This is a genomic window from Nocardioides campestrisoli, assembly GCF_013624435.2.
GTDB classification, from domain to species: Bacteria; Actinomycetota; Actinomycetes; order Propionibacteriales; family Nocardioidaceae; genus Nocardioides; species Nocardioides campestrisoli.
Genome location: NZ_CP061768.1, coordinates 2,458,913 through 2,516,008, shown reverse-complemented (window position 1 = coordinate 2,516,008; position 57,096 = coordinate 2,458,913). Strand labels below are relative to the sequence as shown.

The 57,096-nt window shown below is 72.5% G+C and carries 51 protein-coding genes (2 of these 51 only partly in view); 25 read left to right on the top strand and 26 right to left on the bottom strand.

Features of this window, described 5'->3' with window-relative positions; all coding sequences use genetic code 11:
• The 3 genes in view from H8838_RS11830 to H8838_RS11820 are tightly spaced (each overlapping or abutting the next) and all read right to left on the bottom strand, a layout consistent with a single transcriptional unit that may run on beyond the window.
• Positions 1–1,135, bottom strand: the 5' portion of a protein-coding gene (locus H8838_RS11830) for an FAD-dependent monooxygenase (RefSeq protein ID WP_185996317.1). Its footprint begins 524 nt before the window's first position; the window shows 1,135 of its 1,659 coding nt (coding positions 1–1,135); the start codon lies at positions 1,133–1,135; its stop codon lies off the left edge, out of view.
• Complete coding sequence (locus tag H8838_RS11825; protein ID WP_181311268.1) at positions 1,132–2,367, bottom strand: CaiB/BaiF CoA transferase family protein; 1,236 nt, start codon at positions 2,365–2,367, stop codon at positions 1,132–1,134. The genes H8838_RS11830 and H8838_RS11825 overlap by 4 nt, the downstream gene beginning before the upstream one ends.
• Entirely contained in the window at positions 2,357–3,235 is an 879-nt protein-coding gene (locus tag H8838_RS11820; protein WP_181311267.1) for an enoyl-CoA hydratase/isomerase family protein, read from the bottom strand. Before H8838_RS11820 ends, H8838_RS11825 begins: the two co-directional genes overlap by 11 nt.
• Positions 3,236–3,371: 136 nt before the next feature.
• Between H8838_RS11820 and H8838_RS11815 the strand changes: the two genes are divergently transcribed.
• Positions 3,372–4,256 (top strand): LysR family transcriptional regulator, encoded by an 885-nt coding sequence (locus H8838_RS11815; protein ID WP_185996316.1) that lies wholly within the window; start codon positions 3,372–3,374, stop codon positions 4,254–4,256.
• A 292-nt stretch (positions 4,257–4,548) separates the two neighbouring features.
• Here H8838_RS11815 and H8838_RS11810 read toward each other — a convergent pair whose 3' ends face one another.
• The 3 genes from H8838_RS11810 to glnA form a co-directional block, all read right to left on the bottom strand.
• The gene (locus tag H8838_RS11810; protein WP_185996315.1) at positions 4,549–5,037 is read right to left on the bottom strand and encodes a DUF305 domain-containing protein; all 489 of its coding nucleotides are present in this window, start codon (positions 5,035–5,037) and stop codon (positions 4,549–4,551) included.
• Positions 5,034–6,173 carry a glycosyltransferase family 4 protein gene (locus H8838_RS11805; RefSeq protein WP_181311264.1) on the bottom strand — a complete coding sequence of 380 codons (1,140 nt, stop codon included), beginning with the start codon at positions 6,171–6,173 and terminating at the stop codon, positions 5,034–5,036. Before H8838_RS11805 ends, H8838_RS11810 begins: the two co-directional genes overlap by 4 nt.
• Before the next feature lie 400 nt (positions 6,174–6,573).
• On the bottom strand, positions 6,574–7,992 hold the full coding sequence (gene glnA / locus H8838_RS11800; protein WP_181311263.1) for a type I glutamate--ammonia ligase: 1,419 nt from the start codon (positions 7,990–7,992) through the stop codon (positions 6,574–6,576).
• A 180-nt stretch (positions 7,993–8,172) separates the two neighbouring features.
• On the opposite strand from glnA, the gene H8838_RS11795 reads away from it, so the two are divergent.
• Genes H8838_RS11795 through H8838_RS11780 form a run of 4 tightly spaced genes read left to right on the top strand, consistent with a single transcriptional unit; the run spans position 8,173 to position 11,181 of the window.
• On the top strand, positions 8,173–8,574 hold the full coding sequence (locus H8838_RS11795; RefSeq protein ID WP_181311262.1) for an RDD family protein: 402 nt from the start codon (positions 8,173–8,175) through the stop codon (positions 8,572–8,574).
• Between the two features lie 36 nt (positions 8,575–8,610).
• Positions 8,611–9,405 (top strand): LppX_LprAFG lipoprotein, encoded by a 795-nt coding sequence (locus tag H8838_RS11790; protein ID WP_185996314.1) that lies wholly within the window; start codon positions 8,611–8,613, stop codon positions 9,403–9,405.
• Between the two features lie 41 nt (positions 9,406–9,446).
• Positions 9,447–10,301: an LppX_LprAFG lipoprotein gene (locus H8838_RS11785; protein WP_181311260.1), complete on the top strand. Its 855-nt coding sequence runs from the start codon at positions 9,447–9,449 to the stop codon at positions 10,299–10,301.
• Positions 10,302–10,359: 58 nt separating this feature from the next.
• Entirely contained in the window at positions 10,360–11,181 is an 822-nt protein-coding gene (locus tag H8838_RS11780) for an LppX_LprAFG lipoprotein (protein WP_185996313.1), read from the top strand.
• A gap of 50 nt (positions 11,182–11,231) precedes the next feature.
• On the opposite strand, the gene H8838_RS11775 is transcribed toward H8838_RS11780, so the two are convergent.
• The 3 genes from H8838_RS11775 to lipB form a co-directional block, all read right to left on the bottom strand.
• Entirely contained in the window at positions 11,232–11,939 is a 708-nt protein-coding gene (locus tag H8838_RS11775) for a DUF4191 domain-containing protein (RefSeq protein ID WP_185996312.1), read from the bottom strand.
• A 59-nt stretch (positions 11,940–11,998) separates the two neighbouring features.
• Positions 11,999–12,946, bottom strand: a complete 948-nt coding sequence (gene lipA / locus H8838_RS11770) for a lipoyl synthase (protein WP_181311257.1) — start codon at positions 12,944–12,946, stop codon at positions 11,999–12,001.
• A gap of 68 nt (positions 12,947–13,014) precedes the next feature.
• On the bottom strand, positions 13,015–13,743 hold the full coding sequence (gene lipB / locus H8838_RS11765; RefSeq protein WP_181311256.1) for a lipoyl(octanoyl) transferase LipB: 729 nt from the start codon (positions 13,741–13,743) through the stop codon (positions 13,015–13,017).
• 113 nt (positions 13,744–13,856) lie between these two features.
• Between lipB and H8838_RS11760 the strand changes: the two genes are divergently transcribed.
• Positions 13,857–14,396, top strand: a complete 540-nt coding sequence (locus H8838_RS11760) for a hypothetical protein (RefSeq protein WP_185996311.1) — start codon at positions 13,857–13,859, stop codon at positions 14,394–14,396.
• Between the two features lie 43 nt (positions 14,397–14,439).
• Here H8838_RS11760 and H8838_RS11755 read toward each other — a convergent pair whose 3' ends face one another.
• A complete protein-coding gene (locus H8838_RS11755; RefSeq protein WP_185996310.1) occupies positions 14,440–15,336 on the bottom strand; it encodes a TIGR01777 family oxidoreductase in 897 nt (298 codons plus the stop codon).
• 57 nt (positions 15,337–15,393) lie between these two features.
• On the opposite strand from H8838_RS11755, the gene H8838_RS11750 reads away from it, so the two are divergent.
• Complete coding sequence (locus H8838_RS11750; RefSeq protein WP_181311253.1) at positions 15,394–16,431, top strand: SGNH hydrolase domain-containing protein; 1,038 nt, start codon at positions 15,394–15,396, stop codon at positions 16,429–16,431.
• 19 nt (positions 16,432–16,450) lie between these two features.
• On the opposite strand, the gene sucB is transcribed toward H8838_RS11750, so the two are convergent.
• Together sucB and lpdA are read right to left on the bottom strand one after the other, a co-directional pair.
• On the bottom strand, positions 16,451–18,292 hold the full coding sequence (gene sucB / locus H8838_RS11745; protein ID WP_181311252.1) for a 2-oxoglutarate dehydrogenase, E2 component, dihydrolipoamide succinyltransferase: 1,842 nt from the start codon (positions 18,290–18,292) through the stop codon (positions 16,451–16,453).
• A gap of 31 nt (positions 18,293–18,323) precedes the next feature.
• Positions 18,324–19,703, bottom strand: coding sequence for a dihydrolipoyl dehydrogenase (lpdA, locus tag H8838_RS11740; protein WP_224766096.1), 1,380 nt, complete (start codon positions 19,701–19,703; stop codon positions 18,324–18,326).
• Between the two features lie 130 nt (positions 19,704–19,833).
• Here lpdA and H8838_RS11735 point away from each other — a divergent pair, with 130 nt between their 5' ends.
• Complete coding sequence (locus H8838_RS11735) at positions 19,834–20,202, top strand: hypothetical protein (protein WP_224766095.1); 369 nt, start codon at positions 19,834–19,836, stop codon at positions 20,200–20,202.
• Positions 20,203–20,254: 52 nt separating this feature from the next.
• On the opposite strand, the gene H8838_RS11730 is transcribed toward H8838_RS11735, so the two are convergent.
• The 10 genes from H8838_RS11730 to H8838_RS11685 all read right to left on the bottom strand — a co-directional run bounded on the left by H8838_RS11730 (position 20,255) and on the right by H8838_RS11685 (position 31,570).
• Positions 20,255–21,055, bottom strand: coding sequence for an SRPBCC family protein (locus tag H8838_RS11730; protein WP_185996308.1), 801 nt, complete (start codon positions 21,053–21,055; stop codon positions 20,255–20,257).
• 2 nt (positions 21,056–21,057) lie between these two features.
• The gene (locus tag H8838_RS11725) at positions 21,058–21,930 is read right to left on the bottom strand and encodes an FAD binding domain-containing protein (RefSeq protein ID WP_185996307.1); all 873 of its coding nucleotides are present in this window, start codon (positions 21,928–21,930) and stop codon (positions 21,058–21,060) included.
• Complete coding sequence (locus tag H8838_RS11720; protein WP_185996306.1) at positions 21,927–24,413, bottom strand: xanthine dehydrogenase family protein molybdopterin-binding subunit; 2,487 nt, start codon at positions 24,411–24,413, stop codon at positions 21,927–21,929. The genes H8838_RS11725 and H8838_RS11720 overlap by 4 nt, the downstream gene beginning before the upstream one ends.
• Positions 24,410–24,877 (bottom strand): (2Fe-2S)-binding protein, encoded by a 468-nt coding sequence (locus tag H8838_RS11715; protein WP_181311247.1) that lies wholly within the window; start codon positions 24,875–24,877, stop codon positions 24,410–24,412. Before H8838_RS11715 ends, H8838_RS11720 begins: the two co-directional genes overlap by 4 nt.
• Before the next feature lie 92 nt (positions 24,878–24,969).
• Positions 24,970–26,163 carry a sigma-54-dependent transcriptional regulator family protein gene (locus H8838_RS11710; RefSeq protein WP_185996305.1) on the bottom strand — a complete coding sequence of 398 codons (1,194 nt, stop codon included), beginning with the start codon at positions 26,161–26,163 and terminating at the stop codon, positions 24,970–24,972.
• 30 nt (positions 26,164–26,193) lie between these two features.
• Positions 26,194–27,420, bottom strand: a complete 1,227-nt coding sequence (locus H8838_RS11705; protein WP_185996304.1) for an XdhC family protein — start codon at positions 27,418–27,420, stop codon at positions 26,194–26,196.
• Positions 27,413–28,540: a vWA domain-containing protein gene (locus H8838_RS11700; RefSeq protein ID WP_185996303.1), complete on the bottom strand. Its 1,128-nt coding sequence runs from the start codon at positions 28,538–28,540 to the stop codon at positions 27,413–27,415. Before H8838_RS11700 ends, H8838_RS11705 begins: the two co-directional genes overlap by 8 nt.
• Positions 28,537–29,415 carry an AAA family ATPase gene (locus tag H8838_RS11695; protein WP_181311243.1) on the bottom strand — a complete coding sequence of 293 codons (879 nt, stop codon included), beginning with the start codon at positions 29,413–29,415 and terminating at the stop codon, positions 28,537–28,539. Before H8838_RS11695 ends, H8838_RS11700 begins: the two co-directional genes overlap by 4 nt.
• A 29-nt stretch (positions 29,416–29,444) precedes the next feature.
• Complete coding sequence (locus H8838_RS11690; RefSeq protein ID WP_185996302.1) at positions 29,445–30,026, bottom strand: nucleotidyltransferase family protein; 582 nt, start codon at positions 30,024–30,026, stop codon at positions 29,445–29,447.
• 14 nt (positions 30,027–30,040) lie between these two features.
• Entirely contained in the window at positions 30,041–31,570 is a 1,530-nt protein-coding gene (locus H8838_RS11685) for a leucyl aminopeptidase (RefSeq protein ID WP_224766094.1), read from the bottom strand.
• 63 nt (positions 31,571–31,633) lie between these two features.
• Here H8838_RS11685 and gcvT point away from each other — a divergent pair, with 63 nt between their 5' ends.
• From gcvT to H8838_RS11665, 4 genes are read left to right on the top strand one after another with little or no spacing between them, the layout of a single operon-like run.
• Positions 31,634–32,770, top strand: coding sequence for a glycine cleavage system aminomethyltransferase GcvT (gcvT, locus tag H8838_RS11680; RefSeq protein ID WP_185996301.1), 1,137 nt, complete (start codon positions 31,634–31,636; stop codon positions 32,768–32,770).
• A gap of 1 nt (position 32,771) precedes the next feature.
• A complete protein-coding gene (locus tag H8838_RS11675; protein ID WP_181311240.1) occupies positions 32,772–33,023 on the top strand; it encodes a hypothetical protein in 252 nt (83 codons plus the stop codon).
• 2 nt (positions 33,024–33,025) lie between these two features.
• Complete coding sequence (locus H8838_RS11670) at positions 33,026–33,871, top strand: PhzF family phenazine biosynthesis protein (protein WP_185996300.1); 846 nt, start codon at positions 33,026–33,028, stop codon at positions 33,869–33,871.
• Positions 33,872–33,889: 18 nt separating this feature from the next.
• Positions 33,890–34,702: a thymidylate synthase gene (locus H8838_RS11665; RefSeq protein WP_185996372.1), complete on the top strand. Its 813-nt coding sequence runs from the start codon at positions 33,890–33,892 to the stop codon at positions 34,700–34,702.
• Positions 34,703–34,714: 12 nt separating this feature from the next.
• Here the strand turns inward: H8838_RS11665 and H8838_RS11660 are convergent, their stop codons facing one another.
• Positions 34,715–35,422 (bottom strand): aspartate/glutamate racemase family protein, encoded by a 708-nt coding sequence (locus H8838_RS11660; RefSeq protein WP_181311238.1) that lies wholly within the window; start codon positions 35,420–35,422, stop codon positions 34,715–34,717.
• A gap of 77 nt (positions 35,423–35,499) precedes the next feature.
• Here H8838_RS11660 and H8838_RS11655 point away from each other — a divergent pair, with 77 nt between their 5' ends.
• The 6 genes from H8838_RS11655 to H8838_RS11630 all read left to right on the top strand — a co-directional run bounded on the left by H8838_RS11655 (position 35,500) and on the right by H8838_RS11630 (position 40,913).
• A complete protein-coding gene (locus H8838_RS11655) occupies positions 35,500–36,375 on the top strand; it encodes a LysR family transcriptional regulator (protein ID WP_185996299.1) in 876 nt (291 codons plus the stop codon).
• Between the two features lie 10 nt (positions 36,376–36,385).
• Positions 36,386–36,904 carry a dihydrofolate reductase gene (locus H8838_RS11650; RefSeq protein WP_185996298.1) on the top strand — a complete coding sequence of 173 codons (519 nt, stop codon included), beginning with the start codon at positions 36,386–36,388 and terminating at the stop codon, positions 36,902–36,904.
• Positions 36,901–37,311 (top strand): NUDIX hydrolase, encoded by a 411-nt coding sequence (locus H8838_RS11645; RefSeq protein ID WP_185996297.1) that lies wholly within the window; start codon positions 36,901–36,903, stop codon positions 37,309–37,311. The genes H8838_RS11650 and H8838_RS11645 overlap by 4 nt, the downstream gene beginning before the upstream one ends.
• 12 nt (positions 37,312–37,323) lie before the next feature.
• Positions 37,324–38,250, top strand: a complete 927-nt coding sequence (locus H8838_RS11640) for an LLM class F420-dependent oxidoreductase (protein WP_185996296.1) — start codon at positions 37,324–37,326, stop codon at positions 38,248–38,250.
• Between the two features lie 66 nt (positions 38,251–38,316).
• Positions 38,317–39,213 carry a 4-hydroxy-tetrahydrodipicolinate synthase gene (dapA, locus tag H8838_RS11635; RefSeq protein ID WP_181311233.1) on the top strand — a complete coding sequence of 299 codons (897 nt, stop codon included), beginning with the start codon at positions 38,317–38,319 and terminating at the stop codon, positions 39,211–39,213.
• Positions 39,214–39,221: 8 nt separating this feature from the next.
• Positions 39,222–40,913, top strand: coding sequence for a ribonuclease J (locus tag H8838_RS11630; RefSeq protein WP_185996295.1), 1,692 nt, complete (start codon positions 39,222–39,224; stop codon positions 40,911–40,913).
• Here the strand turns inward: H8838_RS11630 and cydD are convergent.
• Genes cydD through H8838_RS11615 form a run of 3 tightly spaced genes read right to left on the bottom strand, consistent with a single transcriptional unit; the run spans position 40,804 to position 46,807 of the window.
• Positions 40,804–44,319 carry a thiol reductant ABC exporter subunit CydD gene (gene cydD, locus H8838_RS11625; protein WP_185996294.1) on the bottom strand — a complete coding sequence of 1,172 codons (3,516 nt, stop codon included), beginning with the start codon at positions 44,317–44,319 and terminating at the stop codon, positions 40,804–40,806. The two genes, H8838_RS11630 and cydD, sit on opposite strands and share 110 nt — an antisense overlap.
• Positions 44,320–44,322: 3 nt before the next feature.
• Complete coding sequence (cydB, locus tag H8838_RS11620; RefSeq protein ID WP_181311230.1) at positions 44,323–45,348, bottom strand: cytochrome d ubiquinol oxidase subunit II; 1,026 nt, start codon at positions 45,346–45,348, stop codon at positions 44,323–44,325.
• 16 nt (positions 45,349–45,364) lie between these two features.
• Positions 45,365–46,807 carry a cytochrome ubiquinol oxidase subunit I gene (locus H8838_RS11615; RefSeq protein ID WP_181311229.1) on the bottom strand — a complete coding sequence of 481 codons (1,443 nt, stop codon included), beginning with the start codon at positions 46,805–46,807 and terminating at the stop codon, positions 45,365–45,367.
• Between the two features lie 147 nt (positions 46,808–46,954).
• Between H8838_RS11615 and H8838_RS11610 the strand changes: the two genes are divergently transcribed.
• From H8838_RS11610 to H8838_RS11580, 7 genes are all read left to right on the top strand, one after another.
• Complete coding sequence (locus H8838_RS11610; RefSeq protein ID WP_224766093.1) at positions 46,955–47,380, top strand: BlaI/MecI/CopY family transcriptional regulator; 426 nt, start codon at positions 46,955–46,957, stop codon at positions 47,378–47,380.
• Positions 47,381–47,426: 46 nt separating this feature from the next.
• A complete protein-coding gene (locus H8838_RS11605) occupies positions 47,427–48,299 on the top strand; it encodes a M56 family metallopeptidase (protein WP_224766092.1) in 873 nt (290 codons plus the stop codon).
• A gap of 99 nt (positions 48,300–48,398) precedes the next feature.
• Positions 48,399–50,969, top strand: coding sequence for an FtsK/SpoIIIE family DNA translocase (locus tag H8838_RS11600; protein ID WP_185996293.1), 2,571 nt, complete (start codon positions 48,399–48,401; stop codon positions 50,967–50,969).
• On the top strand, positions 50,966–52,837 hold the full coding sequence (locus H8838_RS11595) for a helix-turn-helix domain-containing protein (protein WP_185996292.1): 1,872 nt from the start codon (positions 50,966–50,968) through the stop codon (positions 52,835–52,837). Before H8838_RS11600 ends, H8838_RS11595 begins: the two co-directional genes overlap by 4 nt.
• Before the next feature lie 106 nt (positions 52,838–52,943).
• Positions 52,944–54,374 carry a 30S ribosomal protein S12 methylthiotransferase RimO gene (gene rimO / locus H8838_RS11590; protein WP_224766529.1) on the top strand — a complete coding sequence of 477 codons (1,431 nt, stop codon included), beginning with the start codon at positions 52,944–52,946 and terminating at the stop codon, positions 54,372–54,374.
• Positions 54,371–55,009: a CDP-diacylglycerol--glycerol-3-phosphate 3-phosphatidyltransferase gene (pgsA, locus tag H8838_RS11585; protein WP_181311225.1), complete on the top strand. Its 639-nt coding sequence runs from the start codon at positions 54,371–54,373 to the stop codon at positions 55,007–55,009. Before rimO ends, pgsA begins: the two co-directional genes overlap by 4 nt.
• Before the next feature lie 175 nt (positions 55,010–55,184).
• Positions 55,185–57,096 carry the 5' portion of a bifunctional metallophosphatase/5'-nucleotidase gene (locus H8838_RS11580; protein WP_185996290.1) on the top strand. Its footprint extends 263 nt past the window's final position, so only the first 1,912 of its 2,175 coding nucleotides appear in the window; it begins with the start codon at positions 55,185–55,187; its stop codon lies off the right edge, out of view.

Genomic DNA, 57,096 nt, shown 5'->3' with positions numbered 1-57,096 from the left:
CGCGGAAGTCGACGCCGTCCACCCAGTTCCGGTAGTGCACGCTGGAGATCCCGCTGTTGCGCAGCGCGACCGGACGTCGCTCGGCCGTGTACGCCTCGGCGGCCTCCGGCCCCGCCCAGCCGTCGACCAGCCCGGCGAGGATCCACCCCAGCGTGGCAGCATCTCCGATCCCGGTGTTGAGGCCGTGCCCGCCAGTGGGCGACGTCGTGTGCGCGGCGTCGCCGGCGAGGAACACCCGGCCCTGGTGGTAGGTCCGGGCCGCGCTCTCGCTGCGCCGCCATGGAACGGCGCCGAGGATGCGCAGGGGGAGGTCGGAGGACCCCACGGCGGCCGCGACCGCCGCCTCGGCGTCGAACTCGTCGAGGGCGGGCTTCTCGGGGTATCCGAGGAAGGTGAACCTCCAGTACTTCTGGTAGTCCATGGAGGTGACGTTGCACCAGGTCCCGCGTTCGTCGATGAACATGAACCGCTCCGCACGACCGAACGGATGGTGGTCCTCCAGCGACTCGATCTCGGTGATCACGCTGATCGAGTAGTCGAGCGTGCCCCCGTCGAACGGGATTCCGGCCTGTCGCCGGACGGTGCTGGCGGCGCCGTCGCAGCCCACCAGGTATGCCGCCGAGATCGTCTCGGTGCGACGGCCAGTGGCGGACATGTCGGCTACCTCTGCCGTGACGGACCCGTCCTGCTCGCGGTAGGCCACTAGTCGGTGCGGGCGGCGCAGGTCGACCAGCCCGGTCTCGAGCGCTGCGCGCTCGAGGATCGGGTCGAAGATGAACTGTGGGCACTTCGCCGTCGTCTCAGGTGAGAGGTCCCTGGGGAGCGCGCTGATCGGCGGCACCTGCGATCTTCCGATCAGCTCTCCGCCGACCAGCGCGGTGCAGTAGACCGTGTCGCGGGGGTAGTCGGCCGGCGCACCGGCAGCGCGCACCTCGTCTGCGACTCCCCACTGGCGGCAGATCTCCATGGTGCGCTCGTTGAGCAGGCCCGCCTTCGCTGGCAGCACCCCGGTGTCGACGGCGGTGTCGTCGACGACGACCGAGGGGACACCGCGTCGCGCCAGGTCGAGGGCCAGGGCCAGCCCCACGGGACCGGCTCCGATGATGAGCACGTCGGTGTCGATGACGTCGTTCACCGCGCGACCTCCCGGGAGTCCACGCCGGCCACGAGTCGCTCGATGGTCTCCGGTGGCAGCGAGGTGGCACTCAACAGCTCGCGAGTGTGCTCACCCAGAGTCGGGGCCGGCCTGGGCTCGGCCGGCTCGAACCCGGACCACCGGGTCGGCACAGCCATGCTGCGGATGCGTCCCTCGGTGGGGTGGTCGACGGTGTGGAAGAATCCGACGTCGGCGAGGTGCTCGTCGCCGAGAGCGGTCTCGAGGGTGTGCAACGGGACGGCGGGAATGTCGGACTCGGCGAAGGCGGCCAGCCACTCGGCCGTGGTGCGCTGCAGCAGCTCCTCTCGGAGCATCACGTAGAGGTCGTCGGCGAACTCGGTGCGCGAGAGGAGACTCTCGAACCGCGGGTCGCGCTCCATCAGCTCGGACCTGCCCACGATCCTCAGGAAGTTCCGCCACTGGGCGTCGGTGTAGACGATCAGGCAGAGGAAGCCGTCCTTCGTCGCGTACGGTCGCCGCTCGCGGGTCAGGGTGCGGCGATACCCCATCGGGCCGTTCGCGGGCTCGAAGGTCTCGCCGCCGAGGTGCTCGCCCAGGGTGAACTGCACCATGGTCTCGTACATCGGGACCTCGACGAACTGGCCCTCACCGGTGACGTCCCGGTGCCGGACCGCCGCGAGCAGCGCGATGGCCGCGTGCAGCCCGACGGCTCGGTCGTTGAAGGAGATCGGCACGTAGTGCGGCACCTCCGATCCGGCAGCCACCAGCATCGACGGCACCGCGGTCAGGCCCTGGATCAGGTCGTCGTACGCGGGGCGGCCTCCGTATCGGCCGCCACTCCCGAAGCCGACCAGGCTGATCCAGATCAGGTCCGGTCTCCGCTCCCGCAGGGCGTCGTAGGTGATGCCGAGCCGGGCGAGTCCCGCCGGACGGACATTGGTGATCAGGACGTCGCAGTCAGCCACGATCTCGAAGACCGCAGCCACGGCGTCGGCATCCCTGAGATCGAGCGCGACGCTCTTCTTGTTGCGGTTCAGGTGCAGGAAGATGCACCCCATCCCGGGGTTGCGCATAGGCGGTATCTGGCGGGTGGTGTCCCCCCTGGGTGCCTCCACCTTGACCACGTCCGCCCCGTAGTCCGCCAGGATCTGGGTCGCGTACGGGCCCATGATCACGGTGGTCATGTCCAAGATGCGAAGACCGGTCAGCGGGCCCTGACCGGGCGCGCTCTGGTTCACCTCAGCAGTCATCGGTCGGTTCCCACCAGGAGTGCGTGAACTGTTGACGTTGTGCCGCGCGCATTCCGCGGACCCCTTCCGTTTGGAGAATGTGGTCGAACGTGCGCCCATCGGGGGCGAGGGCCTGATGGCTCATCACCTTCGTGATCAGGTCCAGGGCCCGGCCGGCGCGGCGACCCGCCTCGCGGCCGCCGACTTCGGCGGCCGCATTGATGGCGGCCTTGTTCAGCTGGAGCGCGTCCGCCGGCATCCGGGCGATGCGCATGGCGAGCTCCTCCGACCGCTGCTCGAGCCGGCCGTTGCGGATCACGGTCAGCGCCATTCCGAACCGGACCGCGGCTTCGGCGTCCAGCAGCTCGCCACTGAAGATCAGGAACTTGGCCACTGCCGGACCGGCGGCCATCGCGACCTCCACCGCTCCGGGGTGGCCGAACCGTCCCTCGGGCAGCCCGAAGCGGGCGTCTTCTCCAGCCAGGACGACGTCGCACTGCAGGGCGAAGGACAAGCCCGCGCCGACGCAGTGTCCCTGGACCGCAGCGATCAGTGGCTTGGGGAAGGTACGGACGTGGTGGTGGAACCGGTCGAGCTCGTCGGTGAACCACTTCTCGTCCATGGGGGTCGGCTGCTGCGGGAGACCCGAGAGGTCCCCTCCGGCGCAGAAGCTGGGTCCCTCGGCTGAGATCAGCACGCACCGGACCGACTCGTCGGCCTTGGCGAGGTCGAGACAGTGCTCGATCTCGGCGCGACTCGATTGCGGGCCGATGCCGAGGGCGTTCCGCGTCTCGGGCCGCGCCAGCACGATGCGTGCGACGCCGCTGTGACTTGCATAGGTGACGTGCTGGAAGGACCCCTGTCTCCGGGATCCCTCCGGCGTGCTCACTCGGTGGTGCACCTGACGTCCTCACGGTCGTGGAATGTGACGTACGTCATTCCTACGGTGCGCTCGAGGACAGGGTCAATATCGACTGGCGTGATACTTTCGATAGTCCGTATCGTAATAATCGATAGGTGTGAGCGTGAGTATCACCCTTCGGCAGTTGTCCGTCTTCGAGGCCGTGGCGCGCCTCGGCTCAGTCAGCGGCGCTGCGGAGGAACTGCACATGAGCCAGTCCGCGGCGAGCATGGCGTTACAGAATCTCGAGAAGGCGCTCGCGGCACGACTGTTCATCCGGGGGCACCGCGCGCTCATGCTCAGCGAGGCCGGCCGGAGGCTTCAACCGCTCGCGGCGTCGATGTTGGTCGCGGCGGACGAGATGCGAACTGCGGTCGGCGAAGACAGCTCCTCGGCTCCGCTGCGGATAGGCGTGAGTCCCACTGTCGGCGACTATCTCTTCGATGACGTGTGCGGGGCCTTCATGGCGGAGAACCCCGGTGTGCGTCTGGGCATCTCGGTGCTGCCAGCGTTCGACGTGATCAGCCGCGTCGACGAGATGGCACTCGACCTCGGCCTCGTGGAGTTCGTCTCGCTGCGGCGCACGCTGGACGTCATGCCTTGGGGACGCGGGTCGCTCACCGTCTTCTGCAGCCCGGATCATCCGCTGGCAGGCCGCCGGAACCTTCTTGCGGAGGATCTCAGCCCCTACTCATGGTGCCTGCAGCACCGATTCGCAGACAGTCGGCGCCAATTCACCCTGGCCATGCTCAACCGCGTCGCTTCGATGGATATCGTCCTCGAGAGCGACAGTGTGAACATCATCAAGGCTGTGGTCGCGGCGGGCGATCGCCTGGGCTGCCTGCCCCGTCCGTGTCTCGAGGCTGAACTGCATAACGGTCGCCTGGTCGAGCTCGATGTCAGCGGTCTCGATCTCACCATCCCCTTCAGCCTCGTCACGCGCAAGGACTTGAGGCGAAGCTCCGCGTTGAACAGTTTCGTGGAGTTCATCCTGCGGCGAGAGCCCTAGTTGGCGACCTCGTGCTCCCGTATGCCGCAGTTCAACTTCGCCTGATCCTTCAGTCGACCGGTCCCTTCCTGCGCACCGGCGTTCGGTGGCCAATGGCCGTGGCCGGAGGGTCGGGTAGTTGCAGGCAAGGTTCAAGTCGAGGTACGGCCGCAGGAGGACCCTGGGCGGCCGAGCCTCGACCTTCAGGCTTCCCAGTGCATCACGTGCCGTCGGTCTCGTGGACCTCGTTCAGGGGGTAGTCGGAGACGTCCTCCGACGCTCCTCTCCTGCCAGAGCGAACGTGGGGAGGTCCTCAGGCGACCACTGGTGACAGCACGTGGAGCGCAGCAAGCTGTTGGCACTGCGCCCGGATGGAATCCTCCGCGATTGCGCGAGCGTGTGGACTGGCGCCTCCTACCATCTCGGTGCGGGCCGCGGAGATCGAGGCGTGCGCATGGGCGGTCAGCTGCACCTGGAAGGCCCGGTCGAGTGCGGCGCCGTGGAGCCCGGTCCACCGCTCGGCATCGTTCGGCCCTGGCGCCCGAGCGGCGACCTTCGGCCGGTCCCACCTGAGGAGACCGGCCGAGATCGCCGCGAGCTGGCTGGTCTGCAGTGACAACGCCTGCCGTGCGAGGCTGCGGACGTCCTCGTCATGACTTCGTACCGTGGCGGCACGGCTGGCGGCCATGGCGGGTCCCAGGGCTGCCAGGGCGTGCTGCAGGTAGTGGAGGTCGACGCCGTTGCCGTCGCGCCGGGGGGCGATGTGGGCGGGGTCCGTGGGTGTGGGTTCCAGGGCGGTCATGTGGTCTTTCCTGTGGGTTGAGGCGGCTCTGGGAGGAGGGGTCGTTCGTGCGGCGGGCTCACGGCCGGGAGGCGCCCGATGGCCTCGAGGTCCTGGATGACGGCCCAGGGAGTCGGGGTCCGCGGTGCCCTGAGGACGGCGAGGAGTCCGTCGACGGAGTCGGTGACGGTGAACCGTTCACCGGCCTGCTGCCGGGTGGCGTCGGGAACCGGCCCTTGGCGGCGCGCGACGAGGATTCCTTGGGCGAGTGCCTCGGCGTCGTCGGGCGCGACCAGCAGCAGCGCCCCGCAATCGGTCTCGGGCAGACCGCCGTCGTCGGAGGCGACCACGCGACAGCCCGCGTGCTGAGCCTCGATGGACACGATCCCGAAGGTCTCGTGCCAGTACTGGCTGTTGGACGGCATGACCACGATGTCGTGCTCGGCCATGAGGTCGGCCATCCCCGCCGGCGTGCGTCGCGCTGGGACCACCTCGACGCCAGGATGCGTCCGGAGCATCCGCTCGATGACCGCGCCCTGCGGCTTGTCCGAGCCCGCTGTGGTGACGGTGAAGGACCATCGACCGTCGCTCTGGAACAGGTCGTTGTGCAGCATGGAGAGCAGGGTGTAGATGCCCTTCTCCGGGGTCAGCCGTCCCGCATAGAGCACGCGGGTGACGCCGTCCTCCCGGGCGACGCTCGGTCGGGAGGCGAAGACTGGTTCGGCGAAGGGGTAGACGACGTGGACTGTGTCCAGGCTGACGTCGAGGAAGCCCGCCCACAGAGCAGCGGCGTACCGGCTCGTGGCAATGAGCCTCCGGTCGCGGGTGCCGGCTGTTGCGGCGCGGTGGTGGCGTTCGCGCAGCGGCGGTGGGACGTGCAACATCTGGTAGGCCGGGTGACGGGTCGCCACCGGTGGGGACTCGCTCACGAAGACCAGCGTGTCGTCGAGCCCTCCCAGGTCTCCAAGCGTGGCGACGGCGAGGAAGGGTATGTCCTGGAACTCCACACGGCCGTCGGCCTCCCCAAGGCCGATGGTCACGACCCTGGCGTCGACTCCGCGGCGGTTGAGCTCGCGGACCTGGCCGATCGTGTAGTTCTCCGACCCGCCGGTGCCGGCTGGCAGGGGGATGCCGGGTGACCAGACGAAGGAGATCACCCGAGACCAGGGGTGAGCGTGTGAGCCTCGGGAGCAGGGGATGGTGCTGTGCTGAGCGAGGTCATCTCGCCACCGCCTGACGTCGCTGCTGGCGTCAGCGCCCGGACGCCTCGAGCCGAGGCGTTCGACCTGTCACCTGCAGTGTTCTTGCGACAGTAGCCTCCTCCCGGTTGGAGAGCGCAAGGGCGTGCGGACACGGAGGCCCGGAGTACGCCGGGGTGCTGGCGCCCGGGTGGGCCCGGCATGACAGGTCGCAGAGGGCGACCGGGATGGTGCCAGCGGTGGTCGACGTGGTTGGGAACGACACAGCCCCCGGCCGCCGTCCCCTCGGGTAAATCGAGGGGAACGGGTGGCCGGGGGCTGAAGAACCCGGAGGTCAGAGGCCCTGTCGGGCCACTTGTCAGATGTCGTAGTACAGCTCGAACTCGTGCGGGTGCGGGCGCAGCTGGATCGGCGCGATCTCGTTCGTGCGCTTGTAGTCGATCCAGGTGTCGATCAGGTCCGGGGTGAAGACGTTGCCCACGGTGAGGAAGTCGTGGTCGCGCTCGAGGTTGTCGAGCACAGCACCGAGCGACGTCGGGACCTGGTCGATCTCGGCCATCTCGTCCGGCGGCAGCTCGTAGATGTCCTTGTCGACCGGCGTCGGGGGCTCGATCTTGTTCTTGATGCCGTCGATGCCGGCCAGCAGCAGCGCGGAGAACGCCAGGTACGGGTTGGCCGACGGGTCGGGGCAACGGAACTCGATGCGCTTGGCCTTGGGGTTGGACCCGGTGATCGGGATCCGCACGCAGGCCGAGCGGTTGCGCTGGGAGTAGACCAGGCTGATCGGCGCCTCGAAGCCCGGCACCAGACGGTGGTAGGAGTTCACCGTCGGGTTGGTGAAGGCCAGCAGCGACGGGGCGTGCTTGAGGATGCCGCCGATGTAGTAGCGCGCCATGTCCGAGAGCCCGGCGTACCCGGTCTCGTCGTAGAACAGCGGCTCGCCCTCGTTCCAGATGGACTGGTGGCAGTGCATGCCGGAGCCGTTGTCACCGAAGATCGGCTTGGGCATGAAGGTCGCGGTCTTGCCGTTGCGCCAGGCGACGTTCTTGACGATGTACTTGAACTTCATCACGTCGTCGGCGGCCTTGAGCAGCTCGTCGAACTTGTAGTTGATCTCCGCCTGACCGGCGGTACCGACCTCGTGGTGGGCGCGCTCGACGTGGAGGCCCGAGCGCTCCATCTCGATCACCATCTCGTCGCGCAGCTCGCCGAAGTGGTCGTAGGGCGCGACCGGGAAGTAGCCGCCCTTGTACTTGACCTTGTAGCCGCGGTTGTTGTCCTCGGAGCCCGAGTTCCAGGCGCCGGCCTCGGAGTCGATGTGGTAGTACCCCGCGTTGGCCTTGGTCTCGAAGCGCACGTTGTCGAAGACGTAGAACTCGGCCTCGGGCGCGAAGTACGCGGTGTCACCGATGCCGGTGCTCGCCAGGTACGACATCGCCTTGCGGGCGATGTTGCGCGGGTCGCGCGAGTACGCCTCGCCGGTGAGCGGGTCGTGGATGAAGAAGTTCACCACCAGCGTCTTCGCCACCCGGAACGGGTCGATGTAGGCCGTGGTCGGGTCCGGGAAGAGCGACATGTCCGACTCGTGGATCGCCTGGAAGCCACGGATGGAGGAGCCGTCGAAGCTGAGGCCGTCCTCGAAGACCGACTCGTCGAACGACGAGACCGGGACCGTGAAGTGCTGCATGACACCGGGCAGGTCGCAGAAGCGCACGTCGACCATCTCGACGCGCTCGTCCTTGATGTACTTGAGCAGCTCGTCGCTGTTTGCGAACATTCGTCCTCCTTGGCCGCGCTCGGGGCACGGCCTCCACATCGGGTGAAGATCGGTGCGACTCTGCACCGGACTGTCGGTGAAACTACGCAGGCGCAGTTTCCTGACCGTATCCCGATTGTTTCAGGCACGTAACAGATCCCCCCACGGTGGGACCCTGAACGCGCTCGATATCCTCGACGCGTGATCGACACCGCGTCCTGGGGACAGCGTCTGCTGGCTCTGCTGATCGACTGGCTGGCCTGCCAGGCCGTGGTGTGGCTCTTCCTCGGCATCGGCGGCTGGCTCGACAACCCGTACGCCGGCTTCATGACGACCGGGCTCTTCCTGGTCGAGTCGGCGGTGCTCACCGCGGTGGCCGGCGGCTCCTTCGGCCAGCTCGCCACCCGCCTGCGGGTGGTCAGGATCGGCGCGCCCGGCGAGGCTCCGCGCCCGCTGGGGCTGCTGCAGGCCTTCCTGCGCCAGCTCCTGGTGCTCCTGGTGGTCCCGCCGCTGGTCTTCCGCCCTGACGGCCGAGGGCTGCACGACATCGCCGTGAGCTCGGCCGCGGTGAGACTGGACTCCTTGCGCGCTCCGCGTCAGTAGGGTCCGAGGGCCACAGCGCCCACCGGAAGGTCACCCATGCGCCACTCCCTGTTCCTCAGGAGGGCCGCAGCAGCGGCCGCCGTCCCGCTCGTGCTGAGCGCACTCGCCGCGTGCGGGTCCGAGCCGGGCGACGACGAGCCCCAGGGTGGCGGCACTGCCGTCGTGGGGGGCGTGGAGCCCGGTGAGGACGTCTCGACCGAGGAGTTCGTCGACCTCATCGCCGCGGCCGCCGAGGCGGCCACGAGTGCGCACGTCACCATGGAGGTCGACGGGTCCGCGCTGAGCTACGAGTCCGAGGGCGACATCGACTACTCGACCATGCCGCCGTCCTCACGGATGACCCTCACGGACGAGTCCATGGGGGGAGAGGTGGAGTCGATCCAGGTCGACGGGTTCAGCTACACGTTGCTCCCTGAGACGGATGGCAAGTGGCTCGAGACGGATCTCAGCGGCTTGCAGGAGGGCCTCGGTGGGCTCGGGGCGTTCGACCCCGCCACGTCCACCGACATGCTGCGCGCCGCCCTCACCTCCGTGGTCTACGTGGGCCCGGACGAGGTCGACGGCGAGGACCTGGAGCACTACACGGCCACGGTGGGGACCGAGGAGATGCTGGGCGAGATGCTCGCAGACAGCTCGCTGCCCTTGCCGGACCTTCCCGACGAGCTCACCTACGACATCTGGTTCGACCAGGAGGGTCTCCAGCGTCGCCTCGAGGTGGACATGGGCGAGGGCGTCGGCACCACGACGATGACCATGTCCGACTGGGGCAAGGAGGTCCGGATCGAGAAGCCTCCGGCCGATCAGATCACCGACTCGATCCCGGCCCCGTAGGGTCGGGCTGGAACCGTCCCTCCAGCGAAAGGCCCTGTCCCATGCGTCGCCCCCTCCGGCTCCGGCGAGCTGCCGCAGCGCTCGTCCTCCCGTTCGCCCTTGCCACCCTCGCTGCCTGCGGGTCCGACTCCGGCGACGAGCCGACCGGCTCCAGCGCAGCCGCGGACCCTGGCCTGGAGGCGGGGGAGGAGATGCCCGCCGAGGACTTCGTGGACATCCTCGAGGAGGCCGTCGACGCCGAGAGCACCGCCCACGTGGCGATCACGGCGGAGGGTCAGTCGGGCATGGACCTGGAGGGAGACATGGACTACTCCACGACCCCGCCGTCCTCCCGGATGACCATCCAGGACGAGACCGCGGGCGGTGAGGTCGAGGTCATCCAGGTCGGCAAGGTCAGCTACCTCAAGGCCCCCGAGCAGGGGGACAAGTACCTGAAGATGGACATGTCCGGGCTGGACTCCCTGACGGGCGGAGGGATCGGCCTCGACCCGGGCGCCACGCTGGGCAAGATGAAGGACGCGGTCAAGACCGTCACCTACCAGGGCGCCGAGGACGTGGACGGCGAGGAGATGACGCGCTACACGCTGGTGCTGGACACCCGGAAGCTGATGGGCCCGGAGATGGCGGAGATGGCCGAGCTCGCCGAGCTTCCTGAGGAGAGCACCTACGAGATCTGGTTCGACGAGGACGGGCTCTACCGCCAGCTCGTGAGCGACCTGGGCGAGGCGGGCGGCAAGGTGACCATGAAGCTCTCCGACTGGGGCAAGGACGTCTCCATCGAGGCGCCCCCGGCCGACCAGGTCATGGAAATGCCGAAGATGCCCGAGCTCCCGGAGATCCCCGAGATGCCGGAGATGCCCGAGATGCCGTCGATCACGCCGGCGCCGAAGGGCTGAGCCCCCACCCCGCACGTAGCCTGGAGAGGACAGAGCGACCAGCACGGAAAGGCCTGCCATGCGTCCTCCCACCACCCTGCGGCGGACGGCGGCCGCGCTGCTGTTCCCACTCGCCCTTGCCCCCGTGGCGGCCTGCGGAACCGACACCGGCGATGACCAGCCCGCCGGTTCCAGCCTCGCCGCCGACCCCGGTCTCCAGGCCGGCGACGAGATGCCGCTCGAGGAGTTCGCCGACATCGTCGAGGAGGCGGCCGATGCCGCCACCACGGCGCACGTCGAGGGATCGCTCGTGGCGCCCGACGAGTCCGGGAACGTCGAGGTGGAGGGAGACGTGGACTTCGCGGGCGCGTCTCCCTCGGCCCGGCTCACCACGACCGACGGGGCCGGGGACGACGAGAGCGAGCTGCTGCTCGTGGACGGTGTCGCCTACGTCGCGATCCCCCAGCTCGGGGAGAAGTACCTGAAGATCGACCCCGGAGCCCTGCCCGGGGGCCTGAGCGACAAGCTGGGCGACCTGCCGATGGATCGCACGGACCTGGCGGACGCGGTGAGCCGGGCCGTCTCCCGGGTGACCTACGAGGGCGACGACGAGGTCGACGGCGGCGACGCCGCGCGCTACACCGTCACGCTGGACGCCTCGAAGATGGCGGACCACCTCGGTGGCAAGGGCGCCGGCCAGGCCGGCCAGCTGGACATCGAGGTCTGGTTCGACGAGGGCGGCCTGTTCCGGCAGGTCTCCACCGACGCCGGCCAGGAGACCGGCTCGCTGTCGGTGACCTTCTCCGACTGGGGTGACGAGGTCTCGATCGAGAAGCCCGCGCAGGACCAGCTGATGGAGATGCCGGAGCTCCCCTCGAGCCCTGGCCTCGGCCAGCACTGAGCCCGCCTGATCGGTGCTCCCGCTCGGGCGGGAGCACCGCACGGCTCAGGTCAGCGGCCGCGCAGGTTGCCGCGCATGCCCTTCATGTTGGTCGGCATCGGGCCCTTGGGCAGGGGGATGTTGGACCGGTTGGCGTCCAGGGCCTTGAGCCGGTTGAGGACGTCGGTCATCTGCGCCGGCTTGACGTTGCGGCCCAGCTTGGTGACGTGCTTGACCAGCTTGGGCAGCGGGACCTGCCCCTCCTCACGGCCGCAGACCACCTCGAACAGGCGGGTCTCGGCGACCACGCGCTCGTGCTTGCGCCGCTCGCTGGTGAGCAGGGCCTTGATCCGGGCGGGGCTGCTGCCCTCGCCGACCAGGACGATGCCGGGCGGGCCGACGACCCGGTGCACGACGTCCTGCTGCTTGGTGAACGCGACGACCGGGTCGACCTTCCAGCCGCGGCGCAGCATGCCGAGGGCCGCGGCCGCCGCGCCCGGCTGCCCCTCCATCTGGCTGTACGCCGCGCGCTGGGCCCGGCGTCCGAAGACGGTCATCCCGCCCAGCAGACCGGTGAGGATCGCACCCACCACGGTGAAGACCGTGGAGATCCAGCCGTCTCCGGGGAGCAGCCAGATGACCAGGAAGCCGACTGCCGCACCCAGCAGGGTGGCGCCCAGGATCCAGAGCCCCAGACGGGGGTCGGACTTCTTCGCCATCTGGTAGGAGCGGACCAGCTGCTTCCGACGGCTGAGGTTCTCGGGAGCGGGGGTGGACATGGTGGTGCCTTTGCTGCCGGGGCCGGTCGAACCGGCCTGGGTCGTGGAGGTGGAAGCGCTCAGGCCGTCTGCACGGACGAGCGCGCGTCCATGGCTTGACGGTACAGCCGTCCCGCCCGGTAGGACGAACGGACCAGGGGACCGGACAGGACTCCGGAGAAGCCGATCTCGTCGGCCTCCTGCTTGAGCTCGACGAACTCCTCGGGCTTCACCCACCGCTCGACGGGGTGGTGGCGCACCGACGGGCGCAGGTACTGGGTGATGGTCACCAGCTCGCACCCGGCGTCGTGGAGGTCCTGCAGCGCCTGGGAGATCTCCTCGCGGGTCTCGCCCATGCCGAGGATCAGGTTGGACTTGGTGACGAGGCCGAAGTCGCGGGCCGCGGTGAGCACGCCGAGCGAACGCTCGTAGCGGAAGGCGGGGCGGATCCGCTTGAAGATCCGGGGGACCGTCTCGACGTTGTGCGCCAGCACCTCGGGACGGGACTCGAAGACCTCGGTCAGCAGCTCCGGGCGGCCGTTGAAGTCGGGGATCAGGTTCTCCACGCCGGTGTCCGGGTTGAGCTCGTGGATCGCGCGGACCGTCTCGGCGTAGAGCCAGGCGCCGCCGTCGGGGAGGTCGTCGCGGGCGACGCCGGTGATCGTGGCGTAGCGCAGCTCCATCTTCTGCACCGACTCCGCGACCCGGCGGGGCTCGTCCCGGTCCAGCGCCTGCGGCTTGCCGGTATCGATCTGGCAGAAGTCGCAGCGCCGGGTGCACTGGTCGCCGCCGATGAGGAACGTGGCCTCGCGGTCCTCCCAGCACTCGAAGATGTTGGGGCAGCCCGCCTCCTGGCAGACCGTGTGCAGGCCCTCGGACTTCACCAGCCCCTGGAGCGCGGTGTACTCCGGACCCATCTTCGCCTTGGTCTTGATCCACGCGGGCTTGCGCTCGATCGGGGTCTCGGCGTTGCGCACCTCCAGACGCAGGAGCTTGCGACCTTCGGGCTGCGGGTTGGTCGTCGTCACGTGACGGACTCTACGCCGGACCGGGTTGCCGCCCAATCAGTGCAGGTCACCGGCGCGGGACCGCCCGGTCACCCGCCGGGCCTGACCAGCTCGACCCGGGGGGTGCGCGCCGGATCGGGGCGCGGCTCGTAGTCGGGGGTGGGGGTGTACGGCGTCCACGCCAGGTAGGTGCGCAGGTGCCGCTCGACGACCGGCAGCGCCTCGGTGACAGGCACGTCACGGTCCAGCTCCCGGCTCAGCGAGGTGACTCCGGCGTCGGCGATGCCGCACGGCACGAACCGGCCGTACCAGTCCAGGTCGACGTCGCAGTTGAGCGAGAAGCCGTGCATGGTGACCCCACGGCTGACCCGGATCCCGATGGCCGCGATCTTGCGCTCCGGCCCCCGGGCGTCGGCCTTCAGCCACACCCCGCTGCGCCCTGGGACGCGGGCGGTGCGCACCCCGAGGTCGGCGCAGGTGTGGATCAGCGCCTCCTCGACGCGGCGCACGTAGTCGACCACCTTGACGTGGTCGGGCAGCCGGACGATCGGGTAGCCCACCAGCTGGCCGGGGCCGTGGAAGGTGATCTTGCCCCCGCGGTCCACGTCGACGACCTTGGCTCCGCCCGGGTCGAGGGGACGCTCGTGCGGCTCGGTGCGCTTGCCGGCGGTGAAGACCGGCGGGTGCTCGAGGACCAGCACCTGGTCGCCCAGCGAGCCGTCCGCGACGCGGGCGTGCACGTCGCGCTGCAGCTGCCACGCAGCCTCGTAGTCGACGGCGTCGTCGCCGAGTCCGGCCACCTGGAGGTTGAGGCTCATGCTCCGACCCTACGACAGCGGCCCGTGAGGCCCTGGGCGTCACCGGCCCGCATCCCGGCCGCCGCCTGTGGACGAGCGCCACGGTCGCGGGGAGGAGGCGGCAGAGTGGACGCGTGTCCCTCCGCCGCGCCGCCACCACCAGCGTCCCCGTGGCGATCGCGAGCCTGGCCGCGACCGTGGTCGTCTGGGCGGTCACCGGCGGACCCCCGCAGCGCGACCGCCCGGTGGCGGCGGGCCTGGGGCCCGACCACGTCGAGCTGGTGCGGGCCTGGGACCGGCGCCGAGCCGAGGCCTGGGCGAAGGGGGAGCCGCGCCTCCTGCGGCCGCTCTACACCCCGGACTCACGCACCGGACGGCGCGACGTACGCATGCTGGACCGCTACCGCGAGCGTGGCCTGCGGGTCGAGGGGCTGCGCACGCAGCTGCTCTCGGTGCGCGCCGTGCGGGAGGAGGCCGACCTGCTCGTGCTGGAGGTCACCGACCGGGTGAGCGCCGCCGAGGTGGTCGGCGAGGGACTGCGCCGCGAGCTGCCTGCCGACGCGCCGAGCCGACGCGAGATCACCTGGCGGCAGGAGACGGGGGAGTGGCTGGTGCACGAGGTGTTCGACCTACCGGGCGGCGCCGGCGCTCGGGAGCGTGCGGCACCGCCGTGACGCGGGGGTTCGGGGTCCGGGGGCTGGGCGGGCCGGGTGCGGTTCAGCCGGCCGCACGCAGGGCGGCGGCCAGCACGTCGTCGACGTCGAGGTCGGAGAAGTCGTAGCCGGCATGCTCGAGCGCGGCGGGACGGGCGTGGACCGACCCCAGGATCTCGGGCGCCATGGGGCCGGCGGCGCAGCGCAGCACCGGCCCAGGAGCCACGAGGAACGCCGGGCGCCCGACGGCGCGGGCCAGGGCCTGGGTGAACTCGGCGTTGGTCGGGGTCTGCGGGCAGCACAGGTTGAACGGGCCGGACAGGTCGTGGGAGCCGGTCAGGAAGGCCACCGCACCCACCCAGTCACGCAGCGAGATCACCGGGAACCGCTGGTCCCCGCGCCCCAGGCGCGCGCCCAGGCCGAGCCGGAACAGGGTGCGCAGCTGGCTCAGGGGAGCGGCCCGGTGGTCCAGCACCGGCGCCGTACGGAGCACGCAGACCCGGGCGCCCGCCTGGGTGGCCGGCGCGGTCGCCTCCTCCCACTCGCGGCTGACCCTGGTCAGCAGGGCCTCTCCCCGGGAGTCGCTCCGCTCGTCGACCGGCTCCTCGCCGTGGTCGCCGTAGACCGAGATCCCGTTGCCCGCCAGGAAGGCCGGCGGACTCTCCTGCTTCGCGACCGCCTCGGCCAGCACCCGGGTGGTCACCACCCGGCTCTCCCGGAGCTCGCGGGCCCAGCGGCGCGAGTGCGGGTTGCCCATGGTCGGCGCGCCCGCGAGGTTGACCACCGCCTCGACACCCTCCAGGGCGCCGGCCGGGAGACCGTCGCCGTAGGGGTCCCACCGGACCTCGGAGCGGCCGGGCTCTCGCCGCACCAGACGGGTCACCTGGTGGCCCTGGCCTCGCAGGTGCTCGACCAGGTGGGAGCCGAGGAACCCGGAGGACCCGGCGACGAGGATGCGCATGTGCCCAGGGTCTCAGGAGACTGGTTGACCCGTCTCGCTCTCCTCTAGGGTCCGGCCATGCCTCTGCGTGCCCCGGTCGCCCTGCTGACCGCCCTGATCCTCCTCTGCCTGGCGGGCTGCACCGACGACTCAGGCGACTCGGGCCCGGCGCAGGAACCCGCGGCGCCGACGGTGTCGGTCGCTCCGGCGGCACCCGATCCCGAGACGGTCGCGGACGAGGTGAAGCGCGGTGCACGGCTGAGTGAGCTGCCGGAGGAGTTCCTCCCCGCCGTGCCGTTCGTGGCCCAGGGAAACTCGCTGACCGACGTGCAGCAGTCGTGCGTGCTCAGCTATCTGGCGGTCGAGCGGGAGACGCCGTGCGTGCTGGGGGACCCCGAGGCGGACCGGGAGGTGGTCCTGTGGGGCGACGCGCACGCCGCTCAGTGGATCGCCGCCCTGGAGCGGGCGGGGCGGGAGCAGGGATGGCGGGTGCTGGTGCGCACCAAGTACGGCTGCCCGCCGCTGCTGGGGGTCACGCCCTGGCTGGAGGCCGAGGAGCGGCCGTACGAGGAGTGCGTGGAGTTCAACGAACGCACCGCCGAGATGCTGCCCGACTCCGAGGACGACGTGGTCCTGCTCGCCGGGTCCCCCCGTGGGCTCGCTCTGGTCGTCGACGGGAGGCCGCAACCGGTGGGCGTGCCCGCGCAGGGGCAGGGATGGCGCAGCGTCCCCGCCCAGGACCGCGCCTACCAGGAGGGGCTGGGCGCGAGCCTGGAGGCTGCGGCCGAGCGCGGTCCGCGCACCGTGGTCCTGGGGGACACGCCGTACCCAGGGCACGACGCCCAGGCCTGCCTGACGGCGAACCCCGGCGCCCTGGGCGCCTGTGCCGCGCCCCGCAAGGAGGCCGTGCTGGAGGGCCACAACGCCAGGCTGGCGAAGACCGCCCGCAAGCAGGGGGCTTCGTACGTCGACCCCGTGCCGTGGTTCTGCACCGACCGGGTCTGCCCGGCGATCGTCGCCGAGCGGGTGGTGTACCGCGACGGCTTCACCGCCGGACGGCTCTACGTGGACTACCTGACGGACGTGCTGGGGGAGGCCGTCGGTCTCATGGACTGACGACCTCCCCCGTCACACCTCAGACGTCGAAGCCGCCGGCCTCCAGCCGGGTCTTCACCTCGGTGAGGAACCGGGCCGCGTCCGCGCCGTCGACCAGGCGGTGGTCGTAGGTCAGGGCGAGGAAGGCCATCTGCCGCACCGCGATCGTCTCGCCGAGGTTGGCGTCGTCGATCACCACCGGGCGCTTGACCACGGCGCCGGTGCCCAGGATCGCCACCTGCGGCTGGTTGATGATCGGGGTGTCGAACAGGGCACCCCGGCTGCCGGTGTTGGTGAGCGTGAAGGTGCCGCCGGAGAGCTCGTCGGGCGTGATCTTGTTGCTCCGGGTGCGCTCGGCGACGTCCGCGATCTTCCGGGCGAGCCCGGCGATCGAGAGGTCGCCGGCGTCCTTGATCACCGGGGTCAGCAGACCCTTGTCGGTGTCGACCGCGATCGCGAGGTTCTCCCGGTCGAAGTAGGTGACCTCGCCCTTCTCGGTGTCGATGGTCGCGTTGACCATCGGGTGCGCCTTGAGCGCGTCGATCGCGGCCTTGGCGAAGAAGGGCATGAACGAGAGCTTCACGCCCTCACGCGCCAGGAAGTCCGCCTTCACCGCGTCCCGCTGCCGCGCCACGGCCGTGACGTCGACCTCGACCACCGTGGTCAGCTGGGCGCTGGTCTGCAGCGACTCGACCATCCGCGAGGCGATGACCTTGCGCAGCCGGGACATCGGCTCCGTGCGGCCGCGCAGCGGCGAGGGCTGCGGGGCCGACGAGGTCGAGGCGGCGGCGGCCGGGGCCGCGGGCGCCGGGGCCTCGGGGGCCGGAGCCGACTTGGCGGCCGCGGCGTCGAGCACGTCCTGCTTGCGGATACGCCCGCCGACGCCGGTGCCGGTCACGGTGGACAGGTCCACACCGTGCTCGGCGGCCATCTTGCGCACCAGCGGGGTGACGTAGGTGCTCTGGTCGTCACCGCGGGCCGGGGCGGCCTCCTGCGTGGGCTTGGTCTCCGGGGCGGGCTCGTCCTGGGGCGCGGGTGCCTGCTCCGCAGCCGGCTGCTCGGGGGCGGGCTGCTCCTGCGCGGCCGGGGCCTGCTCCTGGGCGGGAGCCTGCTCCTGCGGGGCCTGCTCCTGAACAGGGGCCTCCTGCTCCTGCTGCTGCGGGGCCTCCTCCTGCTGGGGAGCGGGCTGCTCCTCCTGGGCGCCCTGCGAGGGCGACCCCGAGCCGATCAGCGCGAGCTCGGCGCCCACCTCGACGGTCTCGTCCTCGGCGACCTTCTGCTCCAGCAGGGTGCCGGCGACGGGGGAGGGGATCTCGGTGTCGACCTTGTCGGTGGAGACCTCCAGCAGCGGCTCGTCGACCGCGACCTCGTCGCCCACCTGCTTCAGCCAGCGGGTGACGGTGCCCTCGGTGACGGACTCGCCCAGCGCGGGCAGGGTCACGGGGGTGGAGGAGCCGCCCTCGGAGCCGGAGCCCTGCGAGGACTCCTGCGCGGCGGGCTGCTCCTGGGCGGCCGGTGCCTCCTCCTGGGCGGGAGCCTGCTCCTGCTCCTGCTCCTGCTCGGCCGGGGCCTCCTGCTCCTGCTGCTCCGCCTGGGGCTGGGCCTCGGGCTCGGCGCTCTCGGACGCGTCGCCGGCCGACTCACCCTCCTCGCCGAGGACCGCCAGCACGGCGCCGACCTCGACGGTGTCGTCCTCGTTGGCCCGGATCTCCAGCAGGGTGCCGGCGACGGGCGAGGGGATCTCGGTGTCGACCTTGTCGGTGGAGACCTCCAGCAGCGGCTCGTCGACGGCCACCTGGTCACCGACCTGCTTCAGCCAGCGGGTGACGGTGCCTTCGGTGACGGATTCGCCGAGTGCGGGGAGGGTGACTTCGGAGGCCATGGGATTCCTGTCGTCTCGTGGGTGGGGTGGTTCAAGAGTGTGCGTGCAGGGGCTTGCCGGCCAGGACCAGATGGGCCTCGCCGAGCGCTTCGTTCTGGGTGGGGTGGGCGTGCACGAGAGGGCTCACGTCCTCGGCGTGCCCCTCCCAGCCGTAGATCAGCTGGGCCTCGCCGATCAGCTCGCCGACGCGGTCGCCGACCAGGTGGATGCCCACCACGGGGCCGTCGACCACGGAGACCAGCTTGACGAACCCCTTGGTCCGCAGGATCTGGCTCTTGCCGTTGCCGCCGAGGTCGTAGGTCACGGTGGTGACGGCGTCGTCGCCGTACCGCTCCCGCGCGGCGGCCTCGTCCAGCCCCACGGAGGCGACCTCCGGGTGGCTGTAGGTCACCCGGGGGATGCCGCTCTCGTCGATCGGTGCGGGGGAGAGACCGGCGATCTCCTCGGCCACGAGGATGCCCTGGGCGAACCCGCGGTGCGCCAGCTGGAGGCCTGGGACGATGTCGCCCACCGCGAAGACCCCGTCGAGGTTGGTGCGGCACCGGTCGTCGGTGAGGACGAAGCCGCGGTCCATCGCCAGTCCCTGCTCCTGGTAGCCGAGGCCGTCGGTGACCGGGCCGCGGCCCACCGCCACCAGCATCAGCTCGGCCTCGAGGAGGTCGCCGCCCTCGACCGAGACCGCGACCCCGGTGTCGGTGTGCTTCACGTCCTCGAACCGGGTGCCGGTGCGCACGGTGATGCCGCGCGAGCGGAAGGCGCGCTCGAGAGCCTGGGAGGACGCCGGGTCCTCGGCCGCGACCAGTCGCGGCAGCGCCTCGACGATGGTCACCTCGGCGCCGAAGCTGCGCCACACGCTGGCGAACTCGCAGCCGATCACGCCGCCGCCCAGCACGACGACCGAGGAGGGGACACGGTCCAGCTCGAGCGCGTGCTCGGAGGAGAGGACCCGCTTCCCGTCCAGCTCCAGGCCGGGCAGGCTCCGCGGGTAGGAGCCCGTGGCGAGCACGACGGACCGGCCCGTGTAGGCGCGGCCGTCCACGGTGACCTCGTGCGGGGCCGTGAGCCGGCCCTCGCCCTGGATCACGGTGATGCCGCGCCCCTTGACCAGGCCGGTGAGCCCGGAGAACAGCCGCTTCACGACGCCGTCCTTGTAGGCGTGCACGCCGGTCATGTCGATCCCGTCGAGGCTCGCGCGGACGCCGAACTGCTCGGCCGAGCGCGCGGAGTCGGCGACCTCGGCCGCGTGCAGCAGCGCCTTGGTCGGGATGCACCCGACGTGCAGGCAGGTGCCGCCGAGCTTGGCCTTCTCGACCAGACCGACGGTGAGCCCGAGCTGGGCCGCCCGGAGCGCGCAGGCGTAGCCGCCCGATCCGGCCCCGAGGATGAGTACGTCGTAATCGGCCGCGGCCACGCTGTCGGTTCCCTCCCGCACGAGTCTTCGGAGTGCGTGACCAGGGCCACGCGCGTCATCGACCATCTTTGCACCCTTCTCCGTGGTGTCCAGCACCGCCTCGGCTGGCACCGACCGTCACACTGTGTCCATGGGACTGTTCGACCGATTCCGGCGTGGCGGCTCCACGCGCATGCGCCGACCTGCGCGGGACGCCTCGCGGACCGGCTCCACCACCGTGCGGGCCGCCAGCGGGGCCGACACCGACCACCTCAACGCCTGGGTCGCGGCCCGGCGCGGGGTGGAGGGGTTCGTCGAGCCGCGGACGGCCGTGAGCGACGTGACCCTGCTCCTGGTCGCCCACGACGGCGAGTGGACGCGCCGGCGTGTGCCGTCGGTCCAGTGGGCCCACTCGTTCTGCAACCACCACCGGATCCCTTCCTACGACGCGGCCGTGGTGGGCATCCCGCAGCGGATGCGGGACTACAACCGGCGGCGCAAGGCTGGCGGCCAGGCCTGACCACGCAGCACCTGACCGGGCGACACCGGGACCACATCCGGTCCCGCCCGGGTCAGTGACGTCTTCGCATCCCCCACGCGACGACGAGGAGCAGCAGCACACCCGCCGCCAGCCACGTGCCCGGACGCCGCGCCAGCGCCGGCAGAACGGCGCCCCCCAGGTCGATCGCGTCCGCGCTCCCCGGAAACGACGCTCGCCCCTCGGGCTGGTCGGCCCCGGGTCCCGGGTCCACCTCGGCCGGGTCCACCTCGGCCGGCGTAGCTTCGGCCGGGGCAGCTTCGGTCGGAGCCACCTCCCCGACGGCGACGCCGACCATCTCGACCATCCCGTCCACCCCGGTGGCCACCTCGACCACCTCGACGTCCACCTCCACGGCCGGCGCCGGGGCACCCGAGGTCGCGGCGTGGCGCTCCTCGAGGCAGGCGACGAACTGGCCCAGCAGTCGGTCGGAGACGTCCTGCATCAGCCCTCGGCCGAACTGGGCGGGCTTGCCGGTGATCGAGAGGTCGGTCCTCACCGCCACCTCGGTCGTCTCGTTCGAGCCCTCGATCCCTTCCGGACCCATCGTGAGGACGACCTGGGCGGCGGCGGTCCCGTTGCCGCGCCGGTCCTTGCCCCGGGCCTCGATCACCATGCGGTACGCCGCGCCGTCGCGCTCCACGAAGGTGCCCGCGCCGTTGTAGACGAGGGCGATCGGACCGAGCTTCACCTTGACCGAGCCCTCGAAGCCCTCCAGGTCGGCACGGGTCACGGTGGCGCCGGGGAAGCACTCGGCCAGGGCCCCGATGTCCTGGAACTCCGCCCACGCGGTCTCCACCGGGAGGGGAAGCGAGAAGGTGTGGGTCAGCTCCATGCTCACTCCGCACCCGGCTCGGGAGCGGCCGCGGCGGCCAGCACCGCGCGGCGGGTGAGCACCCCCGCGAGGTGGCGGCGGTAGTCGGCGTCGCCGTTGAGGTCGCTGGGCGGGTCCGTGCCCTCCACCGCGAGCGTGGCGACGTCGCTCAGCTCCTCCTCCGTGGGCCGACGGCCCACCAGGGCCTGCTCCACCGCGCCCGCCCGCAGGTAGGTCGACCCCATGTTGGTGAGACCGACCCGTGCTTCCGCGATGGCTCCGTCCTCCAGGCGGACCGAGGCGGCTACCGCGACGATCGGCCACTGGTGCGCGATCCGCACGAACTTCGCGTAGTGCGCCCCCCAGCCGGTGTGCTTCGGGATGCGGATGCTGGTGAGGATCTCGTCCTCGCCGACCGCGGTCTCGAAGAGGCCGAGGAAGAACTCGTCGGCCGGGACCGTCCGCTCGCCCCCGGGCCCGGCGACGGTGAGCCGGGCGCCGAGCGAGAGCACGGCGCCGCCCTGGTCGCCGGCGGGGTCGGCGTGTGCCAGTGCCCCACCCAGGGTGCCGCGGTGCCGGATCTGGGCGTCGGCGACCTCGTCGGTCGCCTTGGCCAGCACCGTGGCGTGCCGGCGGACCAGGTCGCTGGTGCGCACCTCGTGGTGGGTGGTCATCGCCCCGATCACCAGGTCGTCCCCCTCCTCGGAGATGCCGCGCAGCGAGTCGATGCCGCCCAGGTCGATCACCACCCCGGGGGCGTTGAGCCGCATCCTGAGCACGGGCAGGAGCGACTGGCCGCCGGCGATCAGCTTGGCCTCGTCCCCGTGCTCGGAAAGGGCCGACAACGCCTCCTGGACGGTGCTGGGGGACAGGTAGTCGAACGCGGCGGGGATCATGAGCCTGCTCCTTCGGTGCTGCTGCGACCGGGTTCGTCCGGATCGAAGTGCGGCATCGCCGCCGGCTCGCTGGCTGCCGTCCCGCCCGCGGCGTCCCGGATCGCCCGCCAGACCCGCTCGGGGGTGCACGGCATGCGCACGTCCTGGACGCCCAGGTGTCGCAGCGCGTCCACCACGGCGTTGACCACCGCGGGGGTCGAGGCGATCGTGCCGGCCTCGCCGACGCCCTTGGTCCCCAGCGAGTTGGAGGTCGCGGGGGAGGTGGTGTGGTCGGTCTCGAAGCTGATCGTGTCCGCCGCCGTCGGCAGGAGGTAGTCCACGAACGAGCCGGAGACCAGGGTCCCGGAGTCGTCGTGCACCGCCTCCTCCCACAGTGCCTGGGAGATGCCCTGGACCAGACCGCCGTGCACCTGGCCCTCCACGATCAGCGGGTTGACGATGGTGCCCACGTCGTCGCAGGCGACGTACTTGCGCATCGACACGGCACCGGTCTCGGTGTCGACCTCCATCGCGCACAGGTGGGTGCCGTGCGGGAACGAGAAGTTCTCCGGGTCGAACGCCGCGTCGGAGTCCAGGGAGGGCTCCATCCCCTCGGGCATGTCGTGCGCGGCGAAGACGGCCGAGGAGATCTCGGTCAGGTCGATGCCCTGGTCGGTGCCGCGGACGGTGAAGCGCCCGCGGGCGAACTCCAGGTCGTCCGTGCCGGCCTCGAGCAGGTGCGCGGCCAGCGTCCGGGCCTTCTCGACCACCTTGTCGGCGGCACGGACCACCGCCTCGCCGCCCACCACCAGCGAGCGCGAGCCGTAGGTGTCCAGGCCGCGCGGCGCCACCTGCGTGTCCCCGTGCAGCACCTCGATGTCCTCGAACGGCACGCCGAGCCGGTCGGCCACGATCTGGCTGAAGGCGGTCTCGTGGCCCTGGCCGTGGGGGCTCACCCCGACCACCACCTCCACGGTGCCGGTGGGCAGCATCCGGACGCTGGCGTGCTCCCACCCGCCGGCGCCGTAGTCGAGCGAGCCGAGCACCCGGCTCGGCGCCAGGCCGCACATCTCGGTGAAGGTGGAGACGCCGATCCCGAGCTGCACCCGGTCGCCGGCCTCGCGCCGGCGGGCCTGCTCGGCGCGCAGCTCGTCGTAGCCGAACATCTCCTTGGCCCGCGCGGTCGCCGCCTCGTAGTTCCCGGAGTCGTACTCCAGGCCGCAGACGGTGCTGAACGGGAACTCCTCGTGGGTGATCCAGTTCCGCTCCCGGATCTCCAGCGGGTCCACCCCGACCTCCGCGGCGAGCTCGTCCATCAGGCGCTCGATCGCGAACGTGGCCTCCGGCCGGCCGGCGCCCCGGTAGGCGTCGGTCCACGTCTTGTTGGTCAGGACCGTCTGGACGGTGAAGTGGTAGGCGGGGAACTTGTAGATCCCGTTGAACATGAACGCCCCGAGCACGGGCACCCCGCCGCCCACCAGCGAGACGTGCGAGCCCAGGTCGGCGAGCAGCTCCACCACCAGCCCGGTGACGCGTCCGTCGCGGGTCGCCGCCAGAGTGAGGTTCTGCCACTGGTCGCGTCCGTGGTGGCCCGCGACCAGCGACTCCGAGCGGGTCTCGGTGTACTTGACCGGGCGGCCCAGCCGGCGTGCGACCGCCACGGAGATCCACTCCTCGGGAGTGGTCTGGAGCTTGCCGCCGAAGCCGCCGCCCACGTCGGGGGCGACGACCCTGATCTTGGACTCCGGCATCCCGGTGGTCGCCGCCAGGGCGTACCGGACGATGTGCGGGACCTGCGTGGCGGTCCAGAGCACCAGCTGGTCGCCGGTCGGGTCGCACAGCACGCTGCGGGGCTCCATGAAGGCGGGGATCAGCCGCTGCTGGCGGTACTCGCGCTCGATCAGGATGCCGTCGGCGCGGGCCTCCTCGATGGCCCGCTCGACGTCCTGGCCGGTGCCCGCCTCGGCGGAGTCGAAGACCCAGCGCGCCGACAGGTTCGTGCCCAGCTCCGGGTGGGCCAGCACGACGTCGTCGGCCGCCTCCTTGAGGTCCAGGGCGGCGGGCAGCACCTCGTAGTCGACGTCGACCAGCTCGGCGGCGTCCCGGGCGGCGGCGGCGCTGCGGGCGACGACGACCGCGACGACCTCGCCGGCGAAGGCGACGCGCTCGATGGCGACGGGGGTGTGGGTGGGTGCGTTCTGCTCCGGGGTGATCGGCCAGGCGTTGATCAGCACCCCCTGGGTCTCGGCCAGATCGGCTCCGGTGAGCACCGCGACCACGCGCGGCGAGGCGGCCGCCTCGGTGGTGTCGATGCTGTTGATCCGGGCGTGGGCGAACGGGCTGCGGACCATCGCCAGGTGGAGCATCCCGGGGACGACGAGGTTGTCGGTCCACCGGGTGCGGCCGGTGATCAGGCGGGCGTCCTCCTTGCGGCGACGGGCGCGGCCGACCTCGGACGTGGTGCCCCCGGAGTCGTCCGCGGTGCGCTGCTCGGTGACCGTCATCGGGCACCTCCGGAGGCGGCGTGCAGGACCGCGCGGACGATGTTGTGGTAGCCGGTGCAGCGGCACAGGTTGCCCTCCAGCCCCAGCCGCACCTCCTCCTCGGTCGGGGCGGGGTTCTCGGCCAGCAGGTCGACGCTCTGCATGATCATCCCGGGGGTGCAGAACCCGCACTGGAGGCCGTGGCACTCCCGGAACGCCTCCTGGACCGGGTGCAGCCGGTCGCCGTCGGCCAGGCCCTCGATGGTGGTGACCTCGTGACCGTCGGCCTGGACGGCGAGCACGTTGCAGGACTTCACGCTGCGCCCGTCCAGGTGCACGGTGCAGGCCCCGCAGTTGCTGGTGTCGCAGCCGATGACGGTGCCGGTGCGGCCGAGCTGCTCGCGCAGGTAGTGCACCAGCAGGGTGCGGGGTTCCACGTCGTCGGTGACCTTCTCGCCGTCGACGGTCAGGGTGATCCGGGCCATGGCGCCTCCTGGGTGAGCGGCTGTGACGCAGGTCACGCTAAGGACGAAGGGTTGGCGAAGGGTTGGCCGGGCATCGGCCGGAGCAGGGCGGCTCAGTGGCCGGTGATCAGCCGCGCCCGCAGCAGCGGGGCGGCGGGGTGGTCCCCCGTCCCGGGGGCGTCCAGGCAGGCCTCGAGCACCGCGGTGTCGTGCGGGACCAGGTCGCTGTAGCCCAGCACCGCCTCGGGGTCGGGGCGGCGGAGCAGGGCCTCGCGCAGGGAGACCGCCAGGTAGGTCCCGGTCTCCACCAGGCCGGGTGCGTCCGTGCCGGGCATCAGGTCGCCGCCGTACGCCGAGACGGCGGCCCGGACGTCGCCGGCCCGCAGTGCCGCCAGGACGTCGTCGACGTCGGTGTGTACCGGCAGCGAGAGCCGGTAGGGCCGGGAGGCCAGCTGGCCCTGCACTGCTGCGCGCAGGTGCGAGACCTCGGCCTTGAGGGTGGAGGAGGTGACGGGCTGGTCGCCGTACAGGAGGGTGTGCAGCCGTCCCAGCGAGAGCCCCTCGGGGTGCAGGGCCAACAGGGCGAGGATCTCGCTCTGCCGGCGGGGGAGGGGCAGCAGCCCCCCGTCGAGCCGCGCCTCGGCCGTGCCGAGGAGTCGCAGGCCCAGTCCCGTGGCCCGGGTGCGGGGCAGGGCGTCCTCCACCAGCCGGGCCAGCAGGCCGGCCGTGGCCAGCCCGATCGGGTGGGTCCGGTCCCAGGTGGTGGAGAGGTCGACCACCCCGAGGATGCGTCCGGTCCCCGGCTCGCGGATCGGCGCGGCCCAGCAGACCCAGCCGTGCACGATCGGGGCGTAGTGCTCGGCGCCGAAGACCATCGCCGGGGTGGTCCGGTGGGTGGCCAGCGCCAGGGCGTTGGTCCCGACGCTCTGCTCGTCCCACCGCCCGCCCGGCACGAAGTGGATGCCCTCCGCGCGGCTCCGCATCACCCGACCGCCGTGCGTCCACAGGATCCGGGCGCTCGGGTCGGCGACCGCGAGCACGAGGTCCCCGTCCTCCGCGGTGCGGCGCAGGTCGCGCTCGACGCGGCTGACCGCGACCCTGAGCGCCGAGCTGCGCCACAGGTCACGGGTCTCCTGCTCGTCGGCGAGCGGGGCGGCCAGCAGGTCGGTGGGCACGCCGACGGACCGGCTCCAGCTGCCGCGGATCTCCGGGCGCACGCCGGGTGTCCTGGTGCCACCGCTCGCGACGAAGGCGGACCAGGCCTGGAGTGCCGTCTGGCGGCGCTCCACCAGGGAGGAGCCGGACATGCAGGCACGCTAGCACCGCTGTGAGCCGCGTCACATCCCTGCAGGTGCGGGGTCCGTGACGGTCGCGGCGTCCGGGGCGCCGTGGATCCGTCCCGGCAGCGAGCTGAGCGGCCCGCCGGTCCCGCCCCACCGGGCGGCGACGATCTCGGCGGCGATGCTGACCGCTGTCTCCTCCGGCGTCCGGGCGCCCAGGTCCAGGCCGATCGGGCTGCGCAGCGCGGCGATCTCGTGCTCGTGCAGCCCGGCCTCGCGCAGCCGCGCCAGCCGGTCCTCGTGCGTACGGCGGGACCCCATGGCGCCGACGTAGGCGACCGCGGGCAGCCGCAGCGCCACCTCGAGCAGCGGGACGTCGAACTTCGGGTCGTGGGTGAGCACGCAGAGCACCGTCCGCTCGTCGACCCGGCCTGCCGCCTGCTCCGCCTCCAGGTAGCGGTGCGGCCAGTCCACGACCACCTCGTCGGCTCCGGGGAACCGGGCCGGCGTCGCGAACAGGGGCCGCGCGTCGCAGACGGTCACCCGGTAGCCGAGGAACGACCCGACCCGCGCCACCGCGGCGGCGAAGTCGATGGCGCCGAAGACCAGCATCCGGGGCGGCGGGGCGAGCGCCTGGACGAAGACCTGCTGCCCCTCGCCCCGTCGCTCCCCGTCGGGCCCGTAGGTGAGGACGGCACTGTGCCCGGCGGCGAGCAGCCCCAGGGCGTCGTCTCGCACCGCGTCGTCGACGCGCTCCGAGCCCAGTGATCCCGAGACGCCCAGTGATCCCGAGATCCGGTCCGACCGCGCCACCCCCGCGCGCGCGGTCGGACCGGACGTGTCGTCATGCGGCCGGACCAGCAGCCGGCGACCGATCCGCGCCGGGTCCGGATGGGAGACCACGGTCGCGATCGCCACCGGTCGCCCGGCCCGTACGTCGGCGGCGATCTCACCGAGCTCGGGGAAGGACTCCCGGTCGACCCGCTCGACGTAGACGTCCAGCACGCCGCCGCAGGTCAGCCCGACCGCGAACGCGTCGTCGTCGGAGACGCCGTAGCGCTTGAGCACGGGGGCGCCGGAGTCGACCACCTCGCGGGCCAGCTCGTAGACCGCGCCCTCCACGCACCCGCCCGAGACCGAGCCCACCACCGACTCGTCGGGACCCACGAGCATCGTGGCACCGGGCGGACGCGGGGCCGAGCGGAAGGTCGCCACCACGGTGCCCACCCCGACAGTGGCGCCGGACTCCCACCACTCCAGCAGCTCGTCGAGCACCTCACGCACCTCGGACCACCTCCACCAGCTCGTCGTAGGTCGCCATCGTGTGCCCTGCCAGGAAGTCGTCGATGTGCGGGAGGACCGCCACCACCCCGCCCTGCACCGGACGGTAGCCGGGCTTGCCGCGGTGCGGGTTGACCCACACCGTCCGGTGGGCCAGCCGACCGAGCCGCGCGGCCTGCTCGCCGAGCAGCGCGGGGTCGCCCCGCTCCCAGCCGTCGCTGAAGACCACCACGACCGCCCCGCGGGCCAGGCCCGGCCGACCCCACCGGTCCAGGAAGCCCTGAAGTGACTCGCCCAGCCGGGTGCCCCCCGACCAGTCGGGCACCGCGAGCCCGACACGGGCCAGCGCCTGCTCGGGCTCGCGCACCCGCAGGGCCCGGGTGACCCGGGTGAGCCGGGTGCCGAAGGTGAAGACCTCCACGTCCGTGCCGGCACGCAGCACGAACCGGTGCGCCAGCCGCAGCAGCGCGTCGGCGTACGGGGTCATCGAGCCGCTCACGTCGACCAGCAGCACCACCCGGCGGCGGCGCGGCCGCGGGCGGTGGTGCAGCAGCCGCGCCGGCTCGCCGCCCTGGCGCATGGAGGCCCGCGCCGTCCGGGAGACGTCGATCCGGCCCCGTCGGGCCGGCCGGCGACGTGCGCCGCGGCGCAGCGGCGCAGCCGGGTCGAGCGCCTCGAAGAGGGCCGCCAGCCGGCGTCGCTGAGCCGAGTCCAGCAACGCCACGTCCCGGTGCCTGAGCACCTCGCTGCCGGTCGCGGCGACGGCGTGCAGCTCGGGGTCGGCAGCCGGGTCGCCGTCGTTCCCGTCCGCCGGCACCGCATCCACCGAGGCGACCCGCGACGGGGCGAGGGCGGGCGGCGACGGCAGCCCCGGGCGGGCCGGGCGCGCGAACCAGGCGTCGAAGACCAGGTCGAAGAGGGCGAGGTCGGCGGGGCCGGCGCACACCGTCGCCCGGCCGGCCGCCCGGGTCCGGTCGGGGTCCTGCGCGCCGAGGGTCGCCACGGCGGCGAGGAAGGCCTGGGAGCGGTCGGTCGGCACCGTCAGTCCGGCTGCCCGCAGGGCCTCGACCAGGCCGAGCAGGAGCTCGTCGGCCTCGTGCCGGGCCGCCGCGAGGGGGCTCATGGGGACTCGCTCCGGGCCAGGGCCGCGCGGACCCGCTCGCCGTCCTCGCGGTGCTTGACCAGGGCGCCGAGCGTGCTGGCGGCCAGCGCCAGGTCGAGCTCCTCGGCGCCGAGGTGGTGCAGCGCCCGCGCCCAGTCCAGCGTCTCGGCCACGCCGGGCGGCTTGAGCAGGTCGGCGTCGTCGCGCAGCGTCTGCACCAGGGCGACCACCTGGCCGGCCAGGGTCGCGGAGACCTCCGGGGCGCGGGAGCGGACGATCTCCACCTCGCGCTCCAGCGTCGGGTGGTCGATCCAGTGGTAGAGGCAGCGCCGCTTCAGGGCGTCGTGCAGCTCGCGGGTCCGGTTGGAGGTGAGCACGACCAGGGGCGGGGTGGCCGCGCGGACCGTGCCCAGCTCGGGCACGGTGACCTGGTAGGTGGACAGGACCTCGAGCAGGAACGCCTCGAACTCGTCGTCGGCGCGGTCGACCTCGTCGACCAGGAGCACCGCGGGACTCTGCTGGAGGGCACGCAGCACCGGGCGGGCGAGCAGGAACCGCTCGTCGTACAGCCCCTTCTCCGCCTCCTCCGGGTCAGCCGGGCCGCCGGTCGCGCCGGCCGCCTCCAGGGCCCGCAGGTGCAGCACCTGGCGGGGGAAGTCCCAGTCGTAGAGCGCCTGGGTGGCGTCGATGCCCTCGTAGCACTGCAGGCGGATCAGCGGGAGCTCGAGGGCCTCGGCGACGGCCTCCGCGAGCGCCGTCTTCCCGGTGCCCGGCTCGCCCTCGAGCAGCAGCGGGCGGTGCATCACCCGGGCGAGGTGCACCACGACCGCCAGCGACTCGTCGCAGACGTAGCCGGTGCGGCGCAGCGCGCTCTCGAGCTCTCGGACCGGCTCCATCCTCGAAGCCTAGGCGGCGCGTCGTTGGTTCAGGGTTGGTCCGGCCGGGGCACGTCCACGTCGTGACCCCCCGCCAGGTCGCCGCACTCGACCAGCGTGTGTGCGTGCGTCGCCAGGTGCTCGCGGGCGCCCTGGTCGCCGTGCGCCGAGGAGGCCACCTGGTGCCAGTGGTCGCGGCCCAGCAGCACCGGGTGTCCGGGACGGCCGTCGTACGAGGCGCGGGCCAGGTCCCCGGGCCCGCTCGCCCGGGAGAGCACCCGGGCCACCACCGCAGAGGTCACGTCGGGCAGGTCGACCAGGTGCACCAGGACGCCGACCGGGTCCTCGGACCCGTCGGCGAGAGCGTCCAGACCGGTGCGCAGCGAGGCGCCCATGCCCTGCTCCCACGCGGGAGCGACCACCGTCGTGACGTCGTCACGACCGGCCAGCAGGGCGGCGGCCCGCTCCGCCTCCGCGCCGAGCACCACCAGCACCGGGTCGCACCCCGCCGCCCTCAGGACGTCGACCGCGCGAACCAGCCAGGCCGTGCCGTCCGGGTCCCGGGCCAGTGCCTTGGGGCCGCCGTAGCGACGTCCCGCCCCGGCGGCCAGGACGAGCCCGGCGACCCGCACGTCGACCCGGCGTCTCAGTCGCCGGAGCCGGCAGGGTCGGCGTCGGGGGTGGCCAGGGCGCGAGCGAGCTCGACCAGGGTGGCCACGCCGAAGCCGGTGCCGCCCGAGGTCCAGTCGCCGAAGGGGCCTCCGGAGTTGAACGAGGGGCCGGCGATGTCGAGGTGGGCCCACGGGCGGCCCTCGGTGAACTCGCGCAGGAACGCGGCGGCGTACAGGCCTCCACCCCACCGGACCCAGTCGTGCTGTGCCAGGTCGGCGACCTTGCTGCTGCGGATCCGCTCCGACATCTCCTCGGGGATGGGCATCGGCCAGGCCGCCTCGCCGGCCCGTCGTCCCGCGTCGAGGACCTGCTCGACGACGTCGTCGGTGCCCAGGACCCCGCAGACCTTGTCGCCGAGCGCAAGCACCATGTGCCCGGTCAGGGTGGCGACGTCGACCACCAGGTCGGGCTCCTCCTCGCCGGCCAGGACCAGGGCGTCGGCGAGCACCAGCCGGCCCTCGGCGTCGGTGTTGAGCACCTCCACGGTGCGCCCGCCCCGGATGGTCAGCACGTCGCCGGGACGGATCGAGGAGCCGGAGACCATGTTCTCCGCCATCGGCGCCCAGGTGGTGACCCGGATCGGCAGGCCCAGCGCGGCGATCGCGAAGGTGGCCTGGATGACGGCGGCGGCGCCCGCCATGTCGGACTTCATCGTGCCCATGCTGCTCGAGGGCTTGATGGTCAGGCCGCCGGAGTCGAAGGTGATGCCCTTGCCGACCAGGGCCAGGTGGGTGGTGGCCGCCGGGGGCTCGTAGGAGATCTTGACCAGGCGCGGCGGAGCGTCCGAGCCGGCGCCCACGCCGAGGATCCCGCCGCAGCCGAGCTGGGCGAGTCGGTCCTGGTCCATCACCTCGAGGGTGACCTGGGGTGCGCCGCGGCCCTTGGTCAGCCGGGCGTGGCCCGCGGTGACGGCGTCGGCGAAGAGCTCGGGCGTGAACTGCCCGGGCGGCTCGTTGACCCAGTCCCGGGTGGTGGCCACGGCGTCGGCGACCACGCGGGCCTCGTCGAAGGCGGTGCGGACCGCCTCGTCCCGGGCCAGCGGGCTGAGCACCACCAGGTCGGCCGGGCTGTCGTCCTTGGACTCCGAGCGGTAGGTGGTGAACGTGTAGCCGCCCAGGCGGAACCCGGCGGTCGCGGCCGCCACCAGGTCGGCGTCGTCGGCGGGCAGGGCGAGCGCTACCGAGGCGTCGTTGCGCACCGTGCGGGCGGCGACGCCGGCGGCGCGTCGCACGGAGACCCGGTCGACGTTCGCGCCCAGTCCGACCAGGAGCAGCACCGGGGCGTTGAGGGTGCCCGCGGTGGGGACGCGCACGGCTTCCCCGGCCTTCCCGGTCACGCCCAGCGAGGAGAGCATCGGGCGCAGCTTGCGTCCGAACGCGGCACCGACGTCCTCGCCCCCCGGAGCCAGCACGGGGCCCTTGTCCGACTGGAGGACGCCCACCACCACGGCGTCGGCTCGGGTCTTGGCGGGGCTGGCCTTGCTGAGCGTGTAGGTCGTCGTCACCCGGGCAGGATAGCCAGCCCGGGTCTCCGGGTCCGCGTGCCGGCACTGCGGTAGGTTCCCGGCATGGCCACCTCGGCAGACCATCTCGCGTCGCCCCTGCACCGCTCGCCGCTCCACCAGCGGCACGAGGAGCTGGGGGCCAAGTTCGGGGCGTTCGGCGGGTGGTCGATGCCGTTGGACTACCCGACCGGGGTGGTCAAGGAGCACACGAGCGTGCGCGAGGCCGTCGGCGTCTTCGACGTCTCCCACCTCGGCAAGGTGCTGGTCAGCGGCCCGGGCGCCGCGGCGTACGTGAACGCGACCCTGACCAACGACCTCGACCGGATCGGGGCGGGGCAGGCGCAGTACACGTTGTGCTGCGACGAGGCCACCGGCGGCGTCGTCGACGACCTGATCGCGTACCGGCGCGACGACGAGAACGTGCTGCTGGTGCCCAACGCCGCCAACGCCGCCGAGGTGGCGCGCCGGCTCTCGGCCTCGGCCCCCGACGGTGTGCGGGTCACCGACCAGCACACCGACTACGCCGTGCTCGCCGTCCAGGGCCCCGCCTCCGACGAGCTGCTCCGCGCCGTCGGCCTACCGGCCGGGCACCCCTACATGTCGTTCGTGGAGACCGGGTGGCGCGAGGACCCGGAGTCGCCGGTCGTGGTGTGCCGCACCGGCTACACCGGTGAGCGCGGCTACGAGCTGGTCGTGGGCAGCGAGCGGGCGGTGGAGGTCTGGGACGCCCTGATGGCCGCCGGCGCCGAGCTGGGCGCGACCCCCTGCGGGCTCGGGGCCCGCGACACCCTGCGGACCGAGATGGGCTACCCGCTGCACGGCCAGGACATCGGCCCCGACGTGACCCCGGTCGAGGCGCGCCTGGGCTGGGCGGTCGGCTGGCGAAAGGAGTCCTTCTGGGGACGCGCCGCGCTGCTGGCCCAGAAGGAGCAGGGACCGCGCCGGCTGCTGCGGGGACTGCTCGCCACCGGGCGGGCGATCCCCCGCCCGGGCATGACGGTCAGCCTGCTGCCCGACGTCCCGCTCTGCCAGGTCACCTCCGGGACGTTCAGCCCCACGCTGCGCCAGGGCATCGGTCTGGCGCTGGTCCCGGTCGCCGTGGCCGAGGACGCCGAGGTCGGGGTGGACGTCCGCGGACGCCGCGAGATCTTCCGGCTGGTCCGCCCACCGTTTGTGCACCCCACCGTCCGGGAGGACTGACATGTTGCCTGACCAGCCCGCACACTTCACCCCCCGACCCGCCGAGCAGCCGTGGCACTGGGCCCTGCTGGACTCCACCGGCGCCGAGGTGGCTGTCACCGACGAGTACGCCGGCCAGCAGTTCGCCAGCCAGGCGGACGCCGAGTCGTGGGTGGGGGAGATCTGGGCCGAGCTCGCCGAGCAGGGCGTCGACGCGGTGACCCTGCTCGAGGGCGACCGCACGGTCTACGGCCCGATGTCGCTGCACCCCTGAGCATGCACCGCTTCAGCCAGGTCGACGTCTTCTCCGACGAGCCGCACCGGGGGAACCCGGTCGCGGTGGTGCACGCCGCGGACGACCTGGACGAGGGGCAGATGTCCTCCTTCGCCCGGTGGACCAACCTCTCCGAGACCACGTTCCTGCTCCCGCCGACGCAGCCCGGCGCCGACTACCGGGTGCGGATCTTCACCCCCACCGTCGAGCTGCCGTTCGCCGGGCACCCGACGCTGGGCAGTGCCCACGCCTGGCTGGAGGCGGGCGGCGAGCCGCGAGCCGCCGACGAGCTCGTGCAGGAGTGCGCGGCGGGCCTGGTCCGGGTCCGGCGCGGCGAGCGGCTCGAGCTGGCGGCGCCTCCGCTGGTCCGCTCGGGCCCGGTCGGGAAGGCGGAGGTCACCAGGATCGCCGCCGCGCTGCGGCTCGAGCCCGGCCAGCTGGTCGATGCCGCCTGGGTCGACAACGGCCCGGGCTGGCTGGGGCTGCTGCTCGACTCCGCGCAGACGGTGCTGGCGCTGGACCCGGACTGGGGCGCGCTCGCCGGCCGGGACGTCGGGGTCCTGGGCCCGTACCCGGACCGTGAGCAGGGCCGCGTGGGCGCCCAGGTCGAGGTCCGGGCCTTCTGCGCGGGCAAGGGGATGAGCGAGGACCCGGTCACCGGCAGCCTCAACGCGGGACTGGCCCAGTGGCTGACCGCCGACGGTCGTCTCCCCGCCCGGTACGTCGCCGCACAGGGCACCGTGCTGGGGCGGGCCGGGCGGGTCCACGTGCGCCGCGAGGAGGACCAGGTCTGGGTGGGCGGGGCGACCCGGACCGTGGTGCGTGGCGAGGTCGACCTCTCCCGGTAGACCGCTAGGGTGAGCCGCATGCAGGCCTACCACGACCTTCTCCGCCGGATCCTGGACGAGGGCGTGCAGAAGGGCGACCGCACCGGCACGGGCACCCTCAGCGTCTTCGGTCACCAGATGCGCTTCGACCTCGCCCGGGGGTTCCCGCTGGTCACCACCAAGAAGGTGCACACCCGCAGCGTCTTCGGCGAGCTGCTCTGGTTCCTCCGCGGCGACACCAACGTGAAGTGGCTCCAGGACCGCGACATCAGCATCTGGGACGAGTGGGCCGACGAGAACGGCGACCTCGGTCCGGTCTACGGGTACCAGTGGCGCTCCTGGCCCACCCCGGACGGCCGACACGTCGACCAGCTCGCCCAGGTGGTCGAGCAGATCCGGCGCGACCCGGACAGCCGACGGCACGTGGTCAGCGCGTGGAACGTCGCCGACGTCCCGCAGATGGCGCTCGCCCCGTGCCACACGATGTTCCAGTTCTACGTCGCCCCGGCCGCCGACGGCGGCCCCGGGCTGCTGTCGTGCCAGCTCTACCAGCGCAGCGGCGACGTCTTCCTGGGCGTGCCGTTCAACATCGCCTCGTACGCACTGCTGACCCACATGGTCGCCCAGGTGACCGGCCTGCGGGTCGGGGAGTTCGTGCACACGCTCGGAGACGCGCACCTCTACCTCAACCACCTCGACCAGGCGCGGCTCCAGCTGACCCGGGAGCCCCGTCCGCTGCCGAGCCTGTGGCTCGACCCCGAGGTGACCGAGCTGGACGCCTTCGACCTCGAGCACGTCCGGGTGGAGGGCTACGACCCGCACCCGGCGATCAAGGCGCCGATCGCCGTCTGAGGCTCTGCCCGGTCAGCGGGCGACGGCGGCGCCCAGCGCCACGTCGGCGGCGTACGCGGCGTGCGCGGCCATCGAGTCGATCAGCGGGACCGGGCTGTCCTCCGGGCCGACCAGGAGCTGGATCTCGGTGCAGGCCAGCACGATCGCCTCCGCCCCCTGCTCGGCCAGCTCGGCGAAGACGGCGGCGTAGGCGGCGCGGGACTCCTCGCGCACCACGCCCAGGGTCAGCTCGGAGAAGATCACCTCGTCGATCCGGTGCCGCGCCTCGGCGGGCGGCACCACGCAGCGAAGCCCGTGGCGGGCGAGCCGGTCGGCGTAGAAGCTCTCCTCCATCACCCAGCGGGTGCCCACCACGCCCAGGGTGCCGAGACCGTCCCGCGTCGCGACCCGGGCGACGGCGTCCCCGATGTGCAGCAACGGCACGTCGACCGCCGCCTCGACCGCCGGGGCCACCTTGTGCATGAGGTTGGTGGCGATCAGCACGGCCTCGGCGCCCGCGCCCTCCAGTCGGCGGGCGGCGTCGGCGAGCAGCCGGCCCGCCCCGTCCCAGTCGCCGGCGACCTGCATGGCGCGGATGGTGCCGAAGTCGACCGAGGCCAGCAGCAGGTCGGCGCTGTGGTGACCGCCGAGCTCGCGGGCGACCGCCTCGTTGAGGTGGGTGTAGTAGTCCACGGTCGAGTGCCAGCTCATGCCGCCGAGGATGCCGAGGGGAATCGTCATGGGGCCATCGTGTGCCGGGACGCGGGGCATGAGGAACTCCCGTTCTTCTTCGAGGACCCATAAGCGATGCTTGGGGGGTGGACCCTCGTCGCGTGCTCATCTTCCGCACGGTCGCCCGTGCCGGGTCGATCAGCGCCGGCGCCCGGGAGCTCGGCTGGACCCAGCCCGCGGTCAGTCAGCACCTGCGCACGCTCGAGCGCGAGGTCGGGGGAGCGCTGCTGGTGCGCGGCTCGGGCGGCGTCGACCTGACCGAGGCGGGCCGACGGCTGCTGGCGCACGCGGACGCGGTCGCCGCGCACCTCCAGGCCGCCGCCGCCGAGCTGGAGGACCTGGCCCAGCTGCGCACCGGCTCCGCCCGGCTCGCGTCGTTCCCGTCGGGGTCGGCGGTGATCGTGCCACGTGCCCTGGCCGCGCTGGCCGCCCGCGCCCCGGAGGTGGAGGTCGGCCTGGTGGAGGCCGAGCCACCGGAGGCCACCGAGCTGGTGCGCAGCGGAGCGGTGGACCTCGCCCTGGTCTTCGGCTACCAGGAGGACCCGACCGAGGAGGCGCTGGTCGCGGTGCCGCTCACCGAGGACCCGATCCGCCTGGTGCTGCCCGAGGGGCCCGACCCGGTGCCTGGCCGTCTGCTCGACCTGGCCGACCGGGCGTGGGTCGCCGGCTGCGAGCGCTGCCGCGGGCACCTGGTGCTCTGCGCGGACCGGGCGGGGTTCGAGCCGCGCATCCGGCACGTCACCGACGACTACGTGGTGGTCCAGTCCCTGGTCGCGCGGAGCCTGGCCGTGGCCGTGCTTCCCCAGACCGCCCTCGAGGCGTTCCGCCACCCTCAGGTCCGGGTGGTCGACCTGCCCGAGCTGGGCGCGCGCAGCATCCACGTGGTGCACCGCAGCGGCATCGAGCGGGTGCCGGCGGTGGCCGCGCTGCTGGCCGCGTTGCTGCAGGAGGGTGCCGGGTAGGGTCGCGACCGTGGGTGATCAGCGGGTCGAACCGGATGCGCGTGTGGTGGTCGTGGCGGCATACGGCCGCAACCGGGTGATCGGGGACCGCGGCCGGATCCCCTGGCACCTCCCCGACGACTTCCGGCACTTCAAGGCCGAGACGCTGGGCCACACCCTGGTGATGGGCCGGGCGACCTGGGACTCCATCGGTCGCCCGCTGCCCGGACGGACCACGGTGGTGCTCACCCGCGACCGCTCCTGGGTCCCTGTCGGGCTGACCGAGGAGCAGCGCGACCGCGTGCGGGTGGTGCACAGCGTGGACGAGGCGCTCGAGACCGCTCGCGGACTCCCCGGCGACACGGTGATCGCCGGCGGCGGCGAGCTCTACGCCCAGACCCTGCCGGTGGCCACGCATCTGGTGCTCACCGAGGTGCACGACGAGCCGGCCGGTGATGCGTTCTTCCCCGAGGTCGACCTGTCGGCGTGGCGGGAGGTCCGGCGGGTGTCCCGCGAGGATCTCGACTGGGTGTGGTGGGAGCGGCGATGAACACGATCGTCGTCTCCGCGGTCGCCTTCGTCCGCGACGGTGCGGTGCTCACGGTGCGCAAGCGCGGCACGTCGCGGTTCATGCTGGTGGGCGGCAAGCCCGAGCCCGGCGAGAGCGCCGCGCAGTGCGCGGTCCGCGAGACCGCCGAGGAGGTGGGCCTGGCGATCAGCGACCTGCGACTGCTCGGCGAGTTCGTCTCCGAGGCCGCCAACGAGCCGGGCCACACCCTGCACTCCACCGTCTTCAGCGCCGTGCTGACCGGTGAGCCGGTGGTCGGCGGTGAGATCGCCGAGCTGCGCTGGACCCTGCTGGACGGGGAGTACGACGACCTCGCGCCGATGCTGGAGCACAACGTCATGCCCGCCCTGCGGGCCGGAGGCGGCAGCGAGGGGCCTCCGGTCGTCTGAGAAGGTGGAGGCATGGAGCTGCGCATCTTCACCGAGCCCCAGCAGGGGGCTACCTACGACGACCTGCTCGCGGTGGCGCTGGAGGCCGAGAAGCTCGGCTTCGGCGCGTTCTTCCGCTCCGACCACTACGTCGGCATGGGCACCGAGGGCCTGCCCGGCCCCACCGACGCGTGGACCACGCTGGCCGGCCTGGCCCGGGACACCAGCACGATCCGCCTCGGCACCCTGATGACCTCGGCGACCTTCCGCCACCCGGGCGTGCTGGCGATCCAGGTCGCCGGCGTCGACCAGATGAGCGGTGGCCGGATCGAGCTCGGCCTGGGCGCCGGGTGGTTCGAGGCCGAGCACACGGCGTACGGCATCCCGTTCCCCGACACCCGTGAGCGGTTCGACCGCTACGAGGAGCAGCTGGCCATCGTCACCGGCCTGTGGCGCACCCCGCTGGGTGAGACGTTCACCCACCAAGGCCACCACTACACGCTGACCGACAGCCCCGCGCTGCCCAAGCCCGTGCAGCAGCCCGGCCCGCCGGTGCTGATCGGCGGCCGCGGCAAGAAGCGGACCCCGGCGCTCGCCGCGCGGTACGCCGACGAGTTCAACCTGCCCTTCGTCGACCTGGCCGAGACCCGGGAGCAGTTCGGCCGGGTGCGCCAGGCCTGCGAGGCGATCGAGCGCGACCCGGCGACGATGACCTGGTCCAACGCACTGGTGCTCTGCGTCGGCGAGGACGAGGCCGAGATCTCGCGCCGCGCCGCCGCGATCGGCCGCGAGCCCGCCGAGCTGCGGGAGAACGGTCTGGCCGGGACTCCCGAGGAGGTCGTGGAGAAGGCGCTGGCGTTCGCCGAGGCGGGCGCCCAGCGGCTCTACCTGCAGGTCCTCGACCTGAGCGACCTCGACCACCTGCGCCTGGTCGCGGAGCGGGTCGCCCCGGCGCTGTGAGGGTCGCCTGCCCGTCGCTCCTCACCGGGCGCGGGCAGGCCCGGCGGGGGCAGTAACCTAGCCGTCATGACCAGCGCTCCCGCCGCCCCCTTCGGCCGCATGCTCACCGCGATGGCGACCGCGTTCAAGGACGACGGCAGCGTCGACCTGGACGGCACCGCCCGGATCGCCGCGCACCTGGTCGAGCACGGCAACGACGGGGTGGTGGTCTCCGGGACCACCGGGGAGTCGCCGACCACCACCGTGGAGGAGGACGCCGAGATCCTGCGCGCCGTGCGCGGGGCGGTCGGAGACCGGGCCACGGTGATCGCCGGGGTCGGCACCAACTCGACCGCGCACTCGGTCGAGCTCGCGCGCAACGCGGCGAAGCTCGACGTCGACGGGGTGCTGCTGGTCACGCCGTACTACAACAAGCCGTCGCAACGCGGCGTGCTGCACCACTTCCGCTCGGTCGCCGAGGCCACCGACCTGCCGGTGATGCTCTACGACGTGCCCGGTCGCACCGGCCTGCCGATCGCGACCGAGACGCTGGCCGAGGCGATCACCTGGCCGCAGGTCGTGGCGATCAAGGACGCGCTCGGCGACCTGGTCCGGGCCAGCAGGCTCGCCCAGATGGGCTACGCGGTCTACTCCGGTGACGACGTGGCCACCCTGGGCTTCCTGGCGCACGGGGGCTGCGGGCTGGTCTCGGTCGTCGGTCACGTCGCGGGCCGTGAGCTCGCCGGCATGATCGAGAGCTTCCTCTCCGGCGACCATGCCACGGCGCTGGCCACCTTCAACCGGCTCATCCCGGCCTTCGAGGCGGTGATGGGGGTGCCCAACTACGGCGCCACCACCGCCAAGGCCGCGCTCCAGCTGCAGGGCGTGCTGGAGAACCGACACGTCCGCGGGCCGCTGGTCGAGCTGGACGACGACGAGTACGCCGCGCTGCGCGAGGGTCTGGGCGCAGCCGGCTTGATCTGAGGAGACGCATGTCCCACCCGCACCCCGAGCTGACGACCCCTGCGCCGCTGACCCCGGGAGGACTCCGCGTCATCCCGCTCGGCGGCCTGGGCGAGGTCGGGCGCAACATGACGGTCTTCGAGCACGAGGACCGTCTGCTGATCGTCGACTGCGGGGTGCTCTTCCCCGAGGAGAACCACCCCGGCGTCGACCTGATCCTTCCCGACTTCGCCCCGATCCGGGACCGCCTGGACCAGGTCGAGGCGCTGGTGCTGACGCACGGGCACGAGGACCACATCGGGGCGACGCCGTACCTGCTGCGCGAGCGCGGCGACATCCCGCTGGTCGGCTCCGAGCTGACCCTGGCGCTGCTCGGCTCCAAGCTGCGCGAGCACCGGCTCAGGGAGACGGTGCACCACCGGGTGCGCGAGGGGGACCGGCTCTCCTTCGGCCCGTTCGAGCTGGAGTTCGTCGCGGTCAACCACTCCATCCCCGACGCGCTCGCCGTGGCGATCCGGGCCGGGGGCCAGCTGGTGCTGCACACCGGCGACTTCAAGATGGACCAGCTGCCGCTCGACGGCCGGGTCACCGACCTGCGCGCCTTCGCCCGGCTGGGGGAGGAGGGGGTCGACCTCTTCCTCACCGACTCCACCAACGCCGAGGTGCCGGGCTTCACCACCCACGAGCGCGAGATCGGCCCGGTCCTGGACCGGGTCTTCCACGCCAGCGAGAAGCGGATCATCGTCGCCTGCTTCGCCTCCCACGTGCACCGGGTCCAGCAGGCGCTCGACGCCGCGGTGGCGCACGACCGGAAGGTCGCCTACGTCGGGCGGTCGATGGTGCGCAACATGCAGATCGCCCAGGACCTGGGCTACCTGACCGTGCCGCCCGGCGTGCTGGTCGACGTCAAGGAGCTGGCCGCACTGCCGCCGGAGCGCCAGGTGCTCATCTCCACCGGTTCCCAGGGCGAGCCGCTGTCGGCGCTGAGCCGGATCGCCCAGCGCAGCCACAGCTTCGTCCACCTGGAGGAGGGCGACACCGTCGTGCTCGCCTCCTCGCTGATCCCCGGCAACGAGAACGCCGTCTTCCGGGTGATCAACGGGCTGGCGCGCTGGGGCGCGAACGTCGTGCACAAGGGCAACGCGCTGGTCCACGTCTCCGGGCACGCCAGCGCCGGCGAGCTGCTCTACTGCTACAACATCGTGAGGCCGCGCAACGTGCTGCCGGTGCACGGCGAGATCCGGCACATGCACGCCAACGCCGCCCTGGCCCGGGCCACGGGCGTGCCGGCCGAGCACGTGGTGGTCGCCGAGGACGGGGTGGTCGTCGACCTGGTCGACGGCGCCGTCAGCGTCGCGGGCAAGGTGGAGTGCGGCTACGTCTTCGTCGACGGCGCCTCGATCGGCGACCTCACCGAGGCCTCGCTCAAGGACCGACGGATCCTGGGGGAGGAGGGGTTCATCTCGGTGATCGTGGTGGTCGACTCGGTGACCGGGAAGGTCTCCGGCGGTCCCGAGATCCACGCCCGTGGCTTCGCCGAGGACGACTCCACCTTCGACGAGGTCAAGCCCGCGATCGTCGACGCGCTGGACCGGGCGGTCTCCGACGGGGTCACCGACTCCTACCAGCTCCAGCAGACGGTACGCCGGGTCGTGGGGCGCTGGGTGAGCAAGGCGCACCGTCGCCGCCCGATGATCGTCCCCGTGGTGATCGAGGCCTGAGCCGCGCCGCCGACGAACCACGCAGGGTCACCACGGTGTCCATGGCGTCCAGGCCGATCGTGCCGTGGGTGATCCACAGCACCGTGCGGTGCGAGTGCTCGAGGAGCTCCTCGGTCACCGCGCGCGCGGTGTCGGCGTCGAGGTGAGCGGTCGGCTCGTCCAGCACCAGGACCGGCTGGTCGGCGAGGATGGCACGGGCCAGCGCCAGGCGCGCCCGTTCCCCGCCCGAGACGTGCGCGTGGCCGTCGCCGACCATCGTCGCCATGCCCTCGGGCAGCGAGTCCACCCAGTCGCCCAGGTGCGCCCTGCCCAGGGCGGCGCGCACCTCCGCGTCGTCCGCGGAGGGCCGGGCGAGCCTGACGTTCTCCGCCACCGTGGTGCCGAAGACGTACGGGTCGTCGTCGACCAGGCCGACGCGCGCCCGGACGTCGTCGGGCGAGAGGCGCCGGGCGGCGACGCCCTCCCAGCGCACCTCGCCCGCGGTGGGGTCGAGGAAGCGCAGGAGCAGGGCCGCCACCGTCGACTTCCCCGTGCCGCTCGGGCCGACCAGGCCGACCCGGCGACCGGGCTCCAGGTCCAGGCTGAGGTCGGTGACCACGTCGCGCTCGCCCCAGCCCGCGCCGACCCGGTCCAGGGCCCCCGCGGGGTGGTCGACGTCGGGGAACGGGAGCGGCTCCGGGTCGACCTGGACCGCCGGCACCTGGTCGGTGAGCCGGTCCAGGCGCTCGGCGGCGGCGCGGGTGCGCACCGCCACGGCGCCGGCGTCGGCCAGCGGGGTGAAGACGTCGACCAGCGCGAGCGGCAGCATCACCAGCAGGGCCGCCATGGCGGGCGAGAGCTGCGCGTCCCGGAGCGCCCCGGCCAGCAGGCCGGCCATCACCAGGGGAGCGGTCCCGCAGGCGACGGCGACCAGCGCGCGTGCCCGGGCGGTCGCCGCGACGGAACGCGTGCCGGCCGCACCCAGATCGGCGCCTGCCGCGTCGACGCGGTCCAGCGCGGCGGCGGTGGCCTGCCAGAGCTCGAGCTGCCGCACGCTGTGCAGCACTCCCTCCACCCGGGTGGCCACCTCGCCGCGAGCCCGGACGAACCGTGGCTCGGCGCGGCGGACCCCGCGCATCGCGACCAGGTGCCCGCCGGCCGCGACCAGGCAGGTGAGCGCGACCACCGCTCCGCCGACCGGGTGGGCCCAGGTGGCCAGGCCGACGGCGAGCAGACTGACCAGCAGCGCGGTCCACCGGGGCTGGCGCACCCGGAGCTGCTCGTCGACCAACGCGTCCACGTCGTCGACGACGCTGGCCAGCAGGTCGCCCCGGCGCAGGCCGAGCCGTCCGGGCACCAGCGGGACGAGCGCGTCGTAGACCTGGGCCCGGCGCTCGGCGAGGAGCCGCAGCGCGGCGTCGTGGCTGACCAGCCGCTCGGCGTAGCGCAGCACCGGCCGGGCGATGCCGAAGGTCCGGACGCCGACGATGGCGATCATCAGCATCAGCACCGGAGGATGCTCCGAGGCCCGGGTGATCAGCCAGGCCGCGGTGGCGGTGAGGGCGACCCCGGAGGCGACCGACAGGGCGCCCAGGGCGGTGCCGGTGCGCAGGCCGAACCGGGAGGGGACCGTCTCGGGCAGCGCGTCGGCGGACCGGACGCCGTTCCGGGCGGGCGAGGCCGTCCCGGTGCTCGTGCCCGTCACGGGCGTCCCGTCAGGCGCGGCGCAGCTCGCCGCGGCGGGCCCGGCGGGCAGCTCCCCGGCAGCGCGGGCGGCGGCGGGCTCGACCCGCACGACCTGGTCGGCGACCTCGAGCACGGCCGGCCGGTGGGCGACCACGACAACGAGCGCGTGCTCGGCCAGGGTGACCAGCGTGCGCATCAGGACGGCCTCGGTGGCGTCGTCGAGGTGGGCGCTGGGCTCGTCGAGCAGGACGACGGGGCGGTCGGCGAGCACCACCCGGGCGAGTCCCAGCCGGGCGCGCTGGCCGGCCGAGAGGCCGGCCCCGTCCTCGCCGAGGGGGGTGCTCAGGCCGGCCGGCAGCGCGGCGACCACCTCGTCCAGGTCGACGGAGGCGAGCGCGGCCCACAGGGCCGAGTCGTCGGCTCCGGGCCGCCCGACGCGCAGGTTCTCCGCGATCGTCCCGGCGGTCAGCCACGGCCGCTGGGGGGCGGTGGCGAGAGTCGCGCGCCAGGCGGCGCCGGGCATCCGCGCCAGGTCGCGGCCGTCGACCAGGACCTCGCCCCGGGAGGGACGGAGCTCGCCGGCGAGCAGCGCCAGCAGGGTGGACTTGCCGCCGCCCGACGGCCCGGCCACGGCCACCAGGCCGGTGCGCGGCAGCGTCAGGTCGAGCGAGTCCAGGGCGGGGCGCTCGCGCCCGGGGTAGGTGAAGGTGAGGCCGCGGGCGGCCAGGAGGACCGGGCCGGTCAGCGGCGCGGCACCGGCGTCGTCGGCCGGGGGAGCGGCGTCGAGCACCTCGGTCGCGGCCTGGAAGGTGGCCGTGCCCTCGGCGGCGGCGTGGAACTCCGCCCCGACCCGGCGCAGCGGCCAGTAGGCCTCGGGCGCCAGCAGCAGCACGATCAGCGCGGTCTCGAAGTCGAGCCCGGAGGCGGCGAGCCGCAGGCCCACCGCCACGGCGACCAGGGCGACGGAGAGGGTGGCGATGAGCTCGAGCGCGGCTGAGGAGGCGAACGCGATCTTGAGGGTGTCGAGCGTGGCGCGCCGGTAGCGGTCGGTGATGGACCGGATCGAGCGGCTCTGGGCGCCGGCCCGGCGGTGCGCCACCAGGGTCGGCAGCCCGCGGACGACGTCGAGGAAGTGGCCCGAGAGGGCGGAGAGCTGGCGCCACTGGCGGTCGGCGCGGTCCTGGGTGTTGAGGCCGATCAGGATCGCGAAGACCGGCACCAGTGGAAGGGTGATCAGCACGATCAGGCCGGAGAGCCAGTCGAGCCAGAAGATCGTGGCCACCGTGGCGGCCGGCAGGACGGCGGCCAGGACCAGCGACGGCAGGTAGCGCGTGAGGTACGGCTCGACCGCGGCCGTGCCGCGGGTCGCCAGCGCGGTGAGCTCCCCGGTCCGGTGCCGCGAGAGCGCCGTCGGCTCGGTGCGGGCGGCCGCCTCCAGCAGCCGGCGCCGCAGCGTGCTCGAGACCACGGCGGCGGCGCGGGCGCCCGTCACGTCCACGACGTACGAGGCGACGGCTCGCAGGACCACCACGACGGCCAGGGCGAGCGCCGGACCGCGGAGGTCCGCGGCCCATCCGTCGGCGCCCAGGCCGGTGACCAGGCGGACGATCAGGTGACCGACCGCGAAGGCCTGGGCGACGGCGAGGAGGCCCCCCGCCGCCCCCGCCACCAGGCCGAGCGCCAGAGGGCGTCGGGCCGGCAGCAGGTGCGGCAGGAGGGCCGGGTCGAGAGGCTTCGCCACGTCTCAGCGCTCGCTCGGGACGACGGGGGCGACGGTCTCGGGGATGCTGTCGATGCTGATCCGCTTGCGGAAGACCCAGTAGGTCCACGCCTGGTAGCCCAGCACGATCGGGGTGAAGATCACCGCGACCCAGGTCATCACCTTGAGCGTGTACGCCGTGGCCGCCGCGTTGGTGGTGGTCAGCGAGTACGCCACGTCGGTGGTGGACGGCATCACGTCGGGGAACAGCGCCAGGAACAGGCCGCCGACCGCGAGCGCGATGGTGACGAAGGTGCCGGTGAAGGCCCAGCCCTCGCGGCCTGCGCGGTTCATCACCAGCGCCGCGACCAGGGCCAGCGCGGCCAGGGCGAAGGCGACGGCGGAGGAGACGTCGCCGGTCCTGAGCTGGATCCAGACCATGAAGAGCACGGCCAGCCCGGCGGAGAGCAGCCCGAGCCGCTCGGCCAGCGCCCGGGCGCGGTGCCGGATCTCCCCGTCGGTCTTCAGTGCGATGAACAGGGCCCCGTGCGTGGCGAACAGGGAGGCGGTGACCAGTCCGCCCAGCAGACCCAGCGGGTTGAGCAGGGTGAACAGGGTGCCGGTGAACTCCTTCTCCGCGTCGATCGGCACACCGGCGACGATGTTGGCGAAGGCCACGCCCCAGAGCACCGCGGGCAGCCAGGAGCCGACGATCGCGGCCAGGTCCCAGCGGGCCCGCCAGGTGTCGTCGTCCTTCTTCCCGCGGTACTCGAAGGCGAGGTTGCGGATGATCAGCGCGACCAGGATCAGCAGCAGCGGGAGGTAGAACCCGCTGAACAGCGTGGCGTACCACTCGGGGAAGGCGGCGAAGGTCGCGCCGCCGGCCACCAGGACCCAGACCTCGTTGCCGTCCCAGGTGGGACCGATCGAGTTGTACATGACGCGGCGTTCGCGCTCGTCCTTCGCCAGGACCGGCAGCAGCATGCCGACCCCGAAGTCGAAGCCCTCGAGGGCGAAGTAGCCGATCCAGAGGATCGCGATGAGGGCGAACCAGACAGTGGTGAGCTCCATGATGTCTCTCTCTCCCTCAGTAGGCGAAGGCCATGGGCCGGTCGTCGTCGGCGCCGCCGACGGGGACCTCCGGCGGCTCGGAGAACGGCTCGGCGCCGATCTTGATGTACTTGATCAGCAGGCCGAGCTCGACCACCGCGAGGGCGGCGTAGAGCAGCGTCAGGACGATCAGGGACGTGGCGGCCTCGAAGACGCTCACGCCGGGGGAGACAGCCGACTGGGTGGTCATCAGCCCGAAGACGGCCCACGGCTGGCGGCCCATCTCGGTGAAGATCCAGCCGAACGAGTTCGCCGCGACGGCTCCGACCGGGAGGGCGATCCCGACCCACGCCAGCCAGCGGCCGGACGGGGTGCGTCCCCGCCTGGTGGCCCACAGCAGCAGCGCGGCGCCCGCCGCGACGGCGAAGCCGAGGCCCATCATGAACCGGAAGGACCAGTAGGTCACCGGGATCACCGGCACGTAGTCGCCCGGGTGGTAGTAGGCGGCGCCGGGGTCCTGGCCGAACTGCTCGGCGTACTGCTCGCGCAGCTGGTTGATCCCCTGGACCTCTCCGTCGAAGGTGCCCGTGCCCAGGAACGAGAGCAGGCCGGGGACCTCGATCAGGTGCTTGGGGTCGGAACCGTCGAGGCTGCCGAGGGTGAGCACCGAGAACGGAGCCTTGCTGGTGGTGTCGTAGAGCGCTTCCGCGGCCGCCATCTTCATCGGCTGGACCTCGGTCATGATCTTGCCCTGGATGTCCCCGGAGACGGTGACGCCGAGGCCGGCGACCAGCGCGGTGACCGCGCCGATCCGGATCGCCTTGCGGTAGAGCGGCTGGTCGTCGCGGTGCCGCTTGCTGATGTAGAGGTAGGCGCCGATGCCGGCCATGAACGCGCCGGCGGTCATGTACGCGGCGAGCACGACGTGCGGGAACGTGACGAGCTGGACCTTGTTGAACATCACCGCCCAGAAGTCGATGAGCTCGGCGCGGCCGTTCTCGGCGTTGTAGGTGTAGCCCACCGGGTTCTGCATCCAGCTGTTGGCCGCCAGGATGAAGTACGCCGAGGCCAGCGTGCCGAGGTGGACCAGCCACATGCACGCGGCGTGCAGGGCGCGGGGGAGCTTGTCCCAGCCGAAGATCCACAGGCCGAGGAAGGTGGACTCGAGGAAGAAGGCGAGCAGCCCCTCGATCGCGAGGGGGGCGCCGAAGACGTCCCCGACGAAGCGCGAGTAGTCCGACCAGTTCATCCCGAACTGGAACTCCTGGACGATGCCGGTCACCACGCCGAGGGCGAAGTTGATCAGGAAGAGCTTCCCGAAGAACTTCGTCAGGCGCAGGTACTCCTCTTTGCGGGTGCGCACCCACGCGGTCTCCATGCCGGCGATCAGGGCCGTGAGGCCGATCGTGAGCGGCACGAAGAGGAAGTGGTACACGGTGATGATGCCGAACTGCCACCGTGCGATGTCGAGGACTTCCACCTTGCCTCCGTCTGCTTGAACCAGAGCGACCGCGGGGTCCCGCGGCCGAGCGATCGAATACTACGACATGTAGTACGGCATGCGTAGTACGTATCGCGTAGTACGCGGACAGTAGTACTACGTGGCTCCGTATGTCATGATCGGGGGGTGCGAAAGACGAAGAAGGCCTCGACCACGACAGGCAGGACCGGGGGCAAGGCCGCCCTGGGCGATCTCGAGCGCGCGGTGATGGACGTGCTCTGGGACCTCCCGGCGGACGAGGAGGCGACCGTGCGTGAGGTGCACGGCCGGCTCGCCGAGTCCCGGGACGTCGCGTACACCACCGTGATGACGGTGATGGACCGGTTGGCACGCAAGGGGCTGGTGCTCCAGGAGAAGGACGGTCGCGCCTACCGCTACCGCGCCCAGGCCACGCGGGCCGAGATGACCGCCGACCTCATGCGCGACACCCTGGCCGACCTCGGCAGCACCGAGCGCGCTCCCGCGCTGGTGGCCTTCGTGGAGGAGGCGTCGCCCGAGGACCTCGCGGCCCTGCGCAAGGCGCTGGACGCCCTGGGTCCTGAGGCGCGCTAGGGACCCGGAAGCCCGAGGCGTGCGAGACGCACTAGGATCCTGACCCGTGGAGCTGACCCCCCTGGTCCTCGGCCTCCTGGCCGGGGCCCTGGCCGGACCTGTCCCGGCACTGATGGCCAGGTCGTCGCGGCTGCGGATGACCCCGTTCGCTGCGATGGCCCTGTGGCAGGCGGTGGCGCTGGCCGCCGTGCTCTCGGCCCTGGGAGCCGGGCTCTCCCTGGCGACCGGCCGCACCCTGACCGGGGAGCCGAGCCTGCCGGGCCTGGTCGTCGCTGCCCTGGCGCTGACGGTCACGCTGGTGGTGGTCGCCCGGCTCCTGGTCTCCGGGCACCGGGTCGGCACGTCCCTGCGAGCCCAGCGCCGGGTCCACCGGGAGCAGATCGACCTGGTCGCCGGACGGCTGGAGGACCTGCACATCCTCGAGCACGACGTGCCGGTGGCCTACTGCCTGCCCGGAGTGGCGAAGTCGCGCGTGGTCGTCTCGGCCGCGGCTCTGGAGCGACTGGAGCGCCCACAGCTGGCAGCCGTGCTCGCCCACGAGCGCGCGCACCTCTCGGCCCGTCACGACCTGGTGCTCGAGGCGTTCACCGTGCTGCACCGGGCATTCCCCCGCTGGGTCTCCAGCGACGCCGCGCTCCGGGAGGTGCAGCTGCTGGTCGAGATCCTCGCCGACCGGGCGGCCGTCAGGGTCGGGGGGGCGCACCAGCTCGGCTCCGCCCTGCTGGCCATGGCCCAGGGCAGGGTGCCGGCCGGGTCGATGGGCGCGGCCGGCTCGCACCTGGTCGAGCGGGTCAGGGTGCTCGCTGACCCGCACCCCCGGCACGCCCAGGGGGTCCTCCTGGTGCTGTGCTCGTGGGCCGTGCTGGTGCTGCCCACCGCCCTGGTCGTCGCCCCCTGGCTCCTCGGTCTGCGCGGCTGACGCCGCACCCGACTCGCCGGCCGACGGGTATCACCCCGGTCGCGACACGCGCTCTGTGGTGCCTGTGACTGGTGTGACGGGTGGACTACTGTCCTGAGCATGGCGACCCGTACGTCTTCCCCGCCGGGGTCGCGGAGCTCGAGCGCGTCCAAGAAGGCTTCGAGCACCCGATCACGGAGTACTGGCTCCAGCCGAGCCGGCAAGACCTCCCCACGACCCCAGAAGTCGACCGCGCGTCGACCCGCTCCGCGCGCCGTGCGCAACGGCCCCGGGCCGGTCGCCCGAGGCTTCGGCGCACTGGCCCGCGGGCTGGTGGCCGCCTGGCTGGGTCTCGCCCACGGGGTGGGCGCCGCCGCCCGCGGCATCGGGCACGGTGCCCGCGACCTCGACCCGGCGCACCGCCGCGACGGGTTCGGGATGGTGCTCCTCGGGCTCGGCCTGGTGGTGGCCGGCGCGGTCTGGTGGCAGCCCCCCGGCGGTGCCATGGACCTGGTCCGGTCCGCGACCCAGGGGACCGTCGGCAAGGTCGCCTGGGCCGTGCCGCTCGCCTTCGCCTACCTGGGCTGGCGCACGCTGCGCGACCCCGAGCACAACGGCCCCGCAGGCCGACAGGTGATCGGCTGGTCCGCCCTGGTGCTCGGCGTCCTGGGCATCGTGCACATCGCCAACGGCAACCCGCAGCCCACCGCCGGTGACGCCCACGAGCTCCAGCAGGCAGGGGGAGCGGTCGGCTTCGTCGTCTCCAGCCTCCTGCTCGACCTGCTCCGCACCCCCTGGGTCGTCGTCCCGCTGCTGGGCCTGGTCTCCGTCTTCGGCGTGCTCGTCATCACCGCCACCCCGCTCTACCAGGTGCCGCACCGGCTGGCCGAGCTCCGCGACCGGCTGCTGGGTCACCCCGGCGACGACGCGGACGCAGCGGACGCGGACGAGACCCGACCGGTTCGCCAGCGTCGTCGCAGCGTGCCGGTCGACGAGGACATGGGGGACCCGGCGTACGACACCCCCGTGCTGGAGGACCGCGAGGTCCGCAAGCGCCGCCGGGCCAAGCCGGATCCGATCGAGGTGGCCCTGGCCGAGGGCGACGAGGGGCTCGCGATCCTGGACCGGACCGACTCCTCGGAGCCGGCCGGCACCGGGGAGGTCGAGCCGCCCCCGCACACGCCGCTCCCGCCGCGCGTGGAGCAGCTCGCGCTCTCCGGCGACATCACCTACACCCTGCCCGCGAGCGAGGTGCTCAAGCCGGGCTCGGTGCACAAGGCCAAGTCCAAGGCCAGCGACGCGGTGGTCGACCGGCTCCAGCAGGTGCTGGAGGAGTTCGGGATCGACGCCCACGTCACCGGCTACACCCGCGGCCCGACGGTCACCCGGTACATCGTCGAGCTCGGCTCGGCGGTCAAGGTGGAGAAGGTCACCGCGCTGTCGAAGAACATCGCCTACGCGGTGGCCTCGGCCGACGTCCGGATCCTCAGCCCGATCCCGGGCAAGTCGGCGATCGGCATCGAGATCCCCAACACCGACAAGGAGATCGTCTCCCTCGGTGACGTGCTGCGCTCGGAGACGGCGCGCTCCAACCACCACCCGATGGTCACCGGCCTGGGCAAGGACGTCGAGGGCGGCTTCGTGGTCGCCAACCTGGCGAAGATGCCCCACCTGCTCGTCGCCGGTGCCACCGGCTCCGGAAAGTCGTCCTTCATCAACTCCATGATCACCTCGATCATGATGCGGGCGACCCCGGACGAGGTCCGGATGATCATGGTCGACCCCAAGCGGGTCGAGCTCAACGCCTACGAGGGCATCCCGCACCTGATCACCCCGATCATCACCAACCCGAAGAAGGCCGCCGAGGCGCTCCAGTGGGTCGTGCGCGAGATGGACATGCGCTACGACGACCTGGCCAACTTCGGCTTCCGGCACGTCGACGACTTCAACAAGGCGGTCCGGGCCGGCAAGGTCGAGGTCCCGCCGGGCAGCGAGCGCAAGCTCTCGCCGTACCCCTACCTGCTGGTCATCGTCGACGAGCTCGCGGACCTGATGATGGTGGCCCCCCGCGACGTCGAGGACGCGATCGTCCGGATCACCCAGCTCGCCCGTGCCGCCGGCATCCACCTGGTGCTGGCGACCCAGCGCCCGTCGGTCGACGTGGTGACCGGCCTGATCAAGGCCAACGTCCCCTCGCGGCTCGCCTTCGCCACCTCCAGCCTCGGCGACAGCCGGGTCATCCTCGACCAGCCGGGCGCGGAGAAGCTGGTCGGGCAGGGTGACGGCCTCTTCCTGCCGATGGGTGCCTCCAAGCCGGTCCGGGTCCAGGGCTCCTGGGTCACCGAGGCCGAGGTGCACCAGGTGGTCGCGGCCTGCAAGCAGCAGCTGGAGCCCACCTACGTCGAGGAGGTGACCGCGCCGGCTGCCGCCAAGCGCGATCTCGACGACGACATCGGCGACGACATGGAGCTGGTGATCCAGGCGATCGAGCTGGTGGTCTCCACCCAGTTCGGCTCGACCTCGATGCTCCAGCGGAAGCTCCGCGTCGGGTTCGCCAAGGCAGGTCGCCTGATGGACATCCTGGAGAGCCGGGGCGTCGTCGGGCCGAGCGAGGGCTCCAAGGCACGTGACGTGCTGGTCAAGCCCGACGAGATCGATTCCGTGATCGCCACACTGGAGGGGGAGAGATGAGCGCAGCCGAGCAGAACCTCGGGCACGAGGGCCGCGACCCGGACCACGCTGCCGGGCGCGACGTCCCGTCGCTGAGCCTGGCTGCCGGGGTGGTGGAGGTGCGCCGCAACGCCGGCGTGGCCGCCGCCGTCGGCGGGCTCTCCTCGGCCGTCGCCATCGCCTACCTGGCGCGCGCCTCCAGCACCGGCGCGGTCCTCGACTGGGCGCTGGTCGCGGTGATGGGCCTGCTCGCCGTCGTGTGGCTCTCCTCGTTCGTCGACGCCCGCACGCCGCTGCTGGTCGCGGACGGCCAAGGGGTCCGGGTCCGCCTGGGTCGCAGCTGGCGCGGCCTGCCGTGGTCGGCCGTGGAGCGGATCGAGCACACGCCCCGCAGCGGTCTCCTGCGCGACGGCCGGCTGCAGGTGGTCCCGCGCAACCCCGAGCTGCTGCTGGCCGAGCTCGACCGCCGCGCTGCCCGTCAGGCGCGCGTGGCCACCCGGCTGTACGGCGGCCCGCTCGCGCTGCCGCTGGGCCTGGCGACCCGGGTCGTGGCCGACGGGGCCGACGCCACCGAGGCACTCGGCCGACTGGTCGACCGAGGGGCCGAGGTGGTCGTGGTCCCCGCGGCGCGGACCCGGCGGGAGGCGCCGGCGCAGGCCGCGCCGGAGGACGAGCTGGAGGCGGACGACGTGCTCCTCGGTCCGGTCGAGGCGCTGCCTGACGCCCAGACGCCCGGGACCGACCACCCCGACGACGAGCTCGACCCCGCCACCGACCAAGCCCGTCCCCGGCTGCGGGACCCCCGTCCGCTGCTCGCGAGCGCGCTGACCCGGGTCTCGGCGGCGCTGCCGCGCAGGTCCCGGCACGACGAGGTGGAGGACGCCGAGCACGTCGAGGACGAGCTCGAGGACGCCGGACACCTCGAGATCGAGCACCTGGAGATCGAGCACGAGGACGGCGAGGAGTACAGCGCCACCCCGGAGCCGGCCCGCGAGACCCCGCAACCGGCCCGCGCCGAGGTCACCCGGGAGAGCCCGTCGGACGTGACCGCGGTGCTGCCGGCGGCCGTCGAGCTGGTCGAGGACACCCAGACCTGGAGCGACCGGGTCCGGCCGATCGCCCGCGAGGGCCACCCGGTGGCCCCCGTCGTCTTCGACGACTTCGTCGTCGAGCCCGCCGCCGACCCCGTGGTCGGTCCCGAGCTGCGGGCCGCGCGCACGCGGATCGGTCTCTCGGTCGACCAGCTGGCCGAACGGACCCGGATCCGCCCGCACGTCATCGAGGCGATCGAGGTCGACGACTTCGTGCCGTGCGGCGGCGACTTCTACGCCCGCGGTCACCTGCGCACGCTGGCGCGGGTGCTCGGCGTCGACGTCACGCCCCTGCTGACCACCTACGACGAGCGCTACGCGCACGCCCCGATCGACCCGCGACGGGTCTTCGAGGCCGAGCTGGCGACCGGCGCCCACGGGCCCATCCGCGGCACCCGCGGGGGAGCCAACTGGTCGATCCTGGTCGCCGCGGTGATGGCCCTGGTGCTGGCCTGGTCGGTGGCCCGGCTGGTGATGGACGCCCCGGTCGACGTGGACGGGACTCCGGTGCTCAACGGCTCGGGTGGACCGCACGCCGGTAGCACGGTCGTGGCCGACCCGGTGCCGGTGGTGGTCACCGCGCCCGCCGGTGGCGCCAAGATCGTCGTCCGCGACAGCACGGGTGCCGTGGTCTTCCAGGGCGCGCTGGCGATCGGCGAGAGCCGCACCGTCGACGCCTCGCCGCCGGTGCGCGTGCAGACCACCGACGGTGCCGTCACCGTCGGCATCGCCGGGGTGGAGCGCGGCCCGATCGGCGAGGCCGGCGTCGCCGCCCAGGGGACGTACGCGGCGAAGTGATCGGGCCGTTCCCCGGGCGGGGGTGCCGAATCACGCACCGATGGGCACGCGCGGCATACTGGGGACAGCTATGACGACACACGCACCCGCAGCGGCCGGGACCCCGATGAGCGTGGCGGTGGTGACCCTCGGGTGCTCCCGCAACGAGGTTGACTCCGAAGAGCTGGCAGGCCGGCTGGAGGCGGACGGGTTCCGCCTGGTGGCCGAGCCGGAGCTGGCCGACACCGTGGTGGTCAACACCTGCGGCTTCGTCGAGGCGGCCAAGAAGGACTCCGTCGACACCCTGCTCGAGGCTGCCGACCTCAAGGAGCGCGGCCGGACCAAGGCCGTCGTGGCCGTGGGCTGCCTCGCCGAGCGGTACGGCAAGGACCTCGCGGAGTCGCTCCCCGAGGCGGACGCCGTCCTGGGGTTCGACGACTACCCCGACATCGCCGCTCGCCTCCGTTCGATCGTGGCCGGCGAGCAGCACCAGTCGCACGTCCCCTCGGACCGCCGTCGCCTGCTGCCCATCTCCCCGGTGGAGCGGGCCGCGGTCGCCGACGTGACCGTGCCCGGACACGCCGTGCCGGACCTGCTGCCCGGGCAGGCGCCCGCCAGCGGACCGCGGGCCCTGCGCCGGCGGCTGGACGGTGGCCCGATGGCCCCGCTCAAGCTGGCCAGCGGCTGCGACCGGCGGTGCTCGTTCTGCGCGATCCCCAGCTTCCGCGGCTCGTTCGTCAGCCGCCGCCCGGCCGACGTGCTGACCGAGGCCCGCTGGCTGGCGGAGCAGGGGGTGCGCGAGCTGTTCCTGGTGAGCGAGAACTCCACCTCGTACGGCAAGGACCTGGGGGACCTCCGGCTCCTGGAGACGCTGCTGCCCGAGCTGTCCGCGATCGACGGCATCGACTGGGTCCGGGTCTCCTACATGCAGCCCGCCGAGACCCGGCAGGGGCTGATCGACGCGATCGCCTCGACTCCCGGCGTGGTGCCCTACTTCGACCTCTCGTTCCAGCACGCCAGTGCCACCGTGCTCCGCCGGATGCGTCGCTTCGGTGATCCCGACAGCTTCCTCGACCTGCTGGCGCGGGTGCGCGGGCAGGCCCCCGAGGCCGGCATCCGCTCGAACGTCATCGTCGGCTTCCCCGGGGAGACCGAGGACGACGTCGCGGTGCTCTGCGACTTCCTCGAGGCGGCCCGGCTCGACGTGACCGGCGTCTTCGGCTACTCCGACGAGGACGGCACCGAGGCCGAGACCTACGACGACAAGATCGACCCCGACGAGGTGGCCGCCCGCGTCGCCCACGTCACCGCCCTGGTCGAGGAGCTCACCGCGCAGCGTGCGGAGGAGCGGATCGGCGAGCAGGTCGAGGTGCTGGTGGAGTCCGTCGAGGACGGCGCGGTCGAGGGCCGCGCCCGGCACCAGGGGCCCGAGGTCGACGGCACCACCGCCCTGGTGGGCGCCGACGCGGGCGTCCGGGTGGGTGACCTGGTCCGGGCCGTGGTCGTGGACAGCATGGGCGTCGACCTCGTCGCCCAGGTCGAGAACGGCACGGCATGAGCTCCCCGGGCCGCACGAGCAACCTGAACGTGCCCAACCTGCTCACCACGCTGCGGATCCTGATCGTCCCCTTCTTCGGCTGGGCGCTGCTGCAGGACGGCGGCGACTCGGTCACCTGGCGCTGGGTCGCGTTCGCGCTCTTCGCGGTCGCGATGATCACCGACAAGGTGGACGGCGACCTGGCCCGCAAGTACGACATCGTCACCGACTTCGGGAAGATCGCCGACCCGATCGCCGACAAGGCGATCACCGGGATGGCGTTCATCGGCCTGTCGCTGGTCGGGGACGTCTGGTGGTGGGTGACCATCGTCGTCCTGCTGCGTGAGTGGAGCGTCACACTGCTGCGGCTCTCGGTGCTCTCCGACGTGGTGATGGCCGCCTCGCAGAGCGGGAAGATCAAGACGACGCTGCAGGCGCTGGCCCTGGGCCTGCTGATCTGGCCGCTGCCGCACGGTTCGGCCCACTCAGGCGCGTTCGACAGCTGGGGGACCGCCGGCGAGGTGCTCTTCTACGTCGGTCAGGTGACGCTCGCGGCGGCGGTGGCGATGACCCTGTGGTCGGGCTACGAGTTCCTCCGCGACGTGCGCAGGCACCGGCAGAAGGCACGTGCCGGCGTCACGCAGATCGAACGCTGACTAGCAGTCACACCCGTCACTCTGGTAAAGGTGGCACGGATCACTTGTCGTCAAAGCAAGGGAACAGACTGTGTCAGCGATCAGAAGCTCAGGCCGCCGCCTCACGGCGACGGCGACCATCGGGGGCTTGGTAGCCGCCCCACTCACGCTCATAGCGCTCACCTCGGCACCTGCCGTGGCGGCGGACGACGTCGTCGTCAACCTCATCGGGGTCAACGACTTCCACGGCCGGGTCAACGCCGACACCACGAAGTGGGCGACCACGGTGGAGTCCCTCCGTAACGCGTCGCCGACCGACACCGACGTCTTCGTCGGCGCGGGCGACCTCATCGGCGCCTCGGAGTTCACCTCCTCGGTGCAGAACGACCAGCCGACCATCGACGTGCTCAACGCCGTGGGCCTCGACGCCTCCGCGGTGGGCAACCACGAGTTCGACCGTGGCTGGGCGGACCTGCGCGACCGGGTGGTGAACAACCGCACGAACGCCTCCTGGCAGTACCTGGGCGCCAACGTGTACCAGAAGGGCACGCTGAACCCCGTGCTCCCCGAGTACGCCGAGTTCGACGCGCAGGGGATCAAGGTCGCGGTGATCGGTGCCGTGACCGAGGAGACCCCCTCGCTCGTCACTCCCGCCGGCGTCGCCGACCTCGACTTCGGCGACCCCGTGCTCGCGGTCGACCGGGTCGCGAAGCGGCTCAGCGACGGCGACGCCGCCAACGGTGAGGCCGACGTCATCGTCGCGACCTTCCACTCGGGTGCGGCGCACGGCCAGGGCTCCGACTACGCCAAGGAAGCCGCGCTCGCGGGCGAGTTCCAGCGGATGGCCTCCCTGCCGGACAGCGTCGACGCGATCTTCAACGGCCACACCCACCAGGTCTACGCCTGGGACGCCCCGAAGCCCGGCGGCGGCACCCGGCCGATCCTGCAGACCGGCGAGTACGCCGCGAACGTCGGCCAGATCCAGCTGACCGTCGATCCCGCGACCGGCGAGGTCAAGTCGTACCAGGCCAAGAACCACGCGCGCGCTGCCACCGCCGACCTGAGCAACCCCGTGGTGGCCCAGGTGGACTCCGTGGTCAAGGCCGCGCAGGCCAAGGCCGCCGAGATCGGCAACCAGCCCATCGGCAAGCTGACCGCCGACGTGACCCGCGCCTACTCGGGCGTGGACGCCTCCGGCAAGCCGGTCGAGGACCGCGGAGCCGAGTCCACGCTCGGTGACCTGGTCGCCAACGCCCTGCGCGACGGGGTGCCGGCCGAGATCGCCGACCCCGACATCGGGATCGTCAACCCGGGCGGCCTGCGCGCCGACCTGCTCTTCAAGGGCGACCCGGCGGCCAACCCGGCCAACACCGACGGCGTGATCACCTACGGCGAGGCCAACAACGTCCTGCCGTTCGTCAACAACGTGTGGACCGTCGAGCTCACCGGTGCCCAGCTCCGCAAGGTGCTGGAGCAGCAGTGGCAGCCCGCCGGCACGCAGCGGCCGTACCTGAACCTGGGGCTCTCCGACAACGTCGAGGTCACCCAGGACCCGAGCAAGCCCGCCGGCTCGCGGATCACCTCGGTCCGGATCAACGACGAGTGGCTGGACGACAAGAAGTCCTACACCGTCTCGACCTTCTCCTTCCTCGGTACCGGTGGCGACAACTTCACTGCCTTCAAGGACGGCAAGGCCAAGGACACCGGTCTGGTCGACCGCGACGTGTGGGTCAAGTACCTGCGTGACCACCCGGTCACCCCGGACTTCGCCAGGCAGCAGGTCGAGGTGCGCAACCTCAAGGACCGCAAGGTCACCATGGGGGAGAAGGTCCGGGCCACGGTCTCGGGCCTGGACATGACCTCCAACGGCGCTCCGAAGAACACCACGGTCGAGGTCGTGCGCGTCCGCAAGGACAAGCGCAAGGTGATCAAGACCGTCAAGGTCACCAACGGTGAGGCGAAGGTGAACTTCGCGGCCCCCGCGGGAACCGCGATCGAGCTCGTCGCCCAGCCGTCGGGCACCACCATCACCCGGGAGCTGCGCAAGACCCGCCCGAACATCAAGCAGGTCCGCGTCTTCCCGAAGGTCGTCAAGGCCAACAAGACCC

Coding starts and splice junctions, on each gene's coding strand:
- rimO (WP_224766529.1), top strand. CDS start 52,944: ATGAGCGTGGCGGTGGTGACCCTCGGGTGCTCCCGCAACGAGGTTGAC.
- H8838_RS11720 (WP_185996306.1), bottom strand. CDS start 24,413: ATGACGGTCACCGAGCAGCGCACCGCGGACGACTCCGGGGGCACCACG.
- H8838_RS11595 (WP_185996292.1), top strand. CDS start 50,966: ATGAGCGCAGCCGAGCAGAACCTCGGGCACGAGGGCCGCGACCCGGAC.
- cydB (WP_181311230.1), bottom strand. CDS start 45,348: ATGGAGCTCACCACTGTCTGGTTCGCCCTCATCGCGATCCTCTGGATC.
- H8838_RS11600 (WP_185996293.1), top strand. CDS start 48,399: ATGGCGACCCGTACGTCTTCCCCGCCGGGGTCGCGGAGCTCGAGCGCG.
- H8838_RS11710 (WP_185996305.1), bottom strand. CDS start 26,163: ATGTCCGGCTCCTCCCTGGTGGAGCGCCGCCAGACGGCACTCCAGGCC.
- H8838_RS11630 (WP_185996295.1), top strand. CDS start 39,222: ATGTCCCACCCGCACCCCGAGCTGACGACCCCTGCGCCGCTGACCCCG.
- H8838_RS11640 (WP_185996296.1), top strand. CDS start 37,324: ATGGAGCTGCGCATCTTCACCGAGCCCCAGCAGGGGGCTACCTACGAC.
- H8838_RS11695 (WP_181311243.1), bottom strand. CDS start 29,415: ATGGAGCCGGTCCGAGAGCTCGAGAGCGCGCTGCGCCGCACCGGCTAC.
- H8838_RS11775 (WP_185996312.1), bottom strand. CDS start 11,939: ATGTCCACCCCCGCTCCCGAGAACCTCAGCCGTCGGAAGCAGCTGGTC.
- H8838_RS11715 (WP_181311247.1), bottom strand. CDS start 24,877: ATGGCCCGGATCACCCTGACCGTCGACGGCGAGAAGGTCACCGACGAC.
- H8838_RS11785 (WP_181311260.1), top strand. CDS start 9,447: ATGCGTCGCCCCCTCCGGCTCCGGCGAGCTGCCGCAGCGCTCGTCCTC.
- H8838_RS11825 (WP_181311268.1), bottom strand. CDS start 2,367: ATGACTGCTGAGGTGAACCAGAGCGCGCCCGGTCAGGGCCCGCTGACC.
- H8838_RS11730 (WP_185996308.1), bottom strand. CDS start 21,055: ATGGAGCTGACCCACACCTTCTCGCTTCCCCTCCCGGTGGAGACCGCG.
- H8838_RS11790 (WP_185996314.1), top strand. CDS start 8,611: ATGCGCCACTCCCTGTTCCTCAGGAGGGCCGCAGCAGCGGCCGCCGTC.
- glnA (WP_181311263.1), bottom strand. CDS start 7,992: ATGTTCGCAAACAGCGACGAGCTGCTCAAGTACATCAAGGACGAGCGC.
- lipB (WP_181311256.1), bottom strand. CDS start 13,743: ATGAGCCTCAACCTCCAGGTGGCCGGACTCGGCGACGACGCCGTCGAC.
- H8838_RS11645 (WP_185996297.1), top strand. CDS start 36,901: ATGAACACGATCGTCGTCTCCGCGGTCGCCTTCGTCCGCGACGGTGCG.
- H8838_RS11725 (WP_185996307.1), bottom strand. CDS start 21,930: ATGATCCCCGCCGCGTTCGACTACCTGTCCCCCAGCACCGTCCAGGAG.
- H8838_RS11735 (WP_224766095.1), top strand. CDS start 19,834: ATGGGACTGTTCGACCGATTCCGGCGTGGCGGCTCCACGCGCATGCGC.
- pgsA (WP_181311225.1), top strand. CDS start 54,371: ATGAGCTCCCCGGGCCGCACGAGCAACCTGAACGTGCCCAACCTGCTC.
- H8838_RS11675 (WP_181311240.1), top strand. CDS start 32,772: ATGTTGCCTGACCAGCCCGCACACTTCACCCCCCGACCCGCCGAGCAG.
- H8838_RS11660 (WP_181311238.1), bottom strand. CDS start 35,422: ATGACGATTCCCCTCGGCATCCTCGGCGGCATGAGCTGGCACTCGACC.
- H8838_RS11665 (WP_185996372.1), top strand. CDS start 33,890: ATGCAGGCCTACCACGACCTTCTCCGCCGGATCCTGGACGAGGGCGTG.
- H8838_RS11750 (WP_181311253.1), top strand. CDS start 15,394: ATGCCTCTGCGTGCCCCGGTCGCCCTGCTGACCGCCCTGATCCTCCTC.
- H8838_RS11755 (WP_185996310.1), bottom strand. CDS start 15,336: ATGCGCATCCTCGTCGCCGGGTCCTCCGGGTTCCTCGGCTCCCACCTG.
- gcvT (WP_185996301.1), top strand. CDS start 31,634: ATGGCCACCTCGGCAGACCATCTCGCGTCGCCCCTGCACCGCTCGCCG.
- H8838_RS11700 (WP_185996303.1), bottom strand. CDS start 28,540: ATGAGCCCCCTCGCGGCGGCCCGGCACGAGGCCGACGAGCTCCTGCTC.
- H8838_RS11670 (WP_185996300.1), top strand. CDS start 33,026: ATGCACCGCTTCAGCCAGGTCGACGTCTTCTCCGACGAGCCGCACCGG.
- H8838_RS11780 (WP_185996313.1), top strand. CDS start 10,360: ATGCGTCCTCCCACCACCCTGCGGCGGACGGCGGCCGCGCTGCTGTTC.
- sucB (WP_181311252.1), bottom strand. CDS start 18,292: ATGGCCTCCGAAGTCACCCTCCCCGCACTCGGCGAATCCGTCACCGAA.
- dapA (WP_181311233.1), top strand. CDS start 38,317: ATGACCAGCGCTCCCGCCGCCCCCTTCGGCCGCATGCTCACCGCGATG.
- H8838_RS11810 (WP_185996315.1), bottom strand. CDS start 5,037: ATGACCGCCCTGGAACCCACACCCACGGACCCCGCCCACATCGCCCCC.